The 57,671-nt window shown below is 44.9% G+C and carries 52 protein-coding genes and 1 pseudogene (2 of these 53 cut by a window edge); 36 read left to right on the top strand and 17 right to left on the bottom strand.

Features of this window, described 5'->3' with window-relative positions; translation table 11 throughout:
* On the bottom strand, positions 1-540 hold the 5' portion of the coding sequence (locus tag J4N42_RS21005; protein ID WP_252032007.1) for a LysE family translocator. It extends 45 nt beyond the left edge of the window; the window shows 540 of its 585 coding nt (coding positions 1-540); its start codon is at positions 538-540; the stop codon falls past the left edge of the window.
* Between the two features lie 122 nt (positions 541-662).
* On the opposite strand from J4N42_RS21005, the gene J4N42_RS21000 reads away from it, so the two are divergent.
* From J4N42_RS21000 to J4N42_RS20910, 19 genes and pseudogenes are all read left to right on the top strand, one after another.
* Positions 663-1,103, top strand: coding sequence for an Lrp/AsnC family transcriptional regulator (locus J4N42_RS21000; RefSeq protein WP_252032005.1), 441 nt, complete (start codon positions 663-665; stop codon positions 1,101-1,103).
* Positions 1,104-1,449: 346 nt separating this feature from the next.
* A complete protein-coding gene (locus tag J4N42_RS20995; RefSeq protein WP_252032003.1) occupies positions 1,450-1,734 on the top strand; it encodes a type VI secretion system PAAR protein in 285 nt (94 codons plus the stop codon).
* Complete coding sequence (locus J4N42_RS20990) at positions 1,718-2,713, top strand: sel1 repeat family protein (protein WP_252032001.1); 996 nt, start codon at positions 1,718-1,720, stop codon at positions 2,711-2,713. The genes J4N42_RS20995 and J4N42_RS20990 overlap by 17 nt, the downstream gene beginning before the upstream one ends.
* 313 nt (positions 2,714-3,026) lie before the next feature.
* Complete coding sequence (tssB, locus tag J4N42_RS20985) at positions 3,027-3,536, top strand: type VI secretion system contractile sheath small subunit (RefSeq protein WP_252032000.1); 510 nt, start codon at positions 3,027-3,029, stop codon at positions 3,534-3,536.
* Positions 3,537-3,584: 48 nt separating this feature from the next.
* A pseudogene (gene tssC, locus J4N42_RS20980) lies at positions 3,585-5,059 on the top strand (type VI secretion system contractile sheath large subunit).
* A 4-nt stretch (positions 5,060-5,063) separates the two neighbouring features.
* The gene (tssE, locus tag J4N42_RS20975) at positions 5,064-5,495 is read left to right on the top strand and encodes a type VI secretion system baseplate subunit TssE (protein ID WP_252031998.1); all 432 of its coding nucleotides are present in this window, start codon (positions 5,064-5,066) and stop codon (positions 5,493-5,495) included.
* Between the two features lie 2 nt (positions 5,496-5,497).
* Positions 5,498-7,270 carry a type VI secretion system baseplate subunit TssF gene (gene tssF, locus J4N42_RS20970; protein WP_252031996.1) on the top strand — a complete coding sequence of 591 codons (1,773 nt, stop codon included), beginning with the start codon at positions 5,498-5,500 and terminating at the stop codon, positions 7,268-7,270.
* Entirely contained in the window at positions 7,234-8,244 is a 1,011-nt protein-coding gene (tssG, locus tag J4N42_RS20965) for a type VI secretion system baseplate subunit TssG (protein WP_252031994.1), read from the top strand. The genes tssF and tssG overlap by 37 nt, the downstream gene beginning before the upstream one ends.
* Positions 8,245-8,247: 3 nt before the next feature.
* Positions 8,248-9,702, top strand: a complete 1,455-nt coding sequence (gene tagH / locus J4N42_RS20960) for a type VI secretion system-associated FHA domain protein TagH (RefSeq protein ID WP_252031992.1) — start codon at positions 8,248-8,250, stop codon at positions 9,700-9,702.
* 2 nt (positions 9,703-9,704) lie between these two features.
* Positions 9,705-10,184 carry a type VI secretion system lipoprotein TssJ gene (gene tssJ, locus J4N42_RS20955; protein ID WP_390903531.1) on the top strand — a complete coding sequence of 160 codons (480 nt, stop codon included), beginning with the start codon at positions 9,705-9,707 and terminating at the stop codon, positions 10,182-10,184.
* Positions 10,185-10,188: 4 nt separating this feature from the next.
* Complete coding sequence (gene tssK / locus J4N42_RS20950) at positions 10,189-11,523, top strand: type VI secretion system baseplate subunit TssK (protein WP_252031990.1); 1,335 nt, start codon at positions 10,189-10,191, stop codon at positions 11,521-11,523.
* Positions 11,524-11,525: 2 nt separating this feature from the next.
* On the top strand, positions 11,526-12,299 hold the full coding sequence (gene icmH / locus J4N42_RS20945; protein WP_252031988.1) for a type IVB secretion system protein IcmH/DotU: 774 nt from the start codon (positions 11,526-11,528) through the stop codon (positions 12,297-12,299).
* A gap of 27 nt (positions 12,300-12,326) precedes the next feature.
* Positions 12,327-14,942 carry a type VI secretion system ATPase TssH gene (gene tssH, locus J4N42_RS20940; RefSeq protein WP_252031986.1) on the top strand — a complete coding sequence of 872 codons (2,616 nt, stop codon included), beginning with the start codon at positions 12,327-12,329 and terminating at the stop codon, positions 14,940-14,942.
* Between the two features lie 2 nt (positions 14,943-14,944).
* On the top strand, positions 14,945-16,528 hold the full coding sequence (locus J4N42_RS20935) for a sigma-54 interaction domain-containing protein (protein ID WP_252031984.1): 1,584 nt from the start codon (positions 14,945-14,947) through the stop codon (positions 16,526-16,528).
* On the top strand, positions 16,525-17,187 hold the full coding sequence (gene vasI, locus J4N42_RS20930) for a type VI secretion system-associated protein VasI (protein ID WP_252031982.1): 663 nt from the start codon (positions 16,525-16,527) through the stop codon (positions 17,185-17,187). Before J4N42_RS20935 ends, vasI begins: the two co-directional genes overlap by 4 nt.
* A gap of 7 nt (positions 17,188-17,194) precedes the next feature.
* A complete protein-coding gene (gene tssA / locus J4N42_RS20925) occupies positions 17,195-18,619 on the top strand; it encodes a type VI secretion system protein TssA (protein ID WP_252031981.1) in 1,425 nt (474 codons plus the stop codon).
* 4 nt (positions 18,620-18,623) lie between these two features.
* Positions 18,624-22,169, top strand: a complete 3,546-nt coding sequence (gene tssM / locus J4N42_RS20920; protein WP_252031979.1) for a type VI secretion system membrane subunit TssM — start codon at positions 18,624-18,626, stop codon at positions 22,167-22,169.
* A 50-nt stretch (positions 22,170-22,219) separates the two neighbouring features.
* Positions 22,220-23,467, top strand: a complete 1,248-nt coding sequence (locus J4N42_RS20915) for a type VI secretion system ImpA family N-terminal domain-containing protein (RefSeq protein ID WP_252031977.1) — start codon at positions 22,220-22,222, stop codon at positions 23,465-23,467.
* Positions 23,468-23,644: 177 nt separating this feature from the next.
* A complete protein-coding gene (locus J4N42_RS20910; RefSeq protein ID WP_252031975.1) occupies positions 23,645-25,273 on the top strand; it encodes a methyl-accepting chemotaxis protein in 1,629 nt (542 codons plus the stop codon).
* A gap of 44 nt (positions 25,274-25,317) precedes the next feature.
* Here J4N42_RS20910 and J4N42_RS20905 read toward each other — a convergent pair whose 3' ends face one another.
* The gene (locus J4N42_RS20905) at positions 25,318-25,935 is read right to left on the bottom strand and encodes a TetR/AcrR family transcriptional regulator (protein WP_252031973.1); all 618 of its coding nucleotides are present in this window, start codon (positions 25,933-25,935) and stop codon (positions 25,318-25,320) included.
* Between the two features lie 104 nt (positions 25,936-26,039).
* Here J4N42_RS20905 and J4N42_RS20900 point away from each other — a divergent pair, with 104 nt between their 5' ends.
* Positions 26,040-27,206, top strand: a complete 1,167-nt coding sequence (locus J4N42_RS20900; protein WP_252031971.1) for an MBL fold metallo-hydrolase — start codon at positions 26,040-26,042, stop codon at positions 27,204-27,206.
* A 44-nt stretch (positions 27,207-27,250) separates the two neighbouring features.
* On the opposite strand, the gene J4N42_RS20895 is transcribed toward J4N42_RS20900, so the two are convergent.
* On the bottom strand, positions 27,251-28,342 hold the full coding sequence (locus J4N42_RS20895) for a mechanosensitive ion channel family protein (RefSeq protein ID WP_252031969.1): 1,092 nt from the start codon (positions 28,340-28,342) through the stop codon (positions 27,251-27,253).
* Between the two features lie 197 nt (positions 28,343-28,539).
* On the opposite strand from J4N42_RS20895, the gene J4N42_RS20890 reads away from it, so the two are divergent.
* Together J4N42_RS20890 and J4N42_RS20885 are read left to right on the top strand one after the other, a co-directional pair.
* Positions 28,540-29,202 carry a potassium channel family protein gene (locus tag J4N42_RS20890; RefSeq protein WP_252031967.1) on the top strand — a complete coding sequence of 221 codons (663 nt, stop codon included), beginning with the start codon at positions 28,540-28,542 and terminating at the stop codon, positions 29,200-29,202.
* Positions 29,199-30,566, top strand: a complete 1,368-nt coding sequence (locus J4N42_RS20885) for a TrkH family potassium uptake protein (RefSeq protein WP_252031965.1) — start codon at positions 29,199-29,201, stop codon at positions 30,564-30,566. Before J4N42_RS20890 ends, J4N42_RS20885 begins: the two co-directional genes overlap by 4 nt.
* Before the next feature lie 31 nt (positions 30,567-30,597).
* On the opposite strand, the gene J4N42_RS20880 is transcribed toward J4N42_RS20885, so the two are convergent.
* Complete coding sequence (locus J4N42_RS20880; RefSeq protein WP_252034122.1) at positions 30,598-31,044, bottom strand: DUF2850 domain-containing protein; 447 nt, start codon at positions 31,042-31,044, stop codon at positions 30,598-30,600.
* A gap of 304 nt (positions 31,045-31,348) precedes the next feature.
* On the opposite strand from J4N42_RS20880, the gene ppnP reads away from it, so the two are divergent.
* Positions 31,349-31,630 (top strand): pyrimidine/purine nucleoside phosphorylase, encoded by a 282-nt coding sequence (gene ppnP, locus J4N42_RS20875; protein ID WP_252031963.1) that lies wholly within the window; start codon positions 31,349-31,351, stop codon positions 31,628-31,630.
* A gap of 164 nt (positions 31,631-31,794) precedes the next feature.
* Here the strand turns inward: ppnP and J4N42_RS20870 are convergent, their stop codons facing one another.
* The gene (locus J4N42_RS20870) at positions 31,795-32,643 is read right to left on the bottom strand and encodes a pirin family protein (protein ID WP_252031959.1); all 849 of its coding nucleotides are present in this window, start codon (positions 32,641-32,643) and stop codon (positions 31,795-31,797) included.
* Between the two features lie 183 nt (positions 32,644-32,826).
* Here J4N42_RS20870 and J4N42_RS20865 point away from each other — a divergent pair, with 183 nt between their 5' ends.
* Complete coding sequence (locus J4N42_RS20865; protein WP_252031956.1) at positions 32,827-33,105, top strand: hypothetical protein; 279 nt, start codon at positions 32,827-32,829, stop codon at positions 33,103-33,105.
* Positions 33,106-33,117: 12 nt separating this feature from the next.
* Here the strand turns inward: J4N42_RS20865 and J4N42_RS20860 are convergent, their stop codons facing one another.
* Positions 33,118-34,275, bottom strand: a complete 1,158-nt coding sequence (locus J4N42_RS20860) for a GGDEF domain-containing protein (protein ID WP_252031953.1) — start codon at positions 34,273-34,275, stop codon at positions 33,118-33,120.
* Between the two features lie 364 nt (positions 34,276-34,639).
* Positions 34,640-35,560: a LysR substrate-binding domain-containing protein gene (locus J4N42_RS20855; RefSeq protein ID WP_252031950.1), complete on the bottom strand. Its 921-nt coding sequence runs from the start codon at positions 35,558-35,560 to the stop codon at positions 34,640-34,642.
* A 91-nt stretch (positions 35,561-35,651) separates the two neighbouring features.
* Here J4N42_RS20855 and J4N42_RS20850 point away from each other — a divergent pair, with 91 nt between their 5' ends.
* Positions 35,652-36,572 (top strand): DMT family transporter, encoded by a 921-nt coding sequence (locus tag J4N42_RS20850; RefSeq protein WP_252031948.1) that lies wholly within the window; start codon positions 35,652-35,654, stop codon positions 36,570-36,572.
* Between the two features lie 46 nt (positions 36,573-36,618).
* Here the strand turns inward: J4N42_RS20850 and J4N42_RS20845 are convergent, their stop codons facing one another.
* Entirely contained in the window at positions 36,619-37,698 is a 1,080-nt protein-coding gene (locus J4N42_RS20845) for a DUF3541 domain-containing protein (RefSeq protein ID WP_252031946.1), read from the bottom strand.
* A gap of 432 nt (positions 37,699-38,130) precedes the next feature.
* Between J4N42_RS20845 and J4N42_RS20840 the strand changes: the two genes are divergently transcribed.
* The gene (locus J4N42_RS20840; RefSeq protein WP_252031944.1) at positions 38,131-39,492 is read left to right on the top strand and encodes a diguanylate cyclase; all 1,362 of its coding nucleotides are present in this window, start codon (positions 38,131-38,133) and stop codon (positions 39,490-39,492) included.
* 11 nt (positions 39,493-39,503) lie between these two features.
* On the opposite strand, the gene J4N42_RS20835 is transcribed toward J4N42_RS20840, so the two are convergent.
* Positions 39,504-40,025: a GNAT family N-acetyltransferase gene (locus tag J4N42_RS20835; RefSeq protein ID WP_252031942.1), complete on the bottom strand. Its 522-nt coding sequence runs from the start codon at positions 40,023-40,025 to the stop codon at positions 39,504-39,506.
* A 187-nt stretch (positions 40,026-40,212) separates the two neighbouring features.
* On the opposite strand from J4N42_RS20835, the gene J4N42_RS20830 reads away from it, so the two are divergent.
* Entirely contained in the window at positions 40,213-40,647 is a 435-nt protein-coding gene (locus J4N42_RS20830; protein ID WP_252031940.1) for an Mpo1 family 2-hydroxy fatty acid dioxygenase, read from the top strand.
* Positions 40,648-40,997: 350 nt separating this feature from the next.
* Here the strand turns inward: J4N42_RS20830 and J4N42_RS20825 are convergent, their stop codons facing one another.
* A complete protein-coding gene (locus J4N42_RS20825) occupies positions 40,998-42,515 on the bottom strand; it encodes a DUF3612 domain-containing protein (protein WP_252031938.1) in 1,518 nt (505 codons plus the stop codon).
* A gap of 215 nt (positions 42,516-42,730) precedes the next feature.
* Between J4N42_RS20825 and J4N42_RS20820 the strand changes: the two genes are divergently transcribed.
* Positions 42,731-43,303, top strand: a complete 573-nt coding sequence (locus J4N42_RS20820; protein WP_252031936.1) for an aldolase/citrate lyase/malate synthase family protein — start codon at positions 42,731-42,733, stop codon at positions 43,301-43,303.
* A 96-nt stretch (positions 43,304-43,399) separates the two neighbouring features.
* Here the strand turns inward: J4N42_RS20820 and J4N42_RS20815 are convergent, their stop codons facing one another.
* The 6 genes from J4N42_RS20815 to J4N42_RS20790 form a co-directional block, all read right to left on the bottom strand.
* Positions 43,400-44,254 carry a heme ABC transporter ATP-binding protein gene (locus J4N42_RS20815; protein ID WP_252031934.1) on the bottom strand — a complete coding sequence of 285 codons (855 nt, stop codon included), beginning with the start codon at positions 44,252-44,254 and terminating at the stop codon, positions 43,400-43,402.
* Positions 44,254-45,291, bottom strand: coding sequence for a FecCD family ABC transporter permease (locus J4N42_RS20810; RefSeq protein WP_252031931.1), 1,038 nt, complete (start codon positions 45,289-45,291; stop codon positions 44,254-44,256). Before J4N42_RS20810 ends, J4N42_RS20815 begins: the two co-directional genes overlap by 1 nt.
* 64 nt (positions 45,292-45,355) lie before the next feature.
* A complete protein-coding gene (locus tag J4N42_RS20805; protein WP_252031928.1) occupies positions 45,356-46,249 on the bottom strand; it encodes a heme/hemin ABC transporter substrate-binding protein in 894 nt (297 codons plus the stop codon).
* A gap of 99 nt (positions 46,250-46,348) precedes the next feature.
* The gene (locus J4N42_RS20800; protein WP_252031926.1) at positions 46,349-46,765 is read right to left on the bottom strand and encodes an ExbD/TolR family protein; all 417 of its coding nucleotides are present in this window, start codon (positions 46,763-46,765) and stop codon (positions 46,349-46,351) included.
* On the bottom strand, positions 46,762-47,469 hold the full coding sequence (locus J4N42_RS20795) for a MotA/TolQ/ExbB proton channel family protein (RefSeq protein WP_252031924.1): 708 nt from the start codon (positions 47,467-47,469) through the stop codon (positions 46,762-46,764). Before J4N42_RS20795 ends, J4N42_RS20800 begins: the two co-directional genes overlap by 4 nt.
* 2 nt (positions 47,470-47,471) lie before the next feature.
* Positions 47,472-48,230 carry an energy transducer TonB gene (locus J4N42_RS20790; protein WP_252034120.1) on the bottom strand — a complete coding sequence of 253 codons (759 nt, stop codon included), beginning with the start codon at positions 48,228-48,230 and terminating at the stop codon, positions 47,472-47,474.
* 181 nt (positions 48,231-48,411) lie between these two features.
* Between J4N42_RS20790 and hutW the strand changes: the two genes are divergently transcribed.
* From hutW to J4N42_RS20760, 6 genes are all read left to right on the top strand, one after another.
* Positions 48,412-49,785, top strand: a complete 1,374-nt coding sequence (hutW, locus tag J4N42_RS20785) for a heme anaerobic degradation radical SAM methyltransferase ChuW/HutW (RefSeq protein ID WP_252031921.1) — start codon at positions 48,412-48,414, stop codon at positions 49,783-49,785.
* A 78-nt stretch (positions 49,786-49,863) separates the two neighbouring features.
* Positions 49,864-50,367, top strand: coding sequence for a heme utilization cystosolic carrier protein HutX (gene hutX / locus J4N42_RS20780; RefSeq protein WP_252031917.1), 504 nt, complete (start codon positions 49,864-49,866; stop codon positions 50,365-50,367).
* Positions 50,368-50,386: 19 nt separating this feature from the next.
* The gene (hutZ, locus tag J4N42_RS20775) at positions 50,387-50,917 is read left to right on the top strand and encodes a heme utilization protein HutZ (RefSeq protein ID WP_252031914.1); all 531 of its coding nucleotides are present in this window, start codon (positions 50,387-50,389) and stop codon (positions 50,915-50,917) included.
* A gap of 76 nt (positions 50,918-50,993) precedes the next feature.
* Positions 50,994-51,533 (top strand): ATP:cob(I)alamin adenosyltransferase, encoded by a 540-nt coding sequence (locus J4N42_RS20770; RefSeq protein ID WP_252031911.1) that lies wholly within the window; start codon positions 50,994-50,996, stop codon positions 51,531-51,533.
* 126 nt (positions 51,534-51,659) lie between these two features.
* Entirely contained in the window at positions 51,660-53,003 is a 1,344-nt protein-coding gene (locus tag J4N42_RS20765; protein ID WP_503034936.1) for an NfeD family protein, read from the top strand.
* A gap of 1 nt (position 53,004) precedes the next feature.
* Entirely contained in the window at positions 53,005-53,793 is a 789-nt protein-coding gene (locus tag J4N42_RS20760) for a slipin family protein (protein ID WP_252031908.1), read from the top strand.
* A gap of 66 nt (positions 53,794-53,859) precedes the next feature.
* On the opposite strand, the gene malK is transcribed toward J4N42_RS20760, so the two are convergent.
* Positions 53,860-54,969 (bottom strand): maltose/maltodextrin ABC transporter ATP-binding protein MalK, encoded by a 1,110-nt coding sequence (gene malK / locus J4N42_RS20755; RefSeq protein WP_252031905.1) that lies wholly within the window; start codon positions 54,967-54,969, stop codon positions 53,860-53,862.
* A 699-nt stretch (positions 54,970-55,668) separates the two neighbouring features.
* On the opposite strand from malK, the gene malE reads away from it, so the two are divergent.
* The gene (malE, locus tag J4N42_RS20750) at positions 55,669-56,850 is read left to right on the top strand and encodes a maltose/maltodextrin ABC transporter substrate-binding protein MalE (RefSeq protein ID WP_252031902.1); all 1,182 of its coding nucleotides are present in this window, start codon (positions 55,669-55,671) and stop codon (positions 56,848-56,850) included.
* A gap of 84 nt (positions 56,851-56,934) precedes the next feature.
* A protein-coding gene (gene malF / locus J4N42_RS20745) for a maltose ABC transporter permease MalF (protein WP_252031899.1) crosses the window boundary here: on the top strand, positions 56,935-57,671 show its 5' portion. 838 nt of this gene lie beyond the right edge of the window; the window shows 737 of its 1,575 coding nt (coding positions 1-737); its start codon is at positions 56,935-56,937; its stop codon lies off the right edge, out of view.

Here is a 57,671-nt window from a genome sequence, read left to right as displayed (position 1 = left end):
AATGTTAAAGCCCTTAATACGCATTGGTGTCGTTAGCCAGCGTTGTAGCTCTCGACCTGCCGCAGCCCAGAAGCTGACGGAAGGCAAATTCACCAACATGAACACAAGAGAAATTAACAGCAGTTGAGCGAGACTGTTTCCAGAGCTGTAGACTGTGATAGCTGTTAATGCCATAGACCAACCTTTTGGGTTTACCCACTGAAAGCTTGCAGCACCAAGAAACGTCAGTGGTTTGAAATCGTCCACTTTGCCCGCTTTACCACTAGTCGCAATTTTGAGCGCCAAATACACCAAATAGATTAAGCTCAGGTACTTAAGAATTTGGTGTACAACCGGGTATGCAGTGAAAACGCCCATTAAGCCGAATCCAACCAATAGCAGCATTACCGAAAAGCCGACAGCAATCCCCAACATATGAGGAATCGTGCGTGCAAATCCAACATTAGCACCAGAGGTCATCAACATAATATTGTTTGGGCCCGGCGTAAACGTGGAGACAAATGCAAACAGGGTTAAAGCGACGAGTTGTTCAAAGTCCATCCAAAAAATTCTCCAAAGTATGTTCATAATCATTGCCGGCTAAAACAATGTTAAGTGGATTTGGACGCAATTGTGTGCTTTTATTGGATTGTTTTGGACTATTTAAGCAAGGAAATTTGTCGGTGGATAAGTTTGACGAAAGAATATTGCAACATCTGAAAGGGGATGGAAGAATCTCCAATGTGGAACTCTCGGAGCGAGTGGGATTATCGCCATCAGCAACATTAAGGCGTGTTCAGGAGTTGGAGCGAACGGAAGTCATCACTGGCTATCGTGCTGTGCTTTCAAATGAACGGTTAGGCGTTGGATTTGTTGCCTATGTGTCTATCGGTTTGTCGAGCCACAGAAAACAGTCCCAGTTAGAGTTTGAAGAGCATGTTCGATTTGAAGATGAAGTCGTCGAGTGTCACAACATAACCGGTGCAAACGAGTATTTATTGAGAGTAGAAACAAAGGATTTACAGAGTTATAAACGATTTCACGCGGACGTATTAGGTGAATGTGTGCATGTGAAATCGATTACAACAATGGTGGTAATGGATACACCAAAAGATCAAAGATAATGATTATCACCTTAGTAACAGATGCTTTTAATAATATTATTATTTTTTAGATTACTAAATAGTCAGTTTTTAATTTATCTTGCCTTGGATAGTTTTATTAATTAGAAAATAATAAATTAGTTATTTAGATTGAATTAATATTTAATCGGCAACAATTAATATTCTGTAACAAGATAGCGTTTGCTTAACTTTATTTTCGGGCAATATTTAGTCACCCATCACAAATCTTACCTGGTGTGAGCAATATTTTGCTCAGTCGTGATGTTTTCCTTGCTCCGGCACGGTGAAATTTCAGGAATGCAATTTGCTTCTTAGAGCTCTTTCAAGATTCACGGAGTTCGACCAAATGGGCAATGGTATAATTGTTGGTGATATAGGAACGGATCATGATGGATTCCCTGCTACTCCAGTGACAGCGGGATCTGGAACCGTCAAATTTGATGGTGTGGCAGCGGCAAGAGCTGGAGATCCACTAGAGCCTCACGATAAGCCAAAGAACCCTTGTCATGACCGCGCGATCGCCGCAGGATCTGGAAGCGTAAAAATTGACGGGATGCCTGCCGCAAGAGCTGGAGACCCAGTTACATGTGGTGGTGTGCTGACTGGAGGCTCTAGTGTCAATATTGGCTAGGTTTTCATTTATAGCACTGTTTGCGTGCACTGCCTCAGCTCAAACCGAACTGTACGATGAGCAGCAATTGTCACCGCAGCAAGCACAGGAAGTCGGTAACTTACTAAGGGCACAGTACAAAATTACTGAAGCGTTTCGGTACTTGAAGTATGCGGCTGATTTGGGTGATGCGAAAGCCGCTTATCTGTATGCCATTGAGCTTCAACACACCCCGAGTACGTTGCGTAGAAATGATGATTTCGAAGTGTATATGCTCCGCTCTGCGAAAGCAGGTTATATAGATGCAGCTCTATATCTCTATACCCAAGCAGATTGGCTTGAATCCACCGAGAAAAGTAACTGGCGCTCTCGCTATTATGAAATGGTGATTGAACTCGGGGCGTCAGACCCAAACCAAGCTTTCTACCGACTATACAATTATTTCAAAACTAGTGAACCGGAACTGGCGAATTACTACTTAAAGCAATCAGCAAGCAATCTTTACCCTTTGGCTGTGATGGCCACCGCAGCCAATATAGCGAATGGGCAAGGCACGTTTCTTATGCCTGGCTCAAGAGAAACGGAATCAAGGCTGATGTATAAAACGGCTGCAGAAAGCAATTTTCTGCCAGCGATTAGGCACTATATATTGTTGTTAGAACAAAAGAATAAGCGCGAAGAAGCCTTTGAATGGCGGTTAAAGGCTATTGAACTCGGTGATCTCAATTCGTTGGCTGTGGCGGGGCGTGCTTATGCGGGGATGTCTGAGTATTACTCTTTTGTAGCTAGCGATAGTATTAAAGCGAAAAGCTATTTAGACCTGTATTTATCTTATGCGGGTTCGGATAAGTTGGCCAATGTATATGCTAATGCGCAAACTCTATCTACGTCTTTATCTAAAGTGATGACGGCTGATCAGATCGAGCAGGCTAATATTAGAGTTGAAGAATATAAGCAGAGCACTACCTATTATAATTTTGATTATCACTGGGGTGTATAATTTCTTCATGAATGCTTTCTTATTACGTATTTCCTCAGGTTTGTAATAGTGCTTTTTTATTGGATCAAGATCAAACTTCTTGGTGTGGCCTGTGTGTTTTATATATTTAAATATATAGACTCCGGCTCTGTCATTAAATTGATCATAAATAAATTATAAAATATAAATTTATCAATAATTGACTCGGCTTAAATATTAATAATAACAATTAAGTCAATTATTAAAGAAAACTAATTTACTATTTCTAACTGAGATAACTATCAATTTCTTGGTTATTTACAGCAACGTTAAGTATAGGTATTGGAGACGTTAAATGTCTAAAGAAGGAAGTGTCGCTCCTAAAGAGCGAATTAACATTAAATATATTCCTGCTACTGGGGATTCCCAAGCTGAAATAGAACTGCCTCTCAAAACGCTTATTGTCGGTGACTTTAAAGGTCATACCGAAGAAACGCCAGTTGAGGAAAGGGAAACCGTTTCAGTAGACAAGAACAATTTCGAGTCTGTAATGCGCGAAAGCGAATTAAAGATCTCGGCAACGGTCGGAAACAAGCTATCAGATAACCCTGAAGATGAACTACCGATCGAATTGAACTTTAAATCTTTAGCAGATTTCGCTCCTGATTCTGTTGCGGAACAAGTTCCAGAACTAAAAAAATTGATTGAATTGCGTGAAGCCTTAGTGGCGCTTAAAGGCCCGTTAGGCAACATTCCTGCGTTCAGAGATCGTCTACAAGACATTTTGAACTCAGAAGAATCACGTGAGAAGTTGCTATCAGAGCTAAACCTCGTTAGCAACCCAGAAGAAGAGCCTCAAGCTTAACCTTGCTTGACTTGTAACACTCGTTATTTTTAGAACTAGGAATCACACATGTCCACAACGGAATCTGTACTCGAAAGAGCCCCTCTCGAGCAAGGCGGCTTACTTGAAGAAATCATGGCGCAAACTCGTATTACTCCAAATGAAGAGGGATACGATATTGCTAAAAAAGGTGTCGCGGCGTTTATTGAAAATCTGATTGGTAACAATAAATCAGCGGAGCCAGTAAATAAATCTCTGGTTGACCAAATGTTGGTTGAGTTGGATAAGAAGATCAGTTCACAGATGGACGAAATCTTACACAACGAATCATTCCAGCAAATGGAGTCTTCGTGGCGTGGTCTAAAATTGCTCGTTGACCGTACTGATTTTCGTGAAAACAACAAGCTAGAACTTCTTCATGTGACCAAAGAAGAGTTGTTAGACGACTTTGAATTTGCACCTGAAACTGCACAGTCGGGTTTGTACAAACACGTTTACTCTTCAGGCTATGGTCAGTTTGGTGGTGAGCCTGTTGGTGCAATGATAGGTAACTATGCCTTCACTCCTTCAACTCCAGACATGAAACTGCTTCAGTACATGGGCGCATTAGGTGCAATGGCACATGCACCATTTATTTCTAGCGTTGCTCCCGAATTCTTTGGTATCGATTCTTTCGAAGAATTACCAAACCTAAAAGTCTAAAGTCTACTTTCGAAAGTCCTAAGTACACTAAGTGGCGCTCTCTACGTGAGTCTGAAGATGCACGTTACCTTGGTCTAACAGCGCCTCGCTTCTTGCTGCGTGTTCCTTACGACCCAACAGAAAATCCAATCAAATCATTTAACTACACCGAAAACGTAAGCGCTTCTCACGAGCACTACCTGTGGGGTAACACCGCATTCGCATTCGCAACACGTTTAACAGACAGTTTTGCTAAGTACCGTTGGTGTCCAAACATTATTGGCCCACAAAGTGGTGGTGCAGTTGAAGATCTTCCGGTTCATGTATTCGAATCTATGGGCGCGCTCCAAAGTAAGATCCCGACAGAAGTTCTAGTGACAGACCGTAAAGAGTTCGAACTTGCAGAAGAGGGCTTCATTGCGCTAACAATGCGTAAAGGAAGTGACAACGCCTCTTTCTTCTCGGCAAACTCGGTTCAAAAGCCGAAAGTATTCCCTAATACCAAAGAAGGCAAAGAAGCGGAAACTAACTATAAGTTAGGTACTCAACTACCGTACATGATGATCATCAACCGCCTTGCGCACTATGTGAAAGTACTACAGCGCGAGCAGATTGGTTCTTGGAAAGAACGCCAAGACCTTGAGCGCGAGCTCAATGGTTGGATCAAACAATACGTTGCGGATCAAGAAAACCCGCCAGCGGATGTACGTAGCCGTCGTCCACTTCGTGCTGCGAAAATCGAAGTATTGGATGTTGAGGGTGATCCAGGTTGGTACCAAGTGTCTCTAGCAGTGCGTCCGCACTTCAAGTACATGGGTGCAAACTTTGAGTTGTCATTAGTTGGTCGTCTAGATCAGGCATAACTTTATGACATACCTAGCACCTGAAGAGAGTGCTTTTGGTGTCGGCTTCCTAGAACGCTTGGAAGCCGATGCTAAACCTATTTCGTTGACCCGTGGGCCGGAACTAGGTGATGTACTTGATTCAATAAAACGAAACGTATCCAACATTCTTAATACCCGAATAGGTGGAGCTCAAAGTGCCCCGTTGTTAGGCCTGATTGACTTCAACGATGCAACGCTCGACACCATGGATCTATCGCTACGCATTAGAATTGCTATCCAATCTTGCTTGGAAGTATACGAGCCAAGGCTGGCTAAAATCGAAGTGCGTTCTAGCTCCGAATTGGGTATGAATTTGAAATTTCAGATATTCGCTGAACTCAATTGTGATGCCTTGCACCAGCGTGTGCAGCTGCAACTGATGTTGGACCAGAACCGTAAGTACAGAGTGTATTAGTCATGACTCATGACAAGTATTTCAGAGAAGAACTTTCGTTCCTAAAAGAACAAGGGAAAGAGTTTACTGAGCTGCACCCCCAGTTAACTCGTTTTTTACACTGTAAAACGACCGACCCGGATGTCGAGCGCTTACTAGAAGGCTTTGCGTTCCTTACTGGTCGATTACGTGAAAAAGTAGAAGATGAGTTTCCCGAGTTAACTCACTCCATCATCAATATGCTGTGGCCGAACTACTTGAGGCCAGTGCCGAGCATGAGTATTGTTCAGTTCACACCAGAAAGAAGTGTGAGTGCGAGGCATTGCATTGAAAAAGGCACTCAGTTAGACAGCAAACCTGTTTTTGGAACCAAATGTCACTTCACCACTTGTCGTGATGTTCAGCTTTATCCGGTGATATGCGAAGACGTTACCGCTCACCACTCTCGTGAAAGTACTGTGGTAGAAATTGCGCTGAACGTATCGGGAGACTTGACCGCCGGAGAGGTTGGCTTGGATTCACTTCGCTTTTACCTTGGCGGAGATAAGTACAGCTCGCAAATGCTATACCTCTGGCTGAATCACTATCTTGATAGCATTGTCGTTGAAGCAAATGGTACCGAATTCAAAGTACCACAAGACGCTTTCTCTACTGTTGGATTCGAGTCAAATGATGGCTTACTGCCTTACCCTTCGAATGTCTATGAAGGCTATCGTATTCTTCAGGAGTATTTGTCATTTCCGGAAGCGTTCCAGTTTGTCGATGTCTCAAGGCTTAAGTCTGCATTACCCGCTTCTTTGTCGGGTAAATTTTCACTGAAAATTCGTTTCTCTAAAACCCTACCTACAGATGTGCGGGTTAGGAAAGAGAGCTTCCAATTGTATTGTGTACCTGTGGTAAACCTGTTTGAGCATGACGCTGATCCAATAGATTTAACAGGCAAGCGCACAGAGTATCGTATCGCACCGTCGAGCCGTTACCCTGCTCACTATGAGATTTTTAGCGTAGATAACGTATTTGGTTGGCAAGATAGCAGCCAGAGCAGTGGCCAACGAATCCGTGGCCTTAAACGCCAGTATTCTTCTTTTGAAAGTTTCCAGCATGAGATAGAAAGAGTCAGGAATCGAGAAGCCTTGTATTACCGTGTTCGAGTCAAAGAGAGCATAAGGGGCGACGGATTTGACCATTTCATTTCATTTGTGCGTGGTGACGAAACCCAATGCATAGATGTCGATGAAGCTGTGTCATTGAAGATGATGTGCTCTAACAGACAACTACCAGTTGAACTAAGTGTCGGCGATATCTGTGAGCCTACAGATACATCTCCGCCTTATGCATCGTTTGCGAACATCACGCCTCCAACACAGTCTTTACGTCCGGTACTTGATGGCAGTTTACTGTGGACTTTGATCTCGAATCTGTCGCTTAACTATTTGTCGTTACTATCTAAAGATGCCTTGAGCAGTATTTTACGTGCTTATGATTTTAAAGCATTGGTTGATCGTCAAGCAGAGCGTGTTGGACGAAAGCGCCTAGAGGGTCTAGTAAAAATAGAATCCAAGCCAGTCGACAAACTGTTGCGTGGAATGCCGGTAAGAGGTCTCGCATCGACGATACATATCGACCAAAACTGCTTCGCTTCAGAAGGCGACCTATATCTATTTGGCACTGTTTTGAGCCGATTCTTTGCCCTTTACGCCAGTATCAACTCATTCCATGAGTTGGTGGTAGTCAACACAACGAATAAAGAGACCTATACATGGGGAACTCAGATTGGAATGCAGCCGCTGATCTAAGTGCCCGTGATGAGGCAGAAGGTCGGATTGAGCAAACGGACATTCGTGAATACAGCTTTTACCCGCTAGTGGAGTTGTTGCTTAAGCAAAAAGGAATAGAACCAGAAGCTGAGCTTTGGGAGCGCGATTGCGATTTGGTGTTCAGTGCCAATCCTAGTTTAGGCTTCTCGCCGGCTGACATTCACTCTTTATCGAGCAGCGAACAACGCATGCTGCTCGAAACTAATTTCTTTGGTTTGACGGGGTCACAATCTCCGTTGCCAGGGTTTATTTTGGAGCAACTGGTCAATGAAGAAGAAGGAGGAATGAAGCGTCCATTCCTTGATTTCTTCAATAATCGATTGATCAACCTTGTGTACCGAATTTGGCGTAAGTATCGATACTACATCCGCTTTTCTGAAGGCGCAGAAGACCAGTTTTCAGCACAGCTGTTTGCCCTAGTGGGGTTAGCAGATCCTCACCTAAGAGGCGAAACGCCAATCAATTGGTGCAAGATGCTGGCTTACTCAGGTGTCTTAGCCGGAAGGAGTCGCTCACCATCAGTGGTCGCGGGGATTATCTCCCACTGCTTCGAGTTGCCTGACGTGACAATAAAGCAATGGGTGCAAAGAAAGGTATTGATTGATGAACAACAAAAAATGGCGCTGGGGCTTCAAAACGGCAGTTTAGGTTGTGACACGGTGATTGGAGATAGTGTTACTGATGTGAACGGTAAGTTCACTGTGTGTATCAGTGGCCTGACCAAAGAGCGTTTTTCGGACTTCCTACCTTCCGGCAAGGAATATCAGCCGCTGTGTAAATTAGTCGAATTTATTCTACGAGAGCAAATGGCCTACGACATAGAACTAAAAATGCTGGAAGAACAAACACCGACAATGAGCTTTAACAAAAACAGTGCAGTTGCGCTCGGGTGGACCAGCTTTTTAGGCCAAGGTCCGGATGAACAGTCAGTCACCATTCAAGTGAGGCAGTAACAAATGAACTCAGCTCAACAATCTATATCGATGGTTGTATCTAACGTCCACCTTCTGGATTCAGGTTTGTCGCCGCAATGCGTGTTTGACAAGACTGGTGGTGTGATTGGTTCCTCCGCAACTAATCAGTGGCACTTAAAAGATGCACGGGGTGATGTAAAAGCGAACCACTGTGAAATTGTGTTGTTTGATGGTGCTTTTTGTGTCCGCGATACCAGTGGGCATACGTACATCAATAGTGCCAGCATGCCGATAGGCAAAGATCGCCTAGCTAAATTGCAAAATAAAGATGTGCTGACCATCGGAGCGTATCAAATAAAAGTACATCTGGGTGATGGAGCACAAGATCTAGCTCTCACTGAAGGTGCGTTAGAGCAGCTGTTTGAAAACGAGCGAATTGACTTATTGGAAGATGGTGAAGCCCCGAAGGTTACCGGTGATAACCCTATGGCTAAGAGTAGCGACCCTCTGAGTGCATTAGATGCAATAACGGCTCAAGCAGTAAAAAAAGACGACTTATTGTCTGACGACTACGAGCTACACAATACCGAGCAACCAGAAGACCCCACTTATACCGAGCCGACTCAGTATGAAAGTAAGCTCGATTTTACCCCGCAAGCGGACAGTGAGTACGAAATGACATCGTCGATACGACTCAAGAACATATTAGGGTTTGGTAAGCGCAAGGCTAAAAAGCCAGCTACTGAGCCTCAAACACCCATCAATCAAAATAATCAAAGTAACGTTTCAGAGGGCTTAGGAATGGACGACAAGGTTTTAGATCTTTTAGAAGAGGAAGTAGCAAAATCCTATCAAGGTGAGCCACTTGCACCTGCAGCGAGTTCGCTATCAACAGGCACATCAAACCATTTGCTAACAGGCCCGATGCTAACAGGGCTTGGTGTGGAAGTAAGTGACTCTGATGATATGACCAAACTGCACTTCTTATCAGAAGAGATTGGCGAATCGCTACAGTCATGCATTAAAGGTTTGTTGGACTTACACGCACAGGTAGGTAATGGCCGATTTGGGGTAGTTAACCGTAACTTACAACCCATTGAAGATAACCCTCTGCGTCTAGGCTTGTCGTATGAAGAGACGGTAAGAACTATGTACGACTCGGAAAAAAGTCTTGTTCACTTGTCTGCACCTGCGGCGATATCTGAAAGTTTGGAAAATGTTCGCAACCATAATGATGCAATGCAGCATGCAACTTCTGAAGCGTTAAACCAGATCTTGCAGGCCTTTTCACCAGAAGTGCTTTTGAAGCGATTCAATAATTACAAGCGCAAAACCAACCAAGTCGAGCAATCTGGCGAGTCTTGGGCGTGGAATATGTACTGCAACTACTACCAAGAACTGACTTCGAATCGTCAGCAAGGGTTTGAAAAACTGTTCTGGGAGATTTTTGAGCAGTCTTACGACAAGAAGATACGAGAACTTCAAGCGGAGTTGTAATTGTGAAGTGGTATGGACTTTTTCTGGCGACGTTATTGGTCCTCGTGGGCTGCAGCAGTTCTTCAGAGCAATACAACCCTAGCGAACAGCCGACGAAAGTCACTTTTAGCATTTTGAGTGACGAAGGCACCAACCCTAATTTATGGGGGGAGGCAGCCCCTATTGAGGTCCAAGTCTTTGAGTTGAAAGATGACTCAATGTTTATGTCGGCGGACTATGACCAAATCAAAGCCGATTACAGGAAAGCGCTCAAGAGTAACTTTGTTGAAATCTATGACTATGTGATCACTCCAGGTCAGTTCAAGTTCGTTAATGCTTTCGAGATTGACGAAGACACCAGATACATCGGTGTCATGGCCCATTTCTCCGAGCCAGAACTGAGTGAGTGGAAAAAGGCAGTCAAAGTACTGAACAAAGGACGTGAGTATCACCTGCTTATGTATTTTAAAGACTACGACGTGAAACTCGAACGAGTGGAGTAATTTAATGTTTGCCCGAAATCGTGTTATTTGGAATGAAGGCTTGTTTATCAAACCGCAACATTTCCAGCAGCAACAGAGATATTTTGAATATCACGTGGATGAGCGCATTCGTTCAGCCAACAAATACCTATATGGCGTTTCAGAGCTATCACTTAACCCTGAATATTTGTCATTTGGTCGTATTGCCATAGAGCGAGCTGTCGGCATCATGCCAGACGGCACTGTTTTTCGAATTCCTCAGGAAGATACTCTGCCTGAGGCAATTGAAATTGATGATGCTTCACTGGCTAACCAGTTGGTCTACCTAGCGATTCCTTTGCGCAGCGAGTCCCTACTTGAGGTTGATTGGCCTGAGGAACGTGGGACAGGGCGCTATCAGTCTCGTCGACAGGAAGTGCGTGATGTCCATACTATGCAAGGGGATATGACGACCATTGATGTCTCTCCTGTCCGCATGCAATTAATGCTTGAGAGAGAAGACCGCAGTTCATATGCCTCCATTGCTATCGCGCGTATTTTGGAAAAACGACCAGATGGTAGCGTGGTGTTAGACCCGGACTTTATCCCTTGTAATCTAGATGTCACATGTCATGCGCCGCTTCATCGCTTTGTGAATGAAATATCTGGACTAATGCGTGAAAGAGCGAAGAACATTGCTCAACGTCTTGGTTCACCGAATCAGGGTGGAGTCGCTGATGTATCAGATTTCATGCTACTTCAAGCACTGAATAAACTTCAGCCGCAAATGCATCATTTAGCTGAGTTACGTTCTCTTCACCCTGAGCGCTTATTTGAGTCTTTAGCAGGCGTAAGCGGTGAGCTTGCCACCTTTACGGATGAAAGTCGTTTGCCTCCGAGCATTCCTAGCTACAACCACGATATGCCAACTGAAACATTCTGGCCGTTAATTCGTTATTTGCGTCAGAGTTTAAGCATTGTGCTCGAGCCTCGAGCAGTGGCTATTCAGCTTGATAAACGTAAATACGGCTTGATGGTTGCTCCGTTACAAGACCCGCAGTTACTAGGTAGCGCCGAGTTCATTGTGGCGGTTAAGGCGAAGATGCCTCTCGAAGAAATCAAGCGCCTGTTTAGCCAGCAAACTAAGGTGTCATCGGTCGAGAAAATCCGTGACCTTATATCGCTTCAGCTCCCAGGTATTCCACTAACGCCATTACCTGTGGCTCCGAGGCAGCTGCCTTACCATGCGGGTTACACCTATTACCAGTTAGACAAAACCAGCGCTGCGTGGAATGCACTCGAGAACTCTAGTGGTTTTGCGTTCCACATCGCGGGTGTGTTTGAAGATCTTGAACTGCAGTTCTGGGCTGTAAGGAGTTAATCATGGATGTGACACAATCTAACAATAAATTCAACGAGCTACTGTTCGATAACGTTGAACAGATCAATCACGATCAAGACTACTGGTTCCAGCTCAGAGGCTTTAACGATAACCCGTTAATCGATGCTTCCACGCCGTTATTTGGTTTGGCTTTACGCGTACGCTCTTTAGTTGAGTGTGACAATATCGACTCGATTTACAAGCAGACGGTCGAAGAGATCAAAGCCATTGAAATAGAACTCACCGAGCAAGGCCATGAACACGCAGTGCTAATGGCTTACCGATATGTACTTTGTGCATTTCTCGATGAGTCGGTGATGGGAACGCCTTGGGGGGCGTCTAGCGTTTGGGCCGAGCACTCAATGTTGTCTCGCTTCCACGATGAAACGTGGGGAGGCGAGAAAGTGTTCACCATCCTAGGACGGTTAGAAAATGAGCCGACCCGTTACCGGGTACTGCTGGAATTCATCTATCGCTGTTTAACGCTTGGCTTTGAAGGCAAATATCGAGTAATGGAAAACGGTAGCAGTGAGCGAGAAAAAGTCGTTAAAAAATTATACGAACTGCTGAATGGCCTGGAGGAACGTCAGCCTCAAGAGCTTACCAAAGCGACGGAACATGTTGTGAAGTCTAAGTACAAACTCAGTACACAAATTCCCGTTTGGTCAATATTGGTTGGCTTTGTCGTTGTTTGGGTAGGTGTGTTTTTAGGCTACTCCTACCTACTTCACAACAAATCGTCAGACGTCATTAACCAACTCAATCAAATACTCTAATAATAACAACAAGGCTAGGTGATCAAAATGATCCGTATTGAATTACCAACACTTATTTCTAAGCTCAACGAACAAAGTAAATTGGCCCTTGAGCAAGCTGCGTCTCTATGCATCGAGAGACAGCACAGTGAAGTTACCATTGAACATTTCTTATCGATTTTGATAGAGAATCCACTGTCTGACGTGCGCGCGATTTTAAAAGCGGCCAATGTTGAGGTGGAATTGGTTAACCAAGCGATTGTTGAAAGCTTCTCGCGTGAACAAGCATTGGAGTCTTACCCTGCATTTTCTCCTCTATTGGTCGAGTTGCTTCAGGAAGCGTGGCTGCTTTCTACCACTGAACTGTCTCAAACAGAGCTTCGCTCTGGCGCTATATTCCTAGCCGCACTGGCTCGTAAAGATCGCTATCTGTCTTTCGCCCTTATTGGTCAGCTTGACTCGATCAACACTGAAACTCTGCGCAAAGAATTTGATCTTATTGTTAAAGATTCTGCGGAAACGGCAGTTGTTCACGAAGCTTCAGCTCACAAAGGGTTAGCGGTTGAAGACAGCAGTGTACTTGGAAAGTACTGCACTAATGTAACTGAACAAGCTCGAAATAACGCGTTAGACCCTGTTTTATGTCGTGAAAATGAAATCAACCTGATGATCGACATTCTGTGCCGTCGTCGTAAGAACAACCCAATTGTAGTTGGCGATGCTGGCGTGGGCAAAAGCGCGATGATTGAAGGGCTTGCCCTGCGCGTGGTTGCGGGTAACGTACCAACGATGCTCAAAGATGTTGAGCTACTATCTCTTGACCTTGGCTTGCTTCAAGCGGGAGCTTCGGTGAAAGGAGAGTTCGAAAAGCGCCTCAAAGGGATCATCGACGCCATCAAGCAATCGGCGAAGCCAATCATTTTATTCATTGACGAAGCACACACCTTGATCGGTTCTGGAAACCAAGAAGGTGGCAGTGACGCTGCTAACTTGCTCAAACCGGCGCTTGCCCGTGGTGAGTTGAGCACAGTCGCTGCAACAACATGGAAGGAATACAAAAAATACTTTGAAAAAGACCCAGCACTGACTCGTCGTTTTCAACTGGTTAAGCTCGATGAGCCGAGTATTGACCAAGCGGTGGATATTTTACGTGGCCTGAATGGTGTTTATGAGCAATCTCATAATGTTTTGATCAGCGATGATGCGTTAAGAGCGGCGGCTGAACTTTCCGCTCGTTATATCTCAGGGCGACAGCTACCAGACAAAGCCATTGACGTTCTGGATACCGCATGTGCGCGCATTGCGATAAATATGACAACGCCACCGAAGCGTTTAGCATTTTTGGAGTCAGCCTGCCATCAGCGTCAGCTTGAGATTGATATGCTTCAACGCGCTAAATACATCGGCCAAGAAATTGATATTGAGCGCCTAGCTTCACTTCAGGAGAAAGAAGCGCAAGACGAGCTTGAGCGTGACGCTTTAATGGCGAGTTGGGGGATGCAAAAAGAGGCTGTTGAACAGATTCTTGAGCTTCGCCGTCAGCTATCAGAATTAAGCGACCTTGAAGATCTGGAGCCAGAACAGCGCGACCAAATAGCTGCGTTGACGCAAGAAATCAAACAGCAGTATCAACTTCTTGATGAAATCCCGCACAACGAATTACTTATTCATCCACAAGTTGATGCGATGCAAGTCGCGGAAGTCATCGCTGATTGGACTGGCGTGCCCGTTGACCAAATGAATAGTGATGAGCTGGAAAAGATCACTAATCTCACCAGCATTCTAGGTGAAGCGATTAAGGGGCAGGACACCGCAATTGCAACCATTCACCGCCACCTACTGACTGCGCGAGCTGATCTTCGTCGTCCTGGACGACCAAAAGGTGCATTTTTACTCGTTGGACCGAGTGGTGTCGGTAAAACAGAAACCGTTGTTCAACTCGCTCAGCAGTTATATGGCGGTAAGCAATTCCTCACGACTATCAATATGTCCGAGTACCAAGAAAAGCATACTGTTTCTCGCTTAATTGGTTCTCCTCCTGGTTATGTTGGCTACGGTGAAGGCGGCGTGTTAACAGAAGCGATTCGTAAAATGCCGTATTCAGTGGTGTTGCTCGACGAAGTAGAAAAAGCACACCCAGAAGTGTTGAATATTTTCTACCAAGCATTTGATAAAGGGGAGCTTGCTGACGGTGAAGGACGCTTGATTGACTGCCAAAATGTGGTGTTCTTCCTGACTTCTAACCTTGGTTTCCAGACGATTGTTGACCACGCTGATACCCCAGAGCGCCTTGAAGATGCTTTGTACCCAGAGCTTGCAGCTTTCTTTAAACCTGCACTGCTAGCGCGTATGGAAACTGTGCCTTATCTACCTCTGAACAAAGAGGTGTTGGAGCAAATCGTGAAAGGTAAGCTAAGCCGCTTAGAAAGCCTGTTCAAACAGCGATATGGCGCTGAGGTAGATATCGAGCCGAGCTTGATTGAAGAAATCTTAACTCGCGCAACACGTTCCGAAAATGGTGCTCGTATGCTGGAAGCGATTATTGAAGGCCAATTGCTTCCGCCAGTTTCTCTTGCTCTGCTTAACAAGTTAGCGTCGAAAGAGGACGTGCAACGTATCTCTCTCAAAGCGAGCGAAGGTGAATTCATTGGAGAGGTAGTGTAACGATGAGTGATTGGCTAATGTCAGCCACGGAGCTTGTCAGCCAACGTCGACCAGATGTTTTAGCAGCAAGCTTCGTCGAGACAATAAAACGTAATTTACGACTCGATGAATGCATGCTGCTGGTGCCTAATCAGGATGGTCGCATGCTGGAGCCATGTGGTAGTGAAAAATCCTATTCTTGGTCAGTATCTGATTTTGATGCGCCGTTTGCTCATGTGCTGCAATCGGCTCAATCAATGCTATTAACCTCTGATGAACTGGTATTTTGGCGCTCGAACCGCGCGTTCGGACAACTGACTTCTAGTGTGGGTATGTTTGGGCATGTACTGATCCAGCCACTGCCATTGGGAGTCAGTCGAGTACAGTCGATATTGCTAGCGATTGGCGATACCTCTGAACTAGAAAACTTGTTTGCTGATCCAACTTTCATCAAGTATGTAGACGTTTTCTCCAACCAGTGGTCACTTCTAAACGAAATGGTCAAAGAAGAACGTGCCAAAATCGATTTATCTGAATCTTTGACTAATTACACGCGCGATACTGAGCGACAAAATAAGTGCAACCAGTTGAGCCGCACCCTTCTGGGCGAAAGCAATGCAATGGTTGCTCTGCGAGAGCAAGTAGTCAGCGCTGCGTCATCACAACTTTCTGTCATGATCCAAGGGGAAACCGGCACGGGGAAAGAGCTAGTCGCTCAAGCTGTACATGACTTCTCTACCCGCGCAAATGCACCATTTATTGCTATTAACTGTGCGGCCATCCCCGACAACCTACTCGAAAGTGAGCTGTTTGGTTATAGCAAAGGTGCATTTTCGGGAGCAGATAGCGATAAGCAAGGTCTTATTGCTCAAGCTGATGGCGGAACTTTATTCTTAGACGAAATTGGGGATATGCCACTTTCATTGCAGGCAAAGTTGTTGCGTGTGCTGGAATCGAAATCATTTAGGCCTGTAGGTAGCAAGCAAGAACAAAGCTCAGATTTTCGCCTCGTTTCTGCAACTCACGTGAACCTGATTGAGCAAGTACGTACTAAAGCCTTTAGACAAGATCTTTACTACCGGTTATATCAGTACCCGCTCACGCTGCCTACTTTGAAGCAGCGGGTAGAAGATATCGAACTGCTGAGTCAGCACTTCGTGAAACATTACAATGTCCACCACAATACCCAAATTCGTGGTGTTCACTACAAAGCGATTGATTGCCTCAACAAGCACTCTTTCCCTGGCAATGTGAGAGAGCTTAAACACTTAATTGAGTTTGGCTGTGCCCAGACTCAAGACAATACTCAGGTTGAAGCCGATTGCTTTACTCACCGATTGCATTGTGCTGCCAGTATTCCATCAAGTGTTTCACCCATCAGCCATGTCAGCGATGTTGTTCAAGGTGGAGAAGTCATGGCTACGCCTGTTCGTGACTTCAGCGAAATTAATGATTTGAAGCAAGCCGTTAAGGATTATGAGTACCAAATTATTCATGCTCGTTTAAGTCATTACTCAGGAGATAGGGCTAAAGCTGCAAAAAGTCTGGGTATGCCAAAGCGCACTCTGGCTTACAAATGTTTGAAGCTGGAGATCGAAGCGTCATGAAGACAAGCCTTGGAAATACGCTAGGTATAGGCTTGCTGGCTTTCTCTAGCAGCTTGGCTTATGCCACTGATATTGAACTTGTGGCCGAGGCGAAACAGTGCACCGCGATAGATGAGCGTTTAGAGCGATTAGCTTGCTTTGATGAGTTGTTTGATACGCCGGTTCCAATGGCTGAGTCATCGAGTTTTAGTGGTGTGCCGGTTTCTTGGACTCGAGCGATGAACAGTGAAGCTTTGCGTACTAAGAATACGCATACAGCTCAGGTTAATACTAAGGGAGAAGGTAAAGGCAGTAACGCATGGCTGACTTTACCTGCGATCAATCAACCTAAAAGCGATAGCGAACTTGAGTACCCAACCCTTCAAATGAGCTGTATCGACAATATTAGTCGGGTGGAAGTCATCTTACCCAGCGAGCTAGAAGATGGCCGAGTGACTATCTCCGTTGTTGGAAGTGCCGTTCAGCACTGGCGCAGTGATGAAACAGGGCTAGTATTTTCCTCGGGAAGAGGGCTGCCAGCGATAGAAATGATGAGGGCAATGGCACGGCTAGATAAACTGGTGCTTCGTTCGAACTCTGCGGAGCTCGATGGATTGGAATTCGAGTCTCAACAACTTAACCAGTCTTTGTCTGCTTTAAAACAACGCTGTGGGTGGTGAGTTTAAAATGGAAATAACTCAATACCGTGATTGCATTGTTGTGCCTATCGAAGGGGAAAGCGCGATTGGACATCGACTGATAGATGACTCCTTATTCGACTTCATTGAAGATCAAATGATGAAAGTGGGTTCGCTATCCCATGCATCGGTTCAATGGGATGAAGTCGAGCACAGCGCGTTAAAACTGCTGAAAGAAAAAAGCAAAGACCTGAAGCTTGTTGTGTACTTGCTGCAATGTCTGCATAACCGATTATCAACTGAGCGCTTCATCACCTCAGTGTGGGTGCTGGCGGATTTTATGTCGCACTACTGGGAAGAGTGTTACCCCGCGCCAGGCAAGCGTGGTGCGCTTCCACGTCGCAAGTTCTTTAGCCAAATCATTCAACGATTTTCGGCAGTGAGCGAAAAGGTGGACTTTAACCTGTTTGATGCTCAAGCGGTTGATGAGTTGATGGAGGCATTAGATAAGCTCGATCAATCGGTATCTTCCTTAGGCTTAGGCTCGGATGCAGTGGAGATCACTATAGTAAAAATCAAAGGTGAGCTTAAACGGGCGCAAGAACGCAAACAACAAGAACAAAAGGCGGTGATACCGAACTCATCGTCATCAGTTGCGAGCAATACTATCGAGCCAGCCCCTGTTGCCATTGATAACTCCAGTGAAAAGTCCAGCAAACAAACGCTACTCAAAGTGGCCGATTTTTTGTTTGAACAAGATGCAGGTCAAGAGCTTTCACTGCGGGTACGTCGTTACGCAGTCTGGTCGTCTGTGACGTCGGCTCCGGATCACTCACCGTCTGGAGAGACGCTTCTTCGTTCTATGTCTCAAGAGCGGATTAAGGAATATCAAGACCAGATGCGCTCACCTGATTTAGCGTTATGGCGGAAAGTAGAAAACAGTTTGGCGATATCGCCTTTTTGGTTTGAAGGCCAACTTATGAGCTACCGCATCGCTGAATACCTCGGAAAACCAGCATGGTGTGAAGCGATATGGAGTGAAACACATAAATTCATTGATCGATTACCGTCGCTCATTGACTTGAAATTCAAAGATGGTGAGCCGTTTGTTAGCGAAGACGTAAAACAGTGGTTACAAGCGGGGCCTGCTAGCAATTCCTCGAGTAGTCAAACCGTGTCGGGTGATTGGAACGAAAAACGTGAAGAAGCGTTCACTCTTGCTAAAGAAGGCGGAATCGCGGTGGCACTTTCGATGCTTAACGACGGATTAGTCGCAGCAACGGAGCCAAGGGACCGATTCTATTGGCGCTTACTATCGGCAGATTTGCTCAAAGCCCACAGCTTAGATGCGATGGCACAAGAGCATTATCAAACACTGCATAAACAAATCAAAGCAATGGCGGTTACCGATTGGGAACCTTCATTAGTAGAACAATTAGAAAACTTCACAACGTCAGTGAAATCAAAGGACTAAGTTCATGTGGAAATATATTGTTGGGCTATTTAAGCAGCTAAAACCCGGCTTCATTAGTGCATTGCCACTACTGCTTTTTAGCCTTGTTATTCTCATCAATGTCGCGATTTGGTGGGCAGGGCCGTGGCTGGTTGTTAAGGAGCAGCAACCCTTGGCTTCCGTTCTCCATAGAGCGATAGCGAGCGGACTATTTTCTTTGGCTGCATTGGCTTTGTGGGGCCTATTGCAATGGCGTACGTTAGTGGGTTATCGCGAAGAGCAGCAGCATCAAGAGCGTCTAAAGCAAGACCCGATAAAATTACTTGAAGAACGACAAGAATCAGAGCTGAACCAAGTAATGGTCAGTATGAAAGAAAGTATCAACAAGCGTAACTATCTGTATGCATTGCCATGGTACTTAGTTCTCGGCTTAGAGAATGCAGGAAAGACCAGTTTGATTAATCGTTCGGGTCAAAACTTTGCGTTTTCATCGGTGATGCGTGCGACTGGTAAAAAGAGTGAGAACCCATATTCATTCGATTGGTGGGTTGGGGATGATTCGGTACTGATTGATCCTGATGGTGAACTACTGACTCAAGGTAATAAAAGTGAAGACAACGATGGTGAAATGGAGCGACGCTTGTGGCTACATTTTGTTGATTGGCTAGATAGAACGCGCAGCCGCCGTCCACTGAATGGTATTGTATTGGCTGTTGACGTATCACATTTGGCAACGTGTACGGAATCAGAACGTAAGGCTTATGCAAGCTTGTTGCGTGCGCGCTTGCGCGAGTTGATGGAAACACTTTCTACACGCTTACCGGTTTATATTGCTCTCACCAAACTGGATTTGATGTATGGTTTTGAGCCTTTCTTTAAACACTACTCTAAAGCGCAGCGCGATGAAGTGCTGGGCTTTACGTTCTCACTTGATTCGGTTGATGACCTCGATAACTGGTTGAAGGAATTTACCACCGACTATGGCCAGTTCGTCGAGCGCATTAATAATGTTCTACCGCATGCATTAGCCGATACGGTATCACTAGAAGAACGTAATGCTTTGTATAGCTTTACACGCCAGATGGCAGGGCTAAAAGATATTCTTCATCGTTTCTTTGAAGATGCGTTATCGAGCGATCAATTCTCTACTTCAGCGCTGGTACGTGGTACTTACTTCACCTCTGTTTATCAGCAGGGTGTACCCACTAACGCGTTTGATGATGCGGCTTCTCGTCGATACGGCTTGTCGCATGCGATTAATACTGCACAAAACGCCAAGAACTCTACCGTCTACTTCACGTCAAAATTATTTGGTCAAATCATCTATCCGGAAGCGGGGCTAGCGTCAGACAATTTTCGTGTGACTAGGCAAAAACGCAGAATTATGGCTTTAACCGCCTTGGTAGGCTCGATTGCGACTGTGCTGCTGTTTGGGACTTGGCATCGTTACTACCTGTCAAACAGTCAGCAAGCAGATGCCGTGTTAGCGAAGGTAAACGAATACCAGCAGGAGTTCGCATCCAGTTCGAACACGATGTCTCAGAAGGAAGTGTTAGAGCCGTTAAACAAAATCCGTGAAGCGACACTGGAGTTTGGCTTCTTCCGTGATAAACCAAAGTACATATCGGATTTTGGGCTGTATCAAGGGCACACTATTGGGCCTATGGTGGAAGAAACTTACTTGAACTTGCTTCAGACTCGTTTCTTGCCCCTGCTGATGGCCGACGTTGTCGTTGATCTGAACAATGCCAAAACCGATGAAGAGAAATTGTCGATACTTCGTGTTTATCGAATGATGGTAGATAAGAGCGGCCGCTATGAAGATTATGTGCTCGACTACTTTGGCAAGTATTGGCAACGTAATTTTTCTGGTCAGCGATACGTTCAAGAGCAGTTACTTGGCCATTTAGACTATGCGATGAAGCATACTGACTTGGCAAAAGACCGTGCACAAGGCGATCCGCTGGCTGAAGACGTAATGAAGCCATACGACACCATTATTGCCAATGTTCAACAACAGCTTGGTTTCATGCCAAATGACCAGCGTGTTTATCGTAACCTGAAGCTCAACGCGCAAACAATCTTGGGACCATCAATCAACATTCGCAACCTTGTGGGCCCTGTGTTCGATGTTGTATTTCAGGAGCGCGTAACAGATAGCCAAGCACTATTTATTCCTCAGATGCTGACTAAGCAAGGTTTTGAGAACTATTTCATGCCAAAGTCGGAATCCGTCTCTGAGCTTGCACTCATTGATAGTTGGGTATTGGGGCAATCTCAATCGGCGAAATTCAGTGAAGCGGACAAGCAAGCGTTGCGCAGGAAGATTCGCGATCTATACGTGGCGGATTACACCAAAACATGGCGTGCAGCGCTGAATGAGATTGATGTGAAATACTTTGCGGATATCAACGAAGCGGTAGCGGTATTAGAAAACCTAACCGGTAACGTTGAGCCGATGCAGAGGTTACTAAGAACACTTCGCTCCAACACAGAACTGTTCGATAACTTGCCTAAAGAAGAGCTAGCGAAGTCAGAGATTGCAAAGTCACCGAAATACAAAGTGGCCTCGATGATTGATACGCCATTCTCTGAACTCAATTCAATGCTCACGCCCGTTGGAGACAAGCCAGCGTATTTCAATGAAGTATTGGGAGCAGTCGAAGAGTTACAAAATTACCTAAGTGCTATCCAAAACGCTCCCGATGTAGGTACAGCTGCTCTGGATGCGACCAAAGCAAGAGTGAAATTACAAAATGCCGACCCAATTTACACTTTGAAGCGCATTGCCTCTGGTTTGCCTAAGCCACTCGACAGCATGATCAATAAGTTGGCTGACGAAAGTTGGTATGTCGTTAAGCAAGAGGCGATTAAACACCTAGAGGTTCGTTGGTATTCGGATGTGTATAGCGTATATGAAGAAAAACTCTCTAACCGTTATCCGTTTAAGTCAGGTTCAAGAAAGGATGCAGCACTGCGTGACTTTGAAGCCTTCTTCGCGCCTAACGGTACATTAGACAGCTTTTATACCAATCAACTACAAATGTTCATCGAGGAGAATATTTCAGTAGGCGATGCGGACAGCAATCAATCGATTATCCGACAAGAAGTGTTAGACCAACTCAGCCAAGCGAAAAAGATCCAACAAGCATTCTTCAACCGAAAAGGTATTTTGGATGTGAACTTCTCTATGGAACCTCTGCGCTTGAGTACGAATAAGCGCCGTAGTGTGCTCAATATTGACGGTCAGTATCTGGCTTATAGCCATGGTCCGAGAGAGAGTGTTGAGTTGGTGTGGCCAAACACGTTGCGAGAGTCTGCGGTATCCAAAGTGACACTGGTTCCGACTAAGAGCAATATGTCGCCACGCAGCATCAATATCCAAGGGCCTTGGGCATTCTTTAGGTTGCTTGATTCTAGTGATGTTATTGCAGCGAGCCCAACTTCTGTGGACTTCAAGTTCTCGGTCGACAATGGAGACATGATTTATCGCCTCAACTCTGAAGCAGACATTAACCCGTTTACTCAGAGGCTATTTAAGTCTTTCAAATTGTCTAAAACGCTTTATTAACCTATAACGTAGCAGGGATCCTCCCTGCTACATTTTTTGGAATGAAGTATATGTCCAATGTTATTTACCTCGACGGTAGACCCTTTCATCTGGTTGTCAGTTCAGAACTGGTACGCTCGCAAGACAGCTACCAAAAAGTCCGTTCACAGATCAACCGCCTAAACTCGCCACTAACGGGCTCAACAGATTGGAAACTCGTCAAAGATGAGTGTGAGAACTTAGCGCATAGCCACGGTCTCGACCTGATGATGTGTGGTTATTACGCCATTGCATCAATGAAAGTGCAGGGGCTTGCAGGTTTTGCTAACGGTATGGAACTCATGGCGACGGTGGTTTCGGTTGAAAGCCAATTTGATAGCAAAGCTGCTAAGGCTCAGAAAGAGCTGATTGATTGGGTAGTTTCAAAAGCATTAGTCGAGCTCAAAACGTTGAAACCCAACTATGAGGTACTGAGGGAGCTGTACCGATGTGAGCAAAGCTGCTCTAGGTTGCACGATACTTTACAAGTTGTGCAGTCAAGTCATCTTCCCAATCTAGAAGCTCTTGGCTTTGTCATCTTTGAGCATATTGATCGGCTTGAAACGCTGTCTCACTCAAATGTTCAGCACCACACTGAACAAAGTACAGAAGAAACGAAAAGTAAGAAAAAGGCGTTCTATTTTGGTACTGCAGTTGGTGTGGTTCTAGCTGTCATCACAATGATTATCCCTAAGTTTTTGCCTGCTCCAGAGGTCAATTACTATGTTGACCAAACGGTAGCAACTCTCAAAGAGCAGGGCCAAGTTGAAGTGTTTAAGAGCGCATTTGATGACAATCAGCGTCAGGACATTCGACCGCAAGTCGTTCCTTTGTATGCTTCTTCTGTCACTGAAAACTTGCAGCAACCTTTCTATGAATACAAGGCTGAAGCACAGGCATTCGCAAGCGCATTGAAGTCTCTTTATCCGGAAGACCAAGAAGTTAAGGAACTATACGACCAGGTTCAACATGCCAAGTTGTCGGCGCTTGAAAGTAATCAGCGCTATATGGAGCGTTTTAGTCAAATTCGAACTCAAATGGCTAATTTGTCGCTTCTAGCGCAGAAAGGGAAACTGAGAGAACTGCAATCAAAAACCAAATCAATGGAAGACTTCGCAGTCAGCCTATCTCCAATATATGGCAGGGCGGTATATGTTGATGATTTGATAGAGCAAGGGCAGATCAGTGAAGCTCAGCGTGAACTTGATATCTTAAAGCAGCGCTTAGAAAATTTGACTTGGAAAGTGCTTGATACCGAGTTGTTGCTCAAAGATAAATGAGGTTTATTGTTTTGTGCGGTTTGATATTCACCTGCTAACTCTTTAACGAATTATTCTCATAATAGGCACGTTATATCTGGACTAAAGTGTGAACTAAGTCTAATATTCGTGCCTTAAATTATCTGGGACTATTCCCAACGCATGGACGCTGATAACAAAAATATAATAGAGGCTTCAATGCAAATCTCTCTCAAAAATGTGTCTATTCGAACGCAAATATTACTTCCCGTGTTATTCACTTGTTTCGCTTTGTTCATTGCACTTTGGATCACTAAGAACGATCTGCAGCGTGAGCAAGAAGCGGTGGAATCTAACACTGAATCTTTGATGTACTACAAAGATATGCTGGCTCAGATCGATGACCAGGTATACCCATTACGAATCAGTGCAGTCTATGCAATTTATGATGCGAGCCGTCGCGATCAGTTTATGGCTGAGTTAAATAGCACGCTATCCGTGATTAATCGTGAATTGGATGAAATGGCTGCTCGCAACACGTTCCGCAATGAAGTGGGTGACGTTCAAGCTGCTATTGAACAGTACGTGGCCTTTTCGACTCGTGCTGTTGGCTACTTTACTCAACGTGATAAAGGCTTACTAAGCGACCGCGAATACGAGCAGTTTATTTCTGAATATCGCGATGCTGGTAACCATATGGTGGAGAGCATCAACACCTTGTCACAAAGTGTCAATGTCGTGGCGTCGAAACTTATGGAAGAAAGCGCAGCACAGAACGCTAGCGTCCAGTTGTCTGCAATGATCAAAGTGTTGGCTGTTCTGGTTGTTTCCCTTATTGGTGCTTGGTTATTGTCAGGCATGATTGTCAGCCCGGTTCAGAAGCTTCAATCTGTAATGCGTCAGCTTGCTTCGGGCGACTTGGCTGTTCGCGCCGATGCGGACGGTACCAATGAAATCGCTGCGTTGAGTGAAGATGTTAATACCACAGCAACCCAGCTACACAAGACGGTAGATGAGCTTATTCGCATTTCTGAAGATGTTGCTTCTGCTGCGACTGAGCTAGCGGCGGTAATGACTCAATCAGAGCAAAATGCTCAGCAAGAACTGTCGGAAATCGAACAAGTTGCTTCAGCAGTTAATGAGTTGGCAAGCACTGCAAACAACGTAAGTGATAATGCCACAACGGCAGACTCAACAGCGCGTGAAGCCGATGAGTTAGCCAAATCTGGCTTGTCGATTTTCAAAGAAAGTGCCGAAGCAAGCGAGCAAATGTCTGTGGCACTAAATGAAGCTGCGCATGTTGTACTCACACTAAAACAGCAATCTGAGCAGATTAATGATGTTATCGAAGTGATTCGCAGCGTTTCTGAGCAAACAAACTTACTAGCATTGAACGCGGCTATTGAAGCGGCGCGTGCTGGTGAGTCTGGACGTGGTTTTGCAGTCGTTGCGGACGAAGTACGCATGTTGGCTGCGCGCACGCAAGAATCAACGGGCGAGATCCAAACGATTATCGAAGAGCTTCAGAAGCAGTCTGGTACAGCAAATGACAGCATGCAGCAAAGCTTAGAAATGCTGGAGCGTAATAACGAGCTAACCCGACGTGCAAATGATGCGCTGGTTGGTATTACAGAGTCAGTGACTTGTATTAACGACTCAAATGCTCAAGTAGCCACTGCTGCTGAGGAACAATCTCAGGTTACTCAAGACATCAACCGTAGTGTTGTTAACATGTCAGAGCTAGTTAACCAAAATGTCGCGGGCATCAGCCAGAGTGCAAGTGCAAGTGGTGAGCTTTCTCAATTAGCTGAAAAGCAGAAGCTTCAGTTAGCTTTCTTTAAGCTGTAATCAGAGAAGAATTAAAAAAGCCGTATGTTTCCATACGGCTTTTTTTATGGCGCTGATGTTACGCTATATGTCTTGTCGAAACTTCTAGATGCCGCTTCAACAGCGATTTTTACTTCTTCACAGCTAGGTGGTGGCTGGTGGGTAAGTAACTGAGGCCAAAAAACAATGGCTTTAATACTGCCGATAAACTGTTCTACCGCAAGTCCAATATCATCAACTTGCAAGTGTCCGTGCTCGATACCTTGCTGTACCCATTGCTGTAGCCCGTAAGAGTCTTCTATGGCGGTGAATTTCTTAATCAGCACCTGAGCTGTTTCTTGGTTGCGGATACATTCCGCCATCACGAGTCGAGCTGTAATCTGAAAGTCTTCTGAATTGATGTAACACATTTGCTTCAAGGTAATCTCAGTGAGCTGAGAAGACACTGACACAGAAGGTTCAAATTGAATAGCACATTGGTCATCAAAGCGACACATTAGCCTATCTACAATAACTTCAAACAAGGCATCTTTATTAGGGTAGTACTTATAAAGTGTCCGTTTAGATACGCCGGCTTGCTTGGAAATCCCTTCCATGCTGGCCTGTTCAAAGCCTTTTTGAGAAAAAACTTCGATGGCAGATCTAATGATATCTTCTTGTTTTATATCACTTCTCTTAATCATTCTTGTCCCTTTGGGTAATTAAAAGTAAACGATGGTGTTTACTTTTAATTGGGTAGTGTCTAAAGTATACACCATCGTTTACTTTCTTGAATAGCGAATAGGTCATGAAAATGAGTAAAGCAGTGAAAGCGTCAGTGTTATCAGCATTAGGTGTTGTAGGTTTCAGTCATTGGCTAAAAGCGGATGAAAACCTTGATACACAGTTAAGCGAGCAGCATAGACTAGAAAGGATCGCGAACTCACCTCAATTCGACGGCGACAAAGTGATTACTCGTATGCCTAATGTTCCTAGTTCAGAAAGCATGTCTAGCGTTATGTGGACGTTCTTCTTTGAACGCAGCAAACTTAAGCCCCAGGCAAAGCTCCCTCACCAAACGGTGGATATCGAGAAGCTCGCTACTGCGAGTGACGACTTAAGAGTGACGTGGTTAGGGCACTCCAGTTTGTTGGTTGAAGTCGATAAAACGCGAGTACTAATCGACCCTGTGTTCGAATATGCTTCTCCCCGGATCGCTAAGAAGCTATTCGATAGAAATGTAAATGCCCCTGTGACTCGTGATGCTTTGCCTACTCCTGATGTGATTGTGATCTCGCATGACCACTATGATCATCTTGAAGAATCGACAATCCGGTTTTATGCCGATAAGCCAGTACAGTTCTTTGTTCCGTTAGCCGTGGGGCGACACTTAGAAAAGTGGGGGGTATCTCCAAGTCGCATTCAGGAATTTGACTGGTGGGAGTCGCAAACCATCAATGGCGTTGAATTTACGGCGACACCAGCAAACCACAATTCTGGTCGAACTGGTTTCGATTCGAATCAGACGTTATGGGCATCGTGGGCCATTCGCGGTAACCACGGACGAGTTTTTTACAGTGGCGATACCGCTTATGACACTCACTTCAAACAAATTGGTGACGAACTTGGGCCGTTTGATATGGCTTTCATTGAAGTAGCGGCTAACGTGAAAGATGGCAAGGGTTTCCCGGTTGAAAACTGGGGGCACATGCAAGCAAGGCATACGATGCAAGCGCATTTGGATTTGCAAGCGGAACAACTGTTCCCGGTACACTGGTCGACATTTGAGTTGTTTGCTCATAAATGGGATCAACCAATGACTGATTTGATTGAAGAAGCCAATAAGGTCGGTGCCGTTCTGACTACCCCGATGGTTGGGCAAACTATCGAGCCAAATAGTGGCATCTACAATACGTATTGGTGGCAAGGAATCGAGCTCGAGCAAGAGCCTGCTTTGGCGAGAAATGCGCTTTAACTTAAACAGCTAGAAGTGAAAAGCCCTCTAAACGAGGGCTTTTTCTATTGTGCCTGTTCACCTAACGGCTCGACTTGAGGTTCGAGTTTAATGGTCTGCGTTGGGTACGCGATATCAGCATCGTGTTGATGGATGATATCCATTATCTTTAGCAGCACATCTTGCTTCACTTCGTGATAGCGAATCCAATTGACGGTTTTGGTGAAGGTGTACACCATCAACTGAAGAGATGATGGACCAAAAGCATTGAAGTTTACGATCAGAGTCTGCTGAGTATCGATGTCTGGGTGGTTTTCCAGCATTGTTTTTATCTCAGAGACAATTCTTTCAACCATTCTTCCGTCATCGTATCGAATACCTATCGTTTCGTTGATGCGGCGATTCAACATCCTTGATGGGTTTTCTACCACGATACTGCTAAATACTGAGTTTGGAACGTAAAGCGGCCTTTTATCGAAGGTACGGATGATGGTCATTCGCCACCCAATACGCTCTACAGTGCCTTCAATTTGTCTATCTGGTGAGCGAATCCAGTCACCGACTTTAAACGGACGATCGAAGTAGATCATCATGCCGCCAAAGAAGTTAGAAAGTAAGTCCTTCGCAGCGAAACCGACGACCAAGCCACCCACGCCACCAAAGGTTAATAGACCAGATAGGCTAAGGCCGAACGCCTGCATAACGGTAAGCGTACCGATAGTGATGAAGAATAATCGCGCCACTTTAGCAACCGCCTGAACGGTGGTTTCATCTCTATTTTGCTGCTCCAGAACATACTGCTCAATATTGGAAATCAAGCGCATGATGATCCAGACGAATATCGCAATCACTAAGAGCAGCTTGAGTGTACTTAGCCAGTTGAGCTTAGAAGCAAATTGGTCTTGCAGTAAGAAGCCTAAAGAAACCGTACCGGGCCAACACCATATGAGTGTGCTTACTGGTGTTTTTAATGCATGTAGGGTTAAGTTATCCCACTCAAATGACGTGCGTTCTGCCAGCACTTCTAAACGGCCATAAACCAATCGCCAGACTATCCAAGCAAAGAAACTAGCGGCGGTGATAAATAGAACGCTGTTATTCCAATCTTGCGTGAACTCACTGCTGTAAGTGTGAAGTTGAGTAAGTAACTCATTCATAGTCAGGTCTTTTTTCATAGGGGATTAGCTAGAGTATAAATCCTAATCTATTCTTTTAAAAATCAATTAATTAATAGGTCCAAAATTAGTGTTTTTGCTTTAAGTCAGAATCGTGTCAGGATTAGGATTCTGAGTTTGATAAGCCTGTTTTTTAGGCGCACACTTCGTTGGTTTTGTGAATGTATTAAGGTATAGCTATGAAAATGGGTGATAAGCAATTCGCAGTGATTGGCCTTGGCCGATTTGGTTTATCCGTGTGTAAAGAGCTTCAAGACTCGGGCGCTGAAGTCCTAGCCATCGATATTAATGAAGATCGCGTACGTGAAGCGGCTGGCTTTGTTACTCAAGCTATCGTGGCAAACTGCACCATTGAAGAGACGGTGTCCGAGTTAAAGTTGGAAGACTACGATATGGTGATGGTTTCGATTGGTTCGGACGTCAATGCCAGTATTCTTACTACACTCGTCGTCAAAGAAGCTGGAGCAAAGTCGGTTTGGGTAAAAGCAAACGACAAGTTCCACGCTAAGATCCTACAGAAAATAGGCGCAGACCATATTATCTTGCCAGAACGAGATATGGGAATACGTGTCGCGCGCAAGATGCTAGACAAACGCGTATTGGAATTTCATGAATTGGGTAGCGATATTGCGATGACCGAGATTGTGGTTGGAGCGAGGTTGCTCGGTAAAAAGCTTTCAGACCTGTCGTTATGTAAAGAGCAAGGTGTTCAGGTTCTTGGATTCAAACGTGGGCCTGAAGTCACTAAAGCGCCAGAGATGAGCAAGGTGCTAGAGATTGGTGATGTGATAATTCTTGTCGGCCCGAAAGCCACTCTTGCGAAAAAATTGAGCTCGTTATGAACCCGTTTAACCGTTTAGGTGTTTTCTATTCGTTAGAAAAAGAGCAGACCAAGAAGAAAGGCTCTGAACCTAGGATTATCCTCATCAGCTTTCTGGCTGTTCTGATCCCCTCTGCAATCTTGTTAACGCTGCCAGTGTTTTCTGTCACCGGTTTGAGCATGGCTGATGCATTATTTACAGCGACATCGGCGATCAGTGTGACTGGACTAGGTGTTGTCGATACTGGAGAGCACTTTACGCTGTCTGGAAAGATCTTGCTGATGTTCTTGATGCAAGTGGGCGGGCTAGGGCAAATGACATTGTCTGCCGTGCTTTTGTATATGTTTGGTGTGCGATTGAGCCTGAAACAGCAAGCACTAGCAAAAGATGCACTAGGGCAAGATAGAAAAGTGAACCTACGCAACCTAGTGAAAAAAATCGTCATTTTCGCATTGGTTGCAGAGCTCATTGGTTTTGTGTTTTTGTCGATTCGATGGGTACCAGAAATGGGCTGGTCGACTGGCATGTTTTACGCTTTGTTTCATGCCATCTCAGCATTCAATAATGCTGGATTCGCCCTGTTTTCAGACAGTATGATGAGTTTTGCCGAAGACCCATTGGTTCTAGTTGTTCTGGCCTGTTTATTTATTTTCGGTGGCCTTGGTTTTACTGTTGTCGGGGATGTATCGGCTAACTGGAAAAGAGGGTTCAACCATCTTCACCTACACACCAAAATCATGCTGACAGCAACACCAATGTTACTTCTATTTGGTACCGTGATGTTGTGGGCACTCGAGCGAGCAAACCCAAACACGATGTCTGACTTGTCGGTGGGAGGGCAGTGGCTGACTGCGTTCTTCCAGTCTGCTACGGCGCGCACGGCAGGCTTTAATAGTGTCGATATAGGCCAGTTTACTCAGCCAGCTTTGCTGGTCATGATAGTGCTAATGCTCATTGGTGCTGGTTCAACATCGACTGGGGGCGGGATCAAAGTGTCTACCTTTGCAGTCGCATTGGTGGCGACTTGGACCTTTCTACGTCAGAAGAAACACGTGGTGATGTTTAAACGAACGGTCAACTGGCAGGCGGTGACTAAGTCTTTAGCGATTATTGTGGTCAGTGGGGCAATGTTGACGACTGCGATGTTCTTACTAATGATTACCGAGCAATCTAGCTTTGACAAAGTGGTCTTTGAAGTAATATCTGCATTCGCAACAGTTGGGCTGACGGCCGGGCTCACGGCAGAATTATCTGAGCCAGGGAAGTACATTATGATTGTGGTGATGATTATTGGGCGAATAGGTCCACTGACGCTGGCGTACATGTTAGCTCGGCCAGAGCCGACGCTATTGAAGTATCCAGAAGATAGTGTGCTGACAGGGTAAGCCAAAACAAAAATAAGCAGCGTATCGCTGCTTATTTTTTTCCACTGAAATGATCGGCTAAAGCGGCTCGACGGTTTTTCGCCACACCTCCACCGCCTTCCATGTCGACGGTGCTTTCATAGCCTTTTTTGATGAAAATCTGTGTGGGACTGTTTGGAACTAAGCGCTTTAACTGGGGAGACTCGAATGTCCCAGCAATTTGATAGACAGCCTTTCCGTCGCCTGTCTTTATATGCACACGCTTGCCATCAAACTCGAAGTGAGTGGTGATGAGTCGATGGTTTCGAAAAAATCCCACCTCATTCAACGTCAATACTTCTGTATTGTAGTTTGGCGCACCAATTTCAATCCAATCGCCGTAAACATGTTTCGGATTGACGTATTCTTGGTAGCTGACATAGATCAGAGACGCAAAACCAAACCCCATAATACAAAGTATTACGGTGAGGGCAGTTTTAATTGCTCGCTGACGAGTCATGAGCGGATTATTACTGGTTGTAGGAGCTTTGCTAGCATTGCTGACTCCTTTGCTTACTGCCATGACGAATACCGCTGTTTTTCGAATGCCTATTGAGGAGGAGAACATTAAGCCTGACTGATTTTGAGAATTCTCGCAAACGGTACATATGTAAATTTGATCTTTTACTCAAAGCTACTCTGAGAAAATGTAATTGATGCATAAACTAAGTTTGGCTCATTCCTGCAAATATGCTTGTGATTAATTGAAATATTCGATACAACCAGATATCGAATTTTGTCGATGTTTATCCCAAGGAAGAAAAATGATCAAAGAAAACACGTATTTTGAAGGAAATGTTAAGTCTCTAGGTTTCCAGCAGCAAGATGGCGACAGTAGCGTAGGTGTGATGGCACCGGGCGAATATACATTTGGTACCGCTGCACCTGAGCGCATGACAGTGGTAAAAGGGGCATTAACGATTAAGCGTGTCGGCGATTCAGACTGGACGACATTCAACTCTGGTGAATCATTCGAAGTGATAGGCGATTCGTCTTTCGACTTAAAAGTAGCAGTATCAACCGCTTACTTATGTGAATACTTGTAAGAAATACCTAAAAAAGCCACGTCACTTAAGGTGACGTGGCAAATAGCGTTACCATATTCAGGTAGTACGGAAAGCGCAGTGGATTGCCATCACATGGGTACCTGTTTTAGCTATGTGTAAAATGATTCTCAAATTGAGAATCAAAAAGAGAAATTCTCCCCCTTTTAGTACGTTTCAAAGACACCGTTGTTGTAGTCTTGAATCGCTTGTTCAATTTCTTGAGTCGTGTTCATAACAAATGGACCGTAGTGAACAACAGGCTCATCGATAGGCTCACCAACAAAGATCAGCACTCCACTGTCTTGAGTTGCAATTGCCTCAATTGCTTCACCTTTGCCCATCAGCAGCATGTTTCCAGCAGCAATGTTCTGCCCATCAATGTCTATTTCGCCTTTATATACATACATCATTGCATTGTGATGTGATGGCGTATTGGCGAATATCTGCTGGTTTTCATTGCCTCGCCAGTCTGCGACAGATAATGGAACACCGGTTTTATCCAAAGGACCTGATTGTTGAGCCCCTTGCAATCCAAGGCTTCCAGCGATCATTCGTACTAGGCCTTGTTCTTCATTGTGTACTTCGTTAATGGTGTCTGGCTGGAAGTCGTGATATTGAGCTGGAGCCATTTTGTCTTTCGCCGGTTGGTTAATCCAAATCTGAAAGCCATGTAACTGACCATCTTCCATAATTGGCATTTCACTGTGGATTACGCCACGGCCTGCAGCCATCCATTGTGCTCCACCGGACCTCAGTTCACCGACATTGTTCATATGGTCACGATGCTGAAAGTGGCCATCCAGCATGTAGGTCAGAGTTTCAATTCCTCGGTGCGGATGGGGAGGAAAACCTCCCACATAATCGGCTTTACTGTCCGATTTAAGTTCGTCAACCATCAAAAATGGAGAGAAACTTGCATTGTTGAATCCAGCGACTCTACGAATTTTAACGCCGTCACCATCCGATGTTGGATGAGAAGGAATAATTTGGGCAATGTGTCTAATGGTTGTCATGATGATGCCTCCTAAATGCTATGAAGTCAGTGTAAGAGGAATCAGAGAGTAATATCAGAGGGGCAGCTCGAGCTAGTCATTCAAAATATTCGAACAAGATTTTGGTGGTATTGTGAGCGGTGATGAAGGGAGTAGAGGGTTATTTACTATACTTAAAGTGAGAAATTGCTTCAGGAGGTTGATATGGCTGTCGTACCTAAACATACAGATCAACATGGTCGTTACGATCCAAACCTGGACTTAACAACAGAGCAGAGGCACCGTTTTACACAGGTAGCGAACAAGGCGCAAGCGCGTAAAGACGAAATGCGAGAACGACCATCAATTGTTGCTGCGGCTAAGTCTGCGGCGATGAAACCCGTGGTGACTCCAAAAAAAGACAAACCTAATAACGCCCGTTATACGATTTGGTTGATTGTCCTAGGCTTAGTGAGCTTATGGGCAATGTACATGACCAGCTAATCCGTAATTCATTCAATTACGAATAAAGGGTGTGACTTTACTATCTGAGTTTTCATTGACTTCATGGAGAGGGTTAAGTGCTTCTCCATGATAATACTGATACTGATTCTTTCCCGCGTGTTTGGCTGCATACATGGCTTTGTCTGCACAGCGGGTAAGCTCAGGTAGATTGGTGGCATCATTGGGAAACAGTGCAGCGCCGACACTGACGGTCAGACGGTTTATACGTTGAGAGCTTTGGTAGCTTTGCTCAAACAGTCCACAAATCCGCTCTAATATCGCATCCAGATCCTTTCTTGTTCGTACATCGTAAAGTAACAACACAAATTCATCTCCAGCGAACCGGGCAATCGAATAGTCGTGCTTATCAGTTTTGCGGTCTTTATTACGAATATTGTTTTTCAAGCGGCTGGCGAAGTGCTGTAAGACACGATCGCCAACATCGTGTCCGTAGGTATCATTAATGGATTTGAAATCATCAATATCAAGGAATACCAGCGCCGTGATTTGGCTACTGTTGCTTTTCTCTATGAGCTTTTCCGCCGCCCAGTTCTCAAAACTCCATCGGTTGGCCAACCCTGTTAGTTGATCCATATAGGCAAGATCTTCTATGCCTTCTTGGTACAAGCTCTGGATATAATTCACGACTTTTGAGTAGTAGTAAGCAGAGGTATTGCAAATCAAGCACAGCGCGAACAAGCTAATTAGAAAGCGATCAACGGAGAAGCTAGGAGGGAGAGCAATAGTGTGCGGTAGCAACATGGCCAAACCGACAATTAGGCAGAATGAAGTGCTGAAGATGACGCCAATTTTAAAGTCATTAAGAAACACAACCGCCGCTAAGATGGGGTAGATCCATAGCAACCTGCTGGCGACAGTTTCGCCGTACAGCAGCAATACCACACCTTGAAAAAGCAGAACGCCGGACAGAATTAAATCGCAGTGATTATTCGTTGGATACTTAATTAAGTACAGCCCATTTATGGTAATCGCTACGACACAAGCAATATTGAGCAAACCAAATTGATAGCTTTGATTGTTGAAGTGGACAACGGCATAGAAGAAAAAAAGGCAGGAAGCGACAACTGATGTCAACAACACAACTCTACGCTTGCGAGTAGAACGCATATCCGCCATTTCTTCTAAGTGTCGTCCCACTAGGTTGGTCATCACTTACCTACTTGTATATCGTTAGAAACTATCTCTTAAGGCGACTGCGCGGCCCAGAAATACTCGATTTAAGTCTAGTTTAAAAAATGGAACCTGAATGGAGTATACAAATTATCAATGTGATATAAGTCAACAATTTAACAGCAGATTTCACTACTTATGATATGTGTAGAGTTGTTTATCTGAGTTTTGACGCTTTTTTAACTCTTTGTATTCTTCCAGCATAAGGTGTCGAAGTATGAAAAGAGCCAAAAATAGGACGCTTTTAACGAATGCTGTTCTGGAATAAAAACGACTTACGCTAGTCGTAAATATTATATAGCGTAGAGACTGATTTAACGTTCTAAGCCTTCTAAACCCGTTCCTATGAGGTTTTGGTTGCACCATCTTTGATGTTATTGAACTCTGATTTCAGCCAACTACGCAGTTGCAGAACATGTTCATTTTGTAGCTCAGACTTCTGGCACACGAAATAGAATTCTTGATGAGGATTGATGACTGGTGGTGAAAGCTCAGTTAACAAACCAAGGCTAATGTCATCTTTAACAAACAAGCGGTGAGTGACGATGACACCGAGCTTACGAATCGCGGCATGGACAGCTTGAATCGAAATGTTAAAAGACAAGTTTTTTTGCTGTTTAGGTAATGGGAGTCCAAAAGCATCACACCAGGTTTGCCAATCGTTCTTTCGCCTTTCGTTGGCCACAGTGATCGTTGGGTAGCCAGAAATTATGTCTGCAAGTGCTAGCGAACTTACGTCCTCTATTAGCTCGGGGCTGCACACGAGTACCAATTCATCATCACCCAGCTTCTCACAGTGGTAATCCTGCCAGTCTTCTGGTTTCCCGTGTATCAGTGCGACGTCTACTCCCTGTTCGACGAGGTCGAAGCGACCGACAATGTTGGAAACTCGGATATCGACGCTTGGAGCATATTGCTGGAAATCACTCACCCTTGGGATCCACCAATGCATAGCCAGTGAGTTGATCATGTTTAGTGTTAAATGACTGGATTGGGCTGGCTGTATGATGGATGCAGTGGCACTGACAATGTTTTCCAATGCAGGAGCGACACTTCGGTAATATTTTCTACCTAATGCGTTGGGCACGACTTGACGGCCCACCCTTTGAAACAAGGGCTTACCCAGTTGGTTCTCCAACGATTTGATGGCTTGGCTTACGGCGGAGTGACTTACATTCAGTACATTTGCAGCGTCGCTCATACTGCCCGTTTCTACAACAGCAACAAAAGAGTATAAGGATTTAAGTGGTGCAAGCTTTCTCATGTGTAAGTTTTTCTTAAGTGTTTGGTTAATATTACTCGTTATTTAATCACTTCTCACTCAATTATAATTGTTGATAACAGAGGAGTGAGGTATGCCGCAGTTTTTTACCCCAGTATTATTCATGTTGTCGTCTACATTGAGCTTGTCACTGACAGGGCTACTAACCAAATTTTTGTCTCAAGACTTTAGTCCAGAACAGCTAAGCTTTCTAAGGTTTGTAATACCTGCCATCATTTTATTGTTCATTATGTGCGTCACGACTTTTCGCAAACCCCCACGTGATATGGTGAAACCGTTATGGATAAGGGCCGTGTGTATTGCGGCTTGCCAAGTGTGTTTTATCTACGCGCTTCAAGTGCTCACACTCGTTGAAAGTGTTGTGTTGTTTAGTACTGGTCCACTGTTTATCCCAGTGTTAGAAAAATTAATCTTTTCGGTGCGAGTCCAGTGGCTAACGATTGCATCATTGGCACTGACATTTTGTGGCGTGTTATTTCTTGCGGGCGACCCGAGTGGAATACAATTTCGACCAGAGTTACTGATTGGGTTATTGGCGGGGCTATTTAATGCGGGATCTCAGTTGAGCTTATATCGAGTGAGTAAGGGTAATATGAGGGCAATGGACATTAACGCTTGGACGTTTGCCTATGCCGCGGTCTTGTTGATGCCGGTATTATTCTTGGGAGCAGACGGAATGGCGATTGTCGGTAGACTATCGAACTTCAATGGCGTGGCGATTGCGTCTTTGCTTGCTGTGTCGTTATTGATCATTAATACGCAAATCTTCCGCTCAAAGGCGTATAAACTGGCATCTTCTGGTTCGCAGCTAGCACCACTGATATTTACTAATCTCCTCTTTACTGCGATTTGGCAGGCAACATTCTTTAACGAGAGCTTTAGCGTGTATCAGCTTATTGGGCTCGGCTTGATCGTTTTTGCCAGTATGCTGAATATTCTGATTCCTCGCTTGATTAGGTTATTAAAACGGCGCTCAAATATTCAGTGGGTTTAATGGCGATTATTAAGAAAAAGAGCAACCAATTCGGTTGCTCTTTTTCTTATTGAGGAACTAATCCGTAAGGTAAGCCAGAAAAGACTTTTGGGTGTTTTTGGAATGTGGGTGCTTCGTTGACTTGCTGCCAGTCGAGCAACATAACGGCTAGTACGTTGCGATGTTCGCCATAGGGCAGGTCAAAATCGCCAGTGACTGAAGGGATCATGCCCTGTTCTTTTACGATTGAACCTTGAATTGCCTTGCGAGTTTTCTCAACCACAGGGTCATTTTCCAAACCCGCAAGCAAAAACGTAATACCGACTTCAGCAATTACGTCTTCCTTTGCTCGAATTAAAATCGTATCGATATGAGTGCGGAAATAGTCATAAATCCATTGATGCTGTTTTTCGCTTACTTGGTGTTGGTAGTACTCGGAATCAGCGAAGATAATGTGGGTCATACCATAGATTTTGTTGCCAAACTGCTGCTTCGATAACTGCTCGTCTTGAGAGTCTGGGTAGGCCAGTTGAAATGCTGTGGTGAATTCATCGACCACGTCTTGCTCGCCAATTTGTCTTAGCCAATATACTTGGTTCGCCAACTGTGCTGCCCAAGCTTTTATCATCTCTTGGTCTGTTGCGTATTGTTCAAAATTGTAGCGTCGAATCACTTTACGCAACTTGTCATCGTTGATGTGCTCAAGACCATATTCATTTGCTCTTGCCATTGAACCCAGCAAATCGACACCGAGATAAATGTATTCAGGCATTTTTTGTGTCACAGAGTAGCGTCTTACGCTCCTTTCATCCGCTGCTTTAGCATACCCTTTTAAGCGTTTTTGCGAATATTCCGCGATCTGCTCTGGGGTGTTTACTTCCGCTGCGAACTGATTCAGCCGACTGGCCACACGCGCCAGATCGCTCCACACGGCAGCTGAATACTTTTTGTCTAAGGTTTGGCGGTACATCCTCAACCCGTAATGACCTTCTTTAAAGGCGGGCAAAGTATACAGTTGGCTCTCGTAGGTTTGCTTGATCAGCTCCGCAGACTGTTTATAAGTATCTGCCTGCGCAGCAAGTAATGACGTAGGAAGGGTAAGAGAAGTACTAAAAGCAAGAGCGAGACAAGCGTATTTGATGGACATAATAAATAAGCCTTAGAAAGTTGATATCCCTGAAAACGAAAACATACCTGTAGTTATTCAGCGCGCGTAGCTGGCAACATGCTTTTACTGAACCATTAAACTTGAGGTTATTTGGCTACAAAAGATAGCAATCACACCTATTACATATGTGAGATTGATGTCAGGTTTTTGTGACAGCCTATTTCGTAAGTGAATAAAAGTAAATCCATAATCAGTCAGTCATTATTTTCTTGGCGTTTCTATTAGCCTTACCTTAAATAACTGAGTTGAATGATAAATTGATGCTAATAATTATATTGTCAGTTACTATTCACAAAATACATTATAGTTATAAAGATAAGAACATTGCCTCTAAGCTGATGTAATTGGGTTCTAACAATTACCTGGTTGGTCGAGGTTTTACGCACGATTTAGTGATTCAAGGGGATTTGCATGGCGTATCGCTCAGGCAAGCAGTGGGCTGTCAGCGTTGTATTTCTGACTGTCATAGTGCTGTCTATCGGTATTATTGAACTGACCAACCGCAACCAAACGACTTTTATTCGCGAAAGCTTGTTGATCCGAGCAAAAGAAGAGTTATCCATTATACGATCTGAGCTTGAAGCCGCCGTGGTGTCAGACATTTATGTTGCAAATAGCCTAGCGGCGTTTGTCACGGTGAACCCGTCAGGTGATTTTGATAACTGGGACAAAATGGCCTCTAATATCATTCGCGAAGGTAAGCACATCAAAGTGATTGGTTTGGCTCCTGGGGACATCATTCGCCATATCTATCCGCTAAAAGGGAATGAGAAAGCACTCAATCTCGACTACCGAACCGTTCCCGCCCAATGGCGTTCGGTTGAAAAAGCCAGAGAAATCCAAGAAATATTCATAGCTGGCCCTGTTAACCTTGTTCAGGGAAGTCGAGCTCTTATAGCCCGTGTACCTATCTTTACCGATCCTCCGCAAAATACCCAATATTGGGGCGTGTGTAGCGTTGTTATTGACTTAGAATCGTTGTTTCAGTCCGTTGGTATAAAAGCCTTTGAACACAAATACCATTTAGCGATGAAGGGTGTTGATAGTGAAGGTGACTCAGGTGCTATATTTTTCGGCGATCAGACTATTTTCGATAATGCGTTTTCACGTGAAGTGGTCCATTTTCCTCATGGCAGTTGGATTATCGCCGCATCTGAAAAGAACGACTTGTTGAAGCAGTTGCCTTGGTACCGAACCAATATCGTTCGCCTATTTGGTTATCCCATCATGGCGCTTTTGATTTTCTCGTTTGTTGCTATTTACCGTTTGTATGCGGTTGCGAATAAACGCTCACTGCACGATGAGCTTACTAAATTGCCGAACAGGCGCTATTTTATGTACACCTTAGAGCATCACTTTGATCTGGTGCAGCATAATGGGCAAAAAGAGACCTTTGCGCTGCTCAATATCGATCTTGATAAATTCAAAGCGATTAACGATTTATATGGCCATGCCGCGGGAGATAAAGTCTTAATAGCCTGTGCCGAGCGGATCAAAAGTGTGTTGCGAACTTCTGATGTCGTTGCCCGCGTTGGTGGTGATGAGTTCTTAGTATTGTTACCCCGTATCTCAAACAAAAATGATGTGGATGTCATCAATATTGAGCTGCAAAAAGCGATTTGCCTGACCCCAGTGATTTATGAACAACACTTAATTAGTGTTCATGTCAGTGTTGGTTATGCCTTCTATAACAAGGATATTTTGGATATTGAGGGGATGCTGAAAAAAGCGGACGAAAACATGTATGAAGAGAAGCGACGTCACCGTACCTAGGGCAGTAAGCCCTAGCTATTGCTATCACGCCAGTATTCTATGCAGTCAATCAAAGTGCCTGCCAAGCGAGTGTAGCTTGGCCGTATTCTCTTTTTCTTGAAACCATTACCGATTAAGACTTTCTGCGAAGCAATATTATCGACTGAGGCGATCGCAATATAGCGCCTAAGTTGATATAGACGTTCTCCTTGCTCAAGGGTATGCGTGGCAGCCAATTTGGCTATCCCTTGCCCTATCCACTGTTTATCAATTCGGTAGCCAATGTGAGCGCTACCTTCTTCTATATCAACGCTGTGTAAGTTTGCGCGGCCAATGATCTGACCCGATCCCTTTTTAATCAGCAACGGCAGCATGGCATCTTTGTCGTGGAGGGTCAGGCACTCTTCTATGTGCTGAATAACACCAGAAGAGGTGTAAAATTCGCCGCCTCGACTAGGAATGAAGGTTTCGAACCATTGGCGGTTTTGTTGTTCGAACCGCAAGAGTTCTCCCGCATCGTGATAGCTAAGTTGAGTGATATGAATGTCGTCCATGAGTGATTCAATGTCCTGTCTGTGGGAGCGCTCATAATTTTTACGGCTCGGCTCATCATTTTTAAGCAAATCAGAGACTTTGCTGCTATAGAAAATGCAAGGCTAATACCTTGAATGACTTCAAAGTGCTTAGTTCAAAAAAATAGGGTAAATCCATAAAAATTAATAATAACAGCAAGGAAAAATTATGCGCTCTCTTTCTGAATGGCTCTCTGCCTATGGCGAAAGCCATCAAAATTCAATTAATCAGAAGATTCATAAGGTTGCGGTGCCAGGGATCTTTCTATCGATAGTTGGCTTGATTTGGTCTATTCCCTCACTAACGCTACTTGGTGTGACAATTAACTGGATATGGGTTGTTTCGATTCCTGTGTTGGCGTTTTATTTTCGACTGAGCTTAAGCGTATTTCTAATGATGCTAGGCTTCACACTTGCGTGTATAGGCCTTATCTGGTCGATGACACTAATGAAGCTCCCGGTATTATCGATCTCCGTTGTGATGTTTGTTGTTTTGTGGGTATTCCAATTTATTGGTCATAAGATTGAAGGGAAAAAGCCATCATTCTTTGAAGACGTTCAGTTTCTTCTTATTGGCCCAATCTGGGTATTTAGAAAGCAATAGTCTAAGAGGCAGGCTTAACGTTTTGTGTATATTGACTTTGCGAAATGCAACTGATGTAAATGCGCAAAATGCAGTAATTTTGCATTTTGCAAAAGTCTTATGCACTGAGTTTTGCTGAAACTGTGTATTAAAGCAGCAAATACGTTGTTTTCTCTATCATAAAAAGTTGGCATGTACTGTGCATTATGTAGATTGACCCTTATTAAGCCGAGGGTCACCTAGCCAACTGACGTTGTTAGTGAACTTACAATTTGTTCACAAATATATATAGCCAATCACGAATATTGTGATTGGCTTTTTTTCTATTCAACGATTGCCAAAAACGGTTCGAACGGTCAACAAGCCCTAATTTATTCTCCACATTTGTTATAGCAGCTTGGTTTACGCGGACAAACGGCGCCCCTAGAGCAAATCACGCGCGCATCCGACTCAATACCTCGTTCAATCCAGTTAATGTTGAGGATTTTGGCAATGGTACGAAATTCCTTTTTAATGTAGTTAGGAATAGTGGCCGTTCCCCCCTGAGAAACACACAGCGATTTAAGGTCTTCAGCAATGGATCGTGAGTCTCCACCTTGCGCATCGATCGCTGGGTTCAAATCAATTCCGGCACACAGCACGCGATTATTACCAGCAGGATCGGTCATATTGACTGACTCGCAACAGTAGATTCGCGGTTCGTCACCAACATTTAGAATAGAAATTTGTGCAGAGCTATTTGCTTGTGGCTCCGATAACCGACGAAATACCGCCCAGTGCTGACAAGGGTCATTAACCTTACGCATGTTTCCCCAAGGTAGTGGGATGCCATTGCCTCGGTAAACGGCTTTCAGTTTGTTTTGGCCATAGGCATCGAAGTAATGCCAGTGGGGGTAAGGGGAAACGACAGTCATACGGCGCATAGCAACCGAAGGGGATACGCCAGCTTTCTCATGTACGCTGATTTCATATCCGCTTCGGTCTAGCAGTTGTCTGAACGGGACTTTTGGACATAACAGTGCGCCGGCAAAGAAACTTGACTCAAAGTCTCGCCATGCTTGCAGAATATCTTGTGAATTTAGCTCGGATGTTGGTTGGATATCGACGCTATCTTCCCAGCTATTGGCGTGTCCAACAGAGAGAACGCTTTTTAAGCCTTCCTTGCTATGCAGCACGCAATGGCCAATATACACGGCCAAGTCGTATTTGAGCCGGGTTGGGTAATCACGCAGCATCTCATTGAGGTAGATAGTTCCAGGCGGCTCGAAGAATGAAGTAACGAGCTGTTTGGCGCTTACGCCCAACTCATCAACGACATCTTGTGGAGTGCGATTAACCCAGCGAATCGATATGCCTAAGCTTTTGGCGATATCAATCAAGTCTTCGACTGCTAGGTTAAGTCTCTTTAATCCTACTTCTTCAGCCGCTCGCTCAAGATCTGGAAAGTGGTTTTGATTACTTTCCTGGTGTGCCCGTATAAGAAGGTGAGCAAATTGGCGACCAGTGATACCCGTTTGCGATAGCATTTCAGGAATCGCTATCTGCAAGATGTCATTAGAGAATAAGAAGCTAGGCTCGAGCGCCATCCCGCTAATTCCCCCACGGTTTCCCTTGTCCGGAGTAATAGCGGTTTGTTCCGGTTCATCGTCTAGGAACCAAGCAGGATCTTTTTGGAACACTTCGGCGATGACTTCCAGCATATCGACACTGGGAACGCGTTTTCCACGTTCAATCATAGAGAGGTAAGAAACGGAAGGGGCGTACTCAGGGTTGACCCTGATGCATCTCGCAGAGAGATCTTCCATGGTTAAGTGATTGCGTTTCCTCAGGTTTCTTATCTTTGTCCCAAGGAAATGTGATTGGCGAACTAAGCTTTTTGACAGAGACATTTTGTAAAATTCACATTGTAAAATTTTTGTTGTGAAATTGTAGTCAAAAATTCGCTAGTCTACAAAGTAAGCAAAGTCACAAATTTACCAGCGAAAGAAAGTAAGTTTGGAATATTTGCTCTAGGACAAGTTTTTAAGTGAGTGGTACCAAAGCGAACGAGAAAAAATTTAACTCAGCTCTTCATCGCACGGACACATTAAAAGAGGGAAAGACTATGAATATGCTTACATTCGATAAAACAGACATCCAAAAACAAAACAAGCCATTTATCGCTGAAGCTGTCTTTGCCGTAGAGACAATCAGTGCTAACCAGCAAAACGAGAAACAAGTTAAGTCTAAGCAACTGCTCGACCGCCTGTTCCCTCTAGAAAATGGCTCTCACAAAGATGTAACGGCTTACATGATTGATTACCGCCATGTTGTCGCTTACTTCAAAGATGGTTCGCACAGTGGCCTGAAAAACAACAAACACTTTGTCGCTTATACAGGGGAGAAAGAAGATCCGGCTTCGATTCTTTTCCGAGATGCAAGTGGCAGTCACTTAGAGGTGACTTTTGGTAACCACAAAGGAACAGGGTGCGTTGAGCTGATCGAAATTGCCGACATTCAATTAGAAACATGCACTATGTTTAGCCAACTGGAACAAACCGAAATGGCAGCTATGCGTCACTGGATCAGCTTGGTGAAAGGGGATGAAAAAGGGAAACCTAAAGCGTGTAGTGAAGATAAAGAGTACACAGCGAAAAGCGGTGAAGATTACAACCTAGATTACTGCTACAACGTGTAGATACAGTTCAACGAATAACAATAAGGCTTGTCTGAAGCTTGCCCACTCTTAATCGAGTGGGCTTTTTTTATGTAATTTGTATTGGTGGGATACAGATTATGCGGCCGGTAACACCATAGGAAAACCAAGGCTAGGGTGCTCAGAAACTATTGATTGGTAGCCATAGACTTGCTTGATTATCTCTGGAACTAGCGCCTGTTTCGGCGGAGCGTCACAAACAAGTTTGCCTTGGTGAAGGATCACCATTCTATCTGAATACTGAGCTGCAAGGTTTAAGTCATGCAGTACGACGACTACAGCAGTATTGTGCTTGTCAGCCATTTCCCGAGCGATTTGTAATGTATTGTGCTGGTGGGCCAAGTCTAGAGCTGAAGTGGGTTCATCGAGCATCAGAATTTTTTGGTCGCCGGACTGATCTAACTGGGTAAGTACTCTCGCCATGTGCAAGCGCTGTTTTTCACCACCGGAAAGTGACGGGTAAAGCCTATCCGATAAATGCGCGACGTCGGTAATCTGCATGTATTTTTGCGCTAACTTTGCGGTATCGGCATTGGATAGGTTGAGTGGAATAGCTCCGAGTTCCACAACTTCGCTGGCTAAGAAAGGAAAGCTCAAGCTGCTGTGCTGGGAGAGCATTCCCATATGCTTGGCGATTTGAGCGGCAGGCCACTCATGTTTAGTTTTGCCGAAGTATCGGATATCACAATGGGATTCTATCTCGCCGCACAGCAGTTTAAGCAGGGTACTTTTTCCTGCTCCGTTTGGGCCGAGTAATGTTGTGACTTCACCGGGGTAAAGTTCAATTGAGATATCGTCCAGAATCGTGCGCTTACCGTATTGAATCGAAAGACCTTTTCCGATGATCGCCGGCTGCCTATTATCAGTGGAACTGTTGCTATAAGCCGTATGGTCATGGGCAGCATTGTGGTGGAGATTGTCATCACGACTCATTATAGGATTTTCCCTTTTTGTTGGAACAGTAAGTAGAGGAAAAACGGTGCGCCAATGATTGCAGTCACAATCCCGACCGGTAGCTCAGCTGGCGCGACAGCTACGCGTGCAAACATGTCGGCACTGGTCAGCAGAATTGCGCCCATTAGTGCTGAAATTGGTAATAATTTTCGGTGATCTGGCCCAGCAAGCAGGCGACCTAAATGTGGGATGACAAGGCCAATGAAGCCGATCATTCCTGCAACGCTTACTGTTACGCCTACGCCAATAGCAGTGAGGAGAATGAGTTGTCGCTTAAGTTTTTGGACAGGAATACCTAGGTGGTTGGCTTCTGACTCGCCAAGCAAAAGTGCATTGAGTGCCATCGCTTTGCGGGAAAAAATCCAATATAGCAGTACCATGCTGGTCCCAGTCAACGCGATGCTCGACCAATTTGCACCTGCAAATGAGCCCATCGACCATAGGGTAAGGTCTCTTAGCATTTGGTCGTCAGCTTTGAAATTCAAATAGCCGATTCCAGCTCCAGATAACGCACTGATCGCAACCCCTGCTAACAGCATAATGGTAACGGAAGTACCGAACTTACTGGTTCCTAGTTTGTAGACCAAGACAGTTGTGATTGCGCCGCCCAAAAACGCGAATATAGGCACCGCAGCCAAATTCATAAATGCTGGAAACTGCTCACTGATGCTAGAAAAAAGCACGATAGCAATAGCTGCTCCGAGCGCAGCACCTGCCGAAACACCAATGATGCCTGGTTCTGCTAAAGGGTTTCTAAACAATCCCTGCATTACTGTGCCACACATAGCCAAAATTGCTCCGACGATGGCGCAAAGCAGAGTGCGAGGCAGGCGGATCTCATGGATCACCAAGTTAATATGTGGCGCGAGCTGATTGGAACGGTTGACCAAGCTCGACAAACTATCGAAAAAGCCAATATTCATAGGGCCAACAGTAATAGAGGCCACTGTCATAACCGACAGTAGGCCTGCAAATAGCGCTAGCGTAATGGAAAGTGGGAGACGTCTGAACAACATAGTAAGTGGTACTTTCTTTATGTTTTAGGCATTAGGCCTTATTTAGGTTTACGAGCAGAGACCTTTAAGGGTAAAGAAGCGCGTTAATGCGCTTGGCTTCGGCTAGGCTTTTCAAACCAAGACCACCGACTAAAGCGTGCCCGTCGACGGTGACAAACTGTTTATTCTGGCCGGCAGGAGTCGCCGCAAGCATTGGCATAGACTTCAAAATTGCGTCCGCACCACCGAGTTTCTTGTAGCTACGACCACTTACTAAAATCACGTCTGGTTGCATCTCTACCATTGATTCCATTGAAAGAGGTTTGTATGAATCGAGTTGAGCAGCGGCTGGGTTGGTTGCGCCAGCAAGCTCGATAATGGCATTCGGTGTAGTGTTGCTGCCAGCAACGTTTGCTGCGCGGCCTTCATGAATTAGTAGAAACAGTACTTTTTTAGCTGTGTTTGGTGCTGGTTGGTTGCCCTTAAGTGCAGCCACTTGTTCATTGACCGTCTGTTTGATTGCGCCGGCAGAGCTTTGGCTGTCAGTCAGTTCTGCAATTTGGTCGATGCGCTCAAGTAATCCAGGCACATTGGTTTTTGTGTTAACGATTTCTACATCGACTCCAGCTGACTTAAGTTGGCTGAGTGCGCTTGCTGGCCCCATTTCATCAGAACCGATGATCTTAGTAGGTGCCAACGCTAATAAGCCTTCTGCGGAGAGTCGACGGTGATAGCCGATTTTAGGCAAATCCGGGTTGCTTGGTACGATGCTAGTGACATCGGTCGCCACCAGTTTGCTTTCTTGGCCTAGTGCGATGACGAGTTCGGTAACGGCGCTTCCTGCACTGATGATACGTTGGCTTTCTTGCTCTGAAGCATTAACCGTGCTCACCGCCAACAAAGACAATAGGCTTGAGGTAAGGATGTTTTTTACCATCGATGTCTTTGCTTTTACTTGAACGTTAACTTGAGTTTTCATTGTTGAGTTATCCCTATCTAGTTCGCAATCGCTGACGAGCTATGCTTTTTTAACCTTGTTCTGTATCTAGATTTTATTAATTGGTGGAAAGCTTCCCGTTTATTGCGTCGGTTCTTCCGTGAGCAGTTGTGTCGCTTGAATGCCGTTATCCTGTAGGAAGGCGAGAAGTTTGACCAAGTGTTGTACATCGGTCGTTTTTTCTGCCCCAATTACGATGGGCCTTGGTTGAGACTTGTGTTGTTCCAAGAGCGCAATCGTGAAGTTTTCCCAATCGATATATTCTTTGCTGTCGATTGCCCAGTATGGCTCCTCAGCCAATATATTGATGGTAAGAGACTTGTTGTCGACCTCAGCAACTGACTGCGAGTCAGTTGTAGGCAGATTGACTTCTAAAGCATCAAGTTTCACTGCGGCTGTGAGTAATAGAAACACCATGACGATAAAGATGATGTCGAGCAGAGGAGTAAGATCGGGCATCACACTGAATGATTGCGGATCTTGTTTGGTTTTGATCATAAGGCCACCGACTGTGGCTGTTGTGGTGTGGCTTCGCTGGTAGCTGTTTCTTCTACGCTCACTTGGTTATCGTGGTTAAGCGTTATACCTTCTAGCCATAAGTTAACGTAGTTCAAGGTGTGCTCAAGCTTGGCCATGACTCTGTCTGCCCATAAGCCAAGTAATTGAGCACCAGCGATCGCTGGTAATGCGATAAGTAAGCCTGCCGCGGTTGTGCGCATTGCTAACCCTAAACCATCGGCAAGATCGTTGGGCGTAATGCTGCCCGTTGATGCTGCTACTCCTTTAAACATTTCAATCAGACCAAGCACGGTACCTAATAGTCCAATAAGCGGGCTAATCACACCAATAAGGGTTAATAGCCTTAAACCCGAATGCAATTGATGACGCTTTTCCTGTAGCCAGATGCCCGCTGCATCTTCTCGTAGAGTTTTGGCAAAAAAATGGTGAGCAAGCAACATAGCCACACCTTTGTACAATAGGGGACGCTTATTGGACAACTCGCTGGCCAGTTGCTCAATATCGTTACTGTTAGTTGGCGATATTTTTGTTAGCTCTTTGCGAATCGCGCTTTTACCTACACCGAGGCTAATGATGACCTGCAGCAAGCGTTCGGCGATGATCATGACCGTGAGTCCCGAACAGATGAGAAGAGGCCAAGTCATTAGGCCAAGTTGCTGCTGTAATTCTTGTATGTGTTCCATTATCAATCCAACTTAAAACGAACAGGGATTTGAACTCGGTGCGCCAACTTCTGGCCTCCCGAAATATGTGGAGAGAACTTCCACTGTTTAATTGCATCAAGTGCTGACTTATCCAGCATGGTGGTACCGGATGATGAGATCAGTACTTGTTTGATTTGATTTCCATCGGCATCCAGCCAAATTTCATACATCGCGACACCTTCAATACCACGTTTACGAGCGAGTCTTGGGTAACGAGGTTGAACTGGTCGAGATACAAAAGAAGGTTTATCGAGCAAAACTGGCTGGCTACTCGCGCCTTTGCTAGCAGCCGTTTTGGGTTGTTGAGTCTCTGGTTCTTTTTCAACAGGTTTCTTTTCTGTCTTAGGTTTCGGCTTTTGCTTTACGGTTTTTTGCTCAGTTTTTTTCGGTTTTGGTGGTGTCACGTTTTGCTTTACTGGCTCACGCTTGACTACTTTTTTAGCTTTTGACTTTTCTACGGGCTTAGCCTTAACTATTTTCTTTTCTACAGGTTTAGAGGCCTTTTTAGGAGGTGTTGGTTTTGGTTGCTCGACTTGTTTAGTCACTTCTTTTGGTTCAGGCACTGGCTCTGCAACCGGCGGAGGAACGGCGGCTGGCATCGACACAAAGTTAATCGACACCGAACTAGGTTCATTACCTGCGGGCATCGCAAAGACTTTTTGTTCTTCTACTACGAAGAGAAACGCGGCATGAAGCAACACTGACGCGCTTCCTGCGATGGTATACCTGAGGATGTTCACACCCAACTCCAACAACTCAATGACAAAATGAGCAATCTCATGATCGCGAAACCGATTATCAGTCAAAATGAAAATAAGATCAATTATCAATTGCATTATCATTAGCGTGGATTTAAGATCTTGCTCAGTTTTTCAGAATAGTATTCCAACCTTGCTGTAGTCAGGTGTTGAAGGAATTTATATGTATCTTGATATTAATCAATTTGATGAATCTATCTTGGCAGTAGATACACCCGATCCTCTTCGTTTCGCGTTCGCAAAAAAACACTCGGCTCACGCTGGTGGTATGTCTACGCCAGTCATGAAGGAGCAACAGGGTGAAGTGCTTAGTCGGTTGCTTACCACAGAAAAGAGCAAGTCAGATAAACGTTGCTTGTATGTACATGTTCCGTTTTGCCGAGTGCGCTGTACTTTTTGCAACTTCTTTCAAAACGCTGCCAGCCGCAAGTTGGTGGAAGACTATTTCGAAGCTCTGATGACAGAGCTTAAAGATAAAGCTAAACAGCCATGGACTCAGTCGGGTCTGTTTCATGCAGTGTATATCGGAGGTGGTACGCCTACTGACCTTAGCCCGGAACAGGTAGAGAGGTTAGGTAAAGCGATTCGTCAGTATTTCCCACTTTCAACTGATTGTGAGATTACGCTTGAAGGTCGAATCAACCGCTTCAGTGATGAAATGTATTATCGAGCACTTGAAGGTGGCTTCAATCGCTTTTCTTTTGGTATTCAAAGTTTTAATACCCAAGTTCGTCGCAGCGCTAAGCGCTTGGACGACAGAGAAGTTGTACTTGATCGAGTCGCAGATTTAAGCCGTATGGACCAAGCACCGATTATTTTGGATCTGCTATACGGATTGCCTTATCAAACGCTTGATGTGTTCGAACAAGATCTCAACGACTTCATGGTAACGGGGGCTCATGGGATAGATTTGTATCAGCTGGTAGTGGGTGGCTCTGCACCTATGCTTAACCTCGTTGAGAAAGGCAAGATCCCACCACCGGCTAATACGCCCGACAAAGCAGCAATGTATGAACTTGGTTCGAATTTCATGGCCAAACATCATATTAAGCAGTTGAGTGTTAACCACTGGGCAAGAGATAACCGTGAGCGCAGCCAATACAATAGCTTGGCGAAAACGTACGCAGAAGTGCTGCCAATTGGGTGTGGCGCTGGCGGTAACATTGGTGGCTACGGAATGATGCAACACCGATCGTTGGATACCTATATGCAAGCGATTAAGAGCGGTGATTCTGTCATCGCTATGATGACAAAACAGCACGCACTTGAACCGCTATTTGCTGCATTAAAATCTGGTTTTGATAGTGGTGTTGTGCGTAAAGCATTGCTGCCAGCGTTAGCTGGCGAAGACGCATTTGAGTTTTTCATGCCATTATTTAAACAGTGGCAGCAAAAAGGTCTCGCTGAGCTAGATAGCCAGTATTTGGTGCTTACGCTAGCGGGACAATTCTGGGCTGTGAGTTTGGCTCAGGCATGTATTCAAGTGCTGCAGCAAACAGATGTTGCAGCAAAGCATATTGACTCGATGGCGGTTTAGCCTAGTTGAATTTATAGAAACTAAAGCCTTGTAAGTATAAGTACTAAAAGGGTTGTATAGGGTACTGGAACAAAAATTATGGATACATTGAAACAGCAAGTTGCTCAATTGATGGAGCAAGAACCAAAACTTTTACCTGCGGCCATTGCAGAACGTTTGAACGTTTCTGAGTTTGAAGCTGTGGCAGCGCTACCTGATGAAATGGTTGCGCTTGCACCAGGTGAGCAAGCACAAGCGACGTTAGAGGGCTTGGTTGGTTTCGGTACGGTGACCACCATCGTCCACTCTTTTGGCTCTATCTTTGAAGTGAAAGCGCCGTTTCCCAAAGGAAAAGTGGCGCGCGGCTACTACAACCTGATGGGAAAAGAAGGTGAGTTGCACGGTCACCTGCTATTAGACAATGTGAAAAACATCGCTTTGGTCAGCAAACCATTCATGGGTCGAGAGAGTCATTACTTTGGTTTCTTTGATGAGCAAGGCAACAACATCTTTAAAATTTATTTGGGTCGAAACGAAAAACGCGAACTGATTCCACAGCAGGTTGAACGTTTCAAATCGATGCAAGCAGAACTAAAAAAATAACGATATTTGGAGAAAGTAAATGGACCAGCAAGTTAAACAAGAGCGACTTCAAGGACGACTAGGGCCGGAAATTAAAGAGTTTCGTCAAGAGCGTAAAACGATACAATTGGCGACTGTTGATGCTGAAGGCCGTCCAAATGTCAGCTATGCCCCTTTTGTACAAAATCAAGAAGGCTACTTCGTGTTGATTTCTCAGATTGCGCGTCATGCTCGCAACCTAGAAGTTAACCCACAAGTATCGCTAATGATGATTGAAGATGAAGACTCATCGAAACAGCTATTTGCACGTAAGCGTTTAACTTTTGATGCTGTCGCGACTGTGGTCGAGCGCAATACTGAACTTTGGCAACAAGTTGTTGCTCAAATGGAAGGTCGCTTTGGCGAGATCATTCAAGGGCTAAGTCAGCTCGAAGACTTTGTGCTGTTCAACCTCAAAGCAGACAGCGGTTTGTTTGTGAAAGGCTTCGGTCAAGCCTATCAGGTGTCTGGTGATGATCTGGTTGACTTTGTTCATCTACAAGAAGGCCATAAGAAAATATCTAACGGCTAATTAGCAATGAACACATAGTGTTATCGCAATCTAAGGGAGCTATACTGCTCCCTTTGTTTTTCTTAGGGACAAGTGTGTGAAACCAGTAAGCAAAGATCACGGCGAAATCTGCTATCCATTTATCTATGAAGACAGTCCAATCTGTGATTTTGAAATTGCCTCGGATGAGCTGTGTAGCCGAATTGGCTTAGTGTTGACCATGGAAATAGACCCACTGAGTCGTGATGTTCTTACTCGCTTACAGCCAAATATTTACCATTTGAACGGTTCTGTTCGCGGTAAGTTGGCAATCACCGAGGCTGAGCTCACCGAACTTTATTCTGATTACAATCGCCTCAGAGATAAGTTGTCCGGTGGTTTTAAGGGGTTTGTTTTACCCGGTGGCCATCGCATTGCTGCTGAGCTGCATTTGTGTCGTACGCAAGCCAAGAAAGTCGTGCGTGCGCTGGTTGCTATTGAACATGCAGGCAAGAAAAGCCCTGTACCGATTCTCTTTAGGTACGCGAACTTGGTCGCCAATGTCATGTATACGTTAGCCTCTTACACCAACTTCATCACCGACACTCAAGAAGTGGAATTTGTGAGTAAAAGCTACGCTATGCCTAAAACAAAATAAGGGCGCGTAAGCGCCCCATCTATTTATCCTCAATAAGCAAAGCCATTTCCTTATTAATTTTTAATAATTATTCTGGTTCTCCCGCATGGTCTAAACTCTAGATATACGTAGTGATTGGATAGTCTGATGATCCCAATGGCGCTGAGAGCAATACTGTATTGCTTCTTGATGATGTCGTGGCCGTCTGTTGCTATCGCTACTGAAGAGCAAAGTAAGGCAATAAAGACGGTGCCGGTAATTACCATCGGTGGGGCGATTGGTCCTGCTCTAGGCGATTATGTGACGAAAGAAATCACTCGTGCCAACCAACTAAGCCATGTCCCTGCGGTTGTCATTACGATTGATACACCCGGTGGGTTAGTCAGCAGCCTTCGGGATATCAACCAATCAATCTTGTCCTCGAGCATTCCTATTCTGTGTTTGGTGCACCCACAAGGCGCGCGAGCGGCCAGTGCGGGTACTTTCATTCTTTATGCTTGTCACATTGCTGCTATGTCCCCAGCGACTACGCTTGGGGCTGCGACGCCAGTTAGTATTGGCGGGTCTCCCCCAAACCAAACGGAGGAGCAAACCAACGAACCTAGCGCAATGGAGAAGAAAGTATTGAACGATTCTATCGCCTACATTCGCTCATTGGCTCAGCTAAGAGGGCGCAATGAAGAATGGGCAGAGGCCGCAGTGCGTGATGCCGCAACGTTATCTGCTCCAGAAGCATTAGAAAACAACGTGATTAATATGATCGCCGATTCACCTCAGCAATTACTCGAAAAGCTCAATGGTTTAACTATTCGGCTCGAAGATGAGGACGTTGTTTTGGATTTGTCGTCGGCTTTGCTAGAGCAACGTAAACCTGATTGGCGGAATCAATTTCTCGCCACAATAACTGACCCCAATATCGCGTATTTGTTGATGATTATTGGGGTATATGGCCTGTTGCTGGAATTTTATAGCCCAGGCTTTGGTGTTGCAGGGGTAGTAGGGGCAATCAGTTTGCTGATCGCGACCTACGCGTTTCAAATGCTGCCAGTCAATTACGTCGGTGTCGGTTTGATTCTGCTCGGTCTTGGGCTTTTGGTTGCTGAGTCCTTGGTACCGAGTTTTGGCATTTTAGGCTTCGGAGGTGTGATCGCATTTGTGCTTGGCTCGATCTTCTTAATAGACAGCGATATTCCAGAGTTGCGTGTCTCACTTCCTCTTATCTACTCCCTAGCGGTAACATCAGCTGCGTTCATGATATTCGTCCTTCGGCGGTTGTGGCAGTTGAGGCACTCGAGAGTGGTAAGTGGTGTCGAGAATTTGATTGGCTGTCATGCTGTGGTTGAGTTTACCTTCGATACTCAAGGTTATGTGTATATCGAAGGTGAGCGTTGGTCGGCGCACGGTGAGGGTTCCTATCACAAAGGTGAAGAAGTGATCGTTGAAGCGGTGGAAGGATTGACGCTTCAAATAAGGAAAAAAGAAGGAGGTTGATATGGTTGAGCAGTTGATTGCTAGCGGTATGCTTACCCCTGTTATTATCGTAGGGCTGATACTCTTGATAGCGTTCAGCTTGTTTCGTGTCTTAAGAGAGTATGAACGTGGGGTGATTTTCTTTTTGGGGCGCTTTCAATTAGTCAAAGGTCCGGGGCTAATTGTGGTTATTCCCATCATTCAACAGATCGTTAAAGTGGATATGCGAACGGTGGTGATGGATGTCCCGAGCCAAGATGTGATCAGTCGTGACAACGTCTCTGTCCGAGTGAATGCTGTGATTTATTTTCGGGTTGTGGATGCACAGAAAGCCATCATTAATGTAGAAGACTATCTGGCGGCGACATCCCAGCTAGCGCAGACCACACTCCGCTCAGTGCTTGGCCAGCATGAGCTGGATGAAATGTTGGCGAATCGAGAGATGCTCAACACCGACATACAAACTATCTTGGACGCACGCTCCGATGGTTGGGGAATTAAGGTCTCCGATGTGGAAATTAAGCATGTGGATTTGAACGAAAGCATGATTCGAGCGATTGCTAAACAGGCTGAAGCTGAACGTGCAAGGCGCGCGAAAGTGATTCATGCCTCTGGTGAAATGGAAGCGTCTGAGAAGCTCGTGGAAGCGGCGAACAAAATGGCGGCTGAGCCAAACGCAATGTTGCTTCGCTATTTACAGACGTTAACCGAAATCGCCGGAGAGAAAAGTTCGACGATAGCATTTCCACTACCAATGGAATTGATGGAAGGGCTATTTAAAGGCCGATCATCGAAAGGAAAATCAGATTAATACGAAAAGCAAAAAGCCCCTTGAAAGGGGCTTTTAATTTTAGTGTTTAGCTATGCATTTTCGCGATTACACGCCAGCTTCTTGGTAAAGACGGCGGCATGCGCGACCATCGCTGTGGAACAAGTGGCAACGATGCGCTGGGATACCAATCGCCAGTTTGTCACCGACTTCAACAGGCAATGTGTCTGGCTGACGGTAGATAACGTCTGCGTCTGCGCCTTCTAAGTTCAGGTAGACTTGAGTTTCGTTACCTAGCTTCTCAACAATCATTACTTCGCCTTCGATGGTTGCATCACCATCTTCCGCTGTCAGCAAGTGCTCTGGGCGTACACCCATCGACATGCGATCGCCACGGTTTACGGTGGTGCCATCAACTGGGATCCAGAAAGACGTACCGTTTGAAACTTGAACCTTAACGCGCTCAGATTCTACTTCGTCAATGAAAACACTCATGAAGTTCATCTTTGGTGAGCCAATGAAACCAGCTACGAAGCGGTTTTCTGGGTAATGGTAAAGCTCTAGAGGTTTACCAACTTGAGAGACAAAACCAGCATCAAGAACGACGATCTTGTCAGCCATGGTCATCGCTTCGACTTGGTCGTGAGTAACGTAAATCATGGTACAACCGAGTTTACGTTGTAGCTTAGTGATTTCTGAACGCATCTGAACACGAAGTGCAGCATCTAGGTTAGATAGTGGCTCATCCAGAAGGAAAACATTAGGTTGGGAAACCAAAGTACGACCAATTGCAACACGTTGACGTTGCCCGCCTGACAGCGCTTTAGGTTGGCGCTCTAGTAGGTGGCTTAACTGAAGAATTTCAGCCGCATGCTCAACACGCTTATCGATTTCGCCTTTGTCGGCTTTGGCAAGTTTAAGGCCGAAAGACATGTTGTCGTATAGGTTAAGGTGAGGGTAAAGAGCGTAAGACTGGAATACCATACCCACGCCACGCTTAGATGGTTCGACGTCGTTCATACGTTCGTCGCCAATGTATAGGTCGCCAGAAGTAATGTCTTCTAGGCCAGCAATACAACGAAGTAGTGTGGATTTACCACAGCCTGATGGACCGACGAAAACGACAAATTCGCCTTCTTTGATATCTAGGTCGACATTTTTCGAAATTAAAACATCGCCATACGCTTTGCATACATTTTTTAACGTGACACTCGCCATCTAGCTCGTCCTCGATCAAGATTTTTATAACTTACTGCTCATCATTATATGAATTAGGGTTTGAGCAATAACAGTAGGAATTCGGTAATTGTGCCGTCTAATATGCGGCTTGTTATCATTAGAGTAAGAAAAAAGGGTGATGAACTCAACGAAGTATATTGATGTTACATCACCCATCGAAGCCAACAGCTGGGTTACCTCCCCCGTACAAAGTCAGTGCCTCCCCCGTGCAAAAATAATTACTACGAACACATCATTTGTAACAGCAACCCATAGGCGGCTTGTAAGCCAGTGAGTTCTCAGAGAGTCATTTCTAAAGAGAACAACTGGAAAGGGTTCTTACTATCCACTCTTGGATGACTGTAGTTTCGCGATTTCGTCTAGTAGCTGCATCCTCCTAATCTCACTTTTTGTAGGGGGAGTAGGAGGGGAGGAGGGCGTATAGGGATGAAAAGGCATAGAGAGATCGACTTCAAATAAATTCGCTCATATAGATTGAATTCGATCACATTAATCTCGGTTTTTGTGATTCTGGTCGCCAACCTGAAACGTGTCGGATCACGAAAATAAGCCATAATAGCAAGGGCGTAGGGAGTAGGAGGATGAGTCTTATTGATTTTTCTCTGAATATAGATGGCGAAATACGGCGAAACCTCTATTTGGTTTACCCTACAACACAAATATAAAAAGGATATGAACATGAAAAATGCCCTAAGCACAGTAGCGCTAAGTACTCTAGTTGCTCTTGGCTCTTTTGGTGCGAATGCTGCTATCGAAGAAGGTCAATTAACCATTTGGATTAACGGTGACAAAGGCTACAACGGACTTGCTGAAGTAGGTAAACAGTTCGAAGAAGAAACAGGTATCAAGGTAACTGTTGCTCACCCAGATGGCCTACAAGATCGCTTCCCACAAGTTGCGGCTACTGGTGACGGTCCTGATATTGTGTTTTGGGCACACGACCGTTTTGGTGGCTACGCAGAAGCGGGTCTACTAACGGAAGTTAAACCATCTAAAGAAATTAAAGAAGGCATCGTAGATTTCGCGTGGGACGCGGTTAAATACGATGGTAAGCTAATCGGCTACCCAATCGCTGTAGAATCTCTATCTCTTATCTATAACAAAGACTTAGTTCCTACACCGCCTAAGAGCTGGGAAGAAGTTGCAGCTATCGATGCAAAACTTAAGAAAGACGGTAAATCTGCAATTATGTGGAACCTAAAAGAACCGTACTTCACATGGCCACTAATGGCTGCAGACGGCGGTTACGCATTTAAGTACGGTGCTGAAGGTTACGACGTGAAAGATGCGGGTATCGCTAACAACGGCGTAAAAGATGCAATGAACTTCGTTAAAGGTCTAGTAGACCAAGGCGTAATCTCTGCGGATATGGATTACTCAGTGTCTGAGTCTGCCTTCAACCAAGGTAAGACTGCGATGACTATCAACGGCCCATGGGCTTGGGGTAACATCGAAACATCGGGCATCAACTACGGTGTAACAACGCTTCCTAAGTTCAATGGTCAATCTTCTAAGCCATTCGTTGGTGTACTAACAGCGGGTATCAGCACAGCTTCTCCAAACAAAGACCTAGCGGTTGAGTTTATCGAGAACTACCTACTGACAAACGATGGTCTACGTAAAGTAAACGACGACAAGCCACTAGGCGCTGTTGCTCTAAACTCGTTCCAACGTGAGCTAGATTCAGACAAGCGCATCGCAGCGACAATGGACAACGCGATGAACGGCGAAATCATGCCAAATATCCCACAAATGAACGCTTTCTGGGGTAGCGCGAAGAGCGCAATCATCAACATCGTTGATGGCCGCCAATCAGTAGACGCTGCACTAGCGGATGCTGAGAAGCAAATGACTAAATAATCTTAAGTAGTACCCTTTTAAGGAGGGGGTAACCCCTCCTTCATTTCATTTTTTATTCTATATTTATCGCTAGCAGGTTCCTCTATGCAGTCAATTCAAGGTACCGATGCAATGACATCACCAACAACGAATTTACCGGCAAGCAAGAGTGTATTCATTAAATGGGCTCTTTTAGGTTCAGTGGGAATCATTAATGGTTATGCGACCATTCTGATGTATTCTCGCGGTGAGATGGCGTTTGCGCTGCTTACCGTTATTCTTACGGCACTGGCCCTCTATATTTTCGGCAGTAAAAAGACCTACGCACATCGCTATATCTACCCAGGTATTGCGGGCATGATTTTGTTCATCCTTTTCCCACTTGCGTACACCATTGGTCTTGCATTCACTAACTACAGCGCTAAAAACCAACTTTCTTTTGAGCGCGCTCAGTCGGTACTGATGGATCGCACTTATCAAAGTGGTGATAGCTACCCGTTTACACTCTATAAAACAGAAGATGGCCACAGAATTGCCGTTAAGTCTGGCGAGACACTGTTAGCAACAGACACGTTTAATTTGGCATCGATTGCGTCGGCGGAAATGGAACTCACTCCAGTAGACTCTGTTGCAGGCGATAAAGAAAAAATCAAAACCATCATCCAAAATCGCTCTAACCTGAATACGCTTGATCTCAACATGCCATCAGGCGAAGAAATTCGTATGAGTGGTTTGCGTAAGTTTGCTGCGGTCGTTCCTCTGTACACTCTTCAGGAAGACGGTGAATCGCTACTGAACAATGAAACAGGCGAGACGCTACGTCCAAACCTAGACAAAGGTTT

It is taken from the genome of Vibrio sp. SCSIO 43135 (genome assembly GCF_023716665.1).
GTDB lineage: Bacteria > Pseudomonadota > Gammaproteobacteria > Enterobacterales > Vibrionaceae > Vibrio > Vibrio paucivorans.
Note: the sequence above shows the minus strand (reverse complement) of the source record. Positions and strands in the feature narration are given on the sequence as shown.

Coding starts and splice junctions, on each gene's coding strand:
- J4N42_RS20995 (WP_252032003.1), top strand. CDS start 1,450: ATGGGCAATGGTATAATTGTTGGTGATATAGGAACGGATCATGATGGA.
- tssB (WP_252032000.1), top strand. CDS start 3,027: ATGTCTAAAGAAGGAAGTGTCGCTCCTAAAGAGCGAATTAACATTAAA.
- tssE (WP_252031998.1), top strand. CDS start 5,064: ATGACATACCTAGCACCTGAAGAGAGTGCTTTTGGTGTCGGCTTCCTA.
- tssF (WP_252031996.1), top strand. CDS start 5,498: ATGACTCATGACAAGTATTTCAGAGAAGAACTTTCGTTCCTAAAAGAA.
- tssG (WP_252031994.1), top strand. CDS start 7,234: ATGGGGAACTCAGATTGGAATGCAGCCGCTGATCTAAGTGCCCGTGAT.
- tagH (WP_252031992.1), top strand. CDS start 8,248: ATGAACTCAGCTCAACAATCTATATCGATGGTTGTATCTAACGTCCAC.
- tssK (WP_252031990.1), top strand. CDS start 10,189: ATGTTTGCCCGAAATCGTGTTATTTGGAATGAAGGCTTGTTTATCAAA.
- icmH (WP_252031988.1), top strand. CDS start 11,526: ATGGATGTGACACAATCTAACAATAAATTCAACGAGCTACTGTTCGAT.
- tssH (WP_252031986.1), top strand. CDS start 12,327: ATGATCCGTATTGAATTACCAACACTTATTTCTAAGCTCAACGAACAA.
- J4N42_RS20935 (WP_252031984.1), top strand. CDS start 14,945: ATGAGTGATTGGCTAATGTCAGCCACGGAGCTTGTCAGCCAACGTCGA.
- vasI (WP_252031982.1), top strand. CDS start 16,525: ATGAAGACAAGCCTTGGAAATACGCTAGGTATAGGCTTGCTGGCTTTC.
- tssA (WP_252031981.1), top strand. CDS start 17,195: ATGGAAATAACTCAATACCGTGATTGCATTGTTGTGCCTATCGAAGGG.
- tssM (WP_252031979.1), top strand. CDS start 18,624: ATGTGGAAATATATTGTTGGGCTATTTAAGCAGCTAAAACCCGGCTTC.
- J4N42_RS20915 (WP_252031977.1), top strand. CDS start 22,220: ATGTCCAATGTTATTTACCTCGACGGTAGACCCTTTCATCTGGTTGTC.
- J4N42_RS20910 (WP_252031975.1), top strand. CDS start 23,645: ATGCAAATCTCTCTCAAAAATGTGTCTATTCGAACGCAAATATTACTT.
- J4N42_RS20905 (WP_252031973.1), bottom strand. CDS start 25,935: ATGATTAAGAGAAGTGATATAAAACAAGAAGATATCATTAGATCTGCC.
- J4N42_RS20900 (WP_252031971.1), top strand. CDS start 26,040: ATGAAAATGAGTAAAGCAGTGAAAGCGTCAGTGTTATCAGCATTAGGT.
- J4N42_RS20895 (WP_252031969.1), bottom strand. CDS start 28,342: ATGAATGAGTTACTTACTCAACTTCACACTTACAGCAGTGAGTTCACG.
- J4N42_RS20890 (WP_252031967.1), top strand. CDS start 28,540: ATGAAAATGGGTGATAAGCAATTCGCAGTGATTGGCCTTGGCCGATTT.
- J4N42_RS20885 (WP_252031965.1), top strand. CDS start 29,199: ATGAACCCGTTTAACCGTTTAGGTGTTTTCTATTCGTTAGAAAAAGAG.
- J4N42_RS20880 (WP_252034122.1), bottom strand. CDS start 31,044: ATGACTCGTCAGCGAGCAATTAAAACTGCCCTCACCGTAATACTTTGT.
- ppnP (WP_252031963.1), top strand. CDS start 31,349: ATGATCAAAGAAAACACGTATTTTGAAGGAAATGTTAAGTCTCTAGGT.
- J4N42_RS20870 (WP_252031959.1), bottom strand. CDS start 32,643: ATGACAACCATTAGACACATTGCCCAAATTATTCCTTCTCATCCAACA.
- J4N42_RS20865 (WP_252031956.1), top strand. CDS start 32,827: ATGGCTGTCGTACCTAAACATACAGATCAACATGGTCGTTACGATCCA.
- J4N42_RS20860 (WP_252031953.1), bottom strand. CDS start 34,275: ATGACCAACCTAGTGGGACGACACTTAGAAGAAATGGCGGATATGCGT.
- J4N42_RS20855 (WP_252031950.1), bottom strand. CDS start 35,560: ATGAGAAAGCTTGCACCACTTAAATCCTTATACTCTTTTGTTGCTGTT.
- J4N42_RS20850 (WP_252031948.1), top strand. CDS start 35,652: ATGCCGCAGTTTTTTACCCCAGTATTATTCATGTTGTCGTCTACATTG.
- J4N42_RS20845 (WP_252031946.1), bottom strand. CDS start 37,698: ATGTCCATCAAATACGCTTGTCTCGCTCTTGCTTTTAGTACTTCTCTT.
- J4N42_RS20840 (WP_252031944.1), top strand. CDS start 38,131: ATGGCGTATCGCTCAGGCAAGCAGTGGGCTGTCAGCGTTGTATTTCTG.
- J4N42_RS20835 (WP_252031942.1), bottom strand. CDS start 40,025: ATGGACGACATTCATATCACTCAACTTAGCTATCACGATGCGGGAGAA.
- J4N42_RS20830 (WP_252031940.1), top strand. CDS start 40,213: ATGCGCTCTCTTTCTGAATGGCTCTCTGCCTATGGCGAAAGCCATCAA.
- J4N42_RS20825 (WP_252031938.1), bottom strand. CDS start 42,515: ATGTCTCTGTCAAAAAGCTTAGTTCGCCAATCACATTTCCTTGGGACA.
- J4N42_RS20820 (WP_252031936.1), top strand. CDS start 42,731: ATGAATATGCTTACATTCGATAAAACAGACATCCAAAAACAAAACAAG.
- J4N42_RS20815 (WP_252031934.1), bottom strand. CDS start 44,254: ATGAGTCGTGATGACAATCTCCACCACAATGCTGCCCATGACCATACG.
- J4N42_RS20810 (WP_252031931.1), bottom strand. CDS start 45,291: ATGTTGTTCAGACGTCTCCCACTTTCCATTACGCTAGCGCTATTTGCA.
- J4N42_RS20805 (WP_252031928.1), bottom strand. CDS start 46,249: ATGAAAACTCAAGTTAACGTTCAAGTAAAAGCAAAGACATCGATGGTA.
- J4N42_RS20800 (WP_252031926.1), bottom strand. CDS start 46,765: ATGATCAAAACCAAACAAGATCCGCAATCATTCAGTGTGATGCCCGAT.
- J4N42_RS20795 (WP_252031924.1), bottom strand. CDS start 47,469: ATGGAACACATACAAGAATTACAGCAGCAACTTGGCCTAATGACTTGG.
- hutW (WP_252031921.1), top strand. CDS start 48,412: ATGTATCTTGATATTAATCAATTTGATGAATCTATCTTGGCAGTAGAT.
- hutX (WP_252031917.1), top strand. CDS start 49,864: ATGGATACATTGAAACAGCAAGTTGCTCAATTGATGGAGCAAGAACCA.
- hutZ (WP_252031914.1), top strand. CDS start 50,387: ATGGACCAGCAAGTTAAACAAGAGCGACTTCAAGGACGACTAGGGCCG.
- J4N42_RS20765 (WP_503034936.1), top strand. CDS start 51,660: ATGATCCCAATGGCGCTGAGAGCAATACTGTATTGCTTCTTGATGATG.
- J4N42_RS20760 (WP_252031908.1), top strand. CDS start 53,005: ATGGTTGAGCAGTTGATTGCTAGCGGTATGCTTACCCCTGTTATTATC.
- malK (WP_252031905.1), bottom strand. CDS start 54,969: ATGGCGAGTGTCACGTTAAAAAATGTATGCAAAGCGTATGGCGATGTT.
- malE (WP_252031902.1), top strand. CDS start 55,669: ATGAAAAATGCCCTAAGCACAGTAGCGCTAAGTACTCTAGTTGCTCTT.